At 66.1% G+C, this 57,671-nt stretch carries 39 protein-coding genes (2 of these 39 only partly in view); 11 read left to right on the forward strand and 28 right to left on the reverse strand.

All coding sequences use genetic code 11. The annotated features are described in order from the left end of the window. Nucleotides 1–1,400, reverse strand: partial view of a pyruvate dehydrogenase (acetyl-transferring), homodimeric type gene (gene aceE / locus J2X57_RS06210; protein ID WP_036109892.1) — the 5' portion only. The gene continues 1,294 nt to the left of window position 1, outside the view; 1,400 of the gene's 2,694 nt are visible here — the first part of the coding sequence; it begins with the start codon at nucleotides 1,398–1,400; its stop codon lies beyond the left edge, outside the window. A 136-nt stretch (nucleotides 1,401–1,536) separates the two neighbouring features. Continuing rightward, entirely contained in the window at nucleotides 1,537–3,837 is a 2,301-nt protein-coding gene (locus tag J2X57_RS06215) for an NADP-dependent malic enzyme (protein ID WP_036109889.1), read from the reverse strand. A gap of 196 nt (nucleotides 3,838–4,033) precedes the next feature. Between J2X57_RS06215 and J2X57_RS06220 the strand changes: the two genes are divergently transcribed. Then, on the forward strand, nucleotides 4,034–5,920 hold the full coding sequence (locus J2X57_RS06220) for a reprolysin-like metallopeptidase (protein ID WP_309864950.1): 1,887 nt from the start codon (nucleotides 4,034–4,036) through the stop codon (nucleotides 5,918–5,920). A gap of 123 nt (nucleotides 5,921–6,043) precedes the next feature. Beyond that, nucleotides 6,044–8,140, forward strand: coding sequence for a reprolysin-like metallopeptidase (locus tag J2X57_RS06225; RefSeq protein ID WP_309864952.1), 2,097 nt, complete (start codon nucleotides 6,044–6,046; stop codon nucleotides 8,138–8,140). A gap of 10 nt (nucleotides 8,141–8,150) precedes the next feature. Here the strand turns inward: J2X57_RS06225 and J2X57_RS06230 are convergent, their stop codons facing one another. Continuing rightward, a complete protein-coding gene (locus tag J2X57_RS06230; protein ID WP_308847495.1) occupies nucleotides 8,151–9,377 on the reverse strand; it encodes a flavohemoglobin expression-modulating QEGLA motif protein in 1,227 nt (408 codons plus the stop codon). Between the two features lie 65 nt (nucleotides 9,378–9,442). After that, nucleotides 9,443–10,189, reverse strand: coding sequence for an FAD-binding oxidoreductase (locus tag J2X57_RS06235; RefSeq protein WP_308851618.1), 747 nt, complete (start codon nucleotides 10,187–10,189; stop codon nucleotides 9,443–9,445). A gap of 82 nt (nucleotides 10,190–10,271) precedes the next feature. Between J2X57_RS06235 and J2X57_RS06240 the strand changes: the two genes are divergently transcribed. From J2X57_RS06240 to dbpA, 4 genes are all read left to right on the forward strand, one after another. Further along, entirely contained in the window at nucleotides 10,272–11,204 is a 933-nt protein-coding gene (locus J2X57_RS06240) for an ABC transporter ATP-binding protein (protein ID WP_309864955.1), read from the forward strand. Then, nucleotides 11,201–11,974, forward strand: a complete 774-nt coding sequence (locus tag J2X57_RS06245) for an ABC transporter permease (RefSeq protein WP_036109874.1) — start codon at nucleotides 11,201–11,203, stop codon at nucleotides 11,972–11,974. Before J2X57_RS06240 ends, J2X57_RS06245 begins: the two co-directional genes overlap by 4 nt. Before the next feature lie 4 nt (nucleotides 11,975–11,978). Beyond that, nucleotides 11,979–12,698 (forward strand): pseudouridine synthase, encoded by a 720-nt coding sequence (locus tag J2X57_RS06250; RefSeq protein WP_036109873.1) that lies wholly within the window; start codon nucleotides 11,979–11,981, stop codon nucleotides 12,696–12,698. 432 nt (nucleotides 12,699–13,130) lie between these two features. Further along, the gene (dbpA, locus tag J2X57_RS06255; protein WP_036117031.1) at nucleotides 13,131–14,507 is read left to right on the forward strand and encodes an ATP-dependent RNA helicase DbpA; all 1,377 of its coding nucleotides are present in this window, start codon (nucleotides 13,131–13,133) and stop codon (nucleotides 14,505–14,507) included. 8 nt (nucleotides 14,508–14,515) lie between these two features. On the opposite strand, the gene J2X57_RS06260 is transcribed toward dbpA, so the two are convergent. From J2X57_RS06260 to J2X57_RS06355, 20 genes are all read right to left on the reverse strand, one after another. Then, nucleotides 14,516–15,367 carry a hypothetical protein gene (locus J2X57_RS06260; RefSeq protein WP_043696225.1) on the reverse strand — a complete coding sequence of 284 codons (852 nt, stop codon included), beginning with the start codon at nucleotides 15,365–15,367 and terminating at the stop codon, nucleotides 14,516–14,518. Next, entirely contained in the window at nucleotides 15,364–16,593 is a 1,230-nt protein-coding gene (locus J2X57_RS06265; protein WP_156128584.1) for a hypothetical protein, read from the reverse strand. Before J2X57_RS06265 ends, J2X57_RS06260 begins: the two co-directional genes overlap by 4 nt. Beyond that, nucleotides 16,590–17,384 carry a hypothetical protein gene (locus tag J2X57_RS06270; RefSeq protein WP_309864962.1) on the reverse strand — a complete coding sequence of 265 codons (795 nt, stop codon included), beginning with the start codon at nucleotides 17,382–17,384 and terminating at the stop codon, nucleotides 16,590–16,592. Before J2X57_RS06270 ends, J2X57_RS06265 begins: the two co-directional genes overlap by 4 nt. Beyond that, a complete protein-coding gene (locus tag J2X57_RS06275; protein WP_309864964.1) occupies nucleotides 17,381–18,688 on the reverse strand; it encodes a hypothetical protein in 1,308 nt (435 codons plus the stop codon). Before J2X57_RS06275 ends, J2X57_RS06270 begins: the two co-directional genes overlap by 4 nt. Nucleotides 18,689–18,799: 111 nt before the next feature. Continuing rightward, entirely contained in the window at nucleotides 18,800–21,310 is a 2,511-nt protein-coding gene (gene hrpB / locus J2X57_RS06280; protein WP_309864968.1) for an ATP-dependent helicase HrpB, read from the reverse strand. A gap of 44 nt (nucleotides 21,311–21,354) precedes the next feature. Continuing rightward, entirely contained in the window at nucleotides 21,355–23,526 is a 2,172-nt protein-coding gene (gspD, locus tag J2X57_RS06285) for a type II secretion system secretin GspD (RefSeq protein ID WP_309864970.1), read from the reverse strand. A 39-nt stretch (nucleotides 23,527–23,565) separates the two neighbouring features. Beyond that, nucleotides 23,566–24,336 carry a hypothetical protein gene (locus J2X57_RS06290; RefSeq protein WP_051943241.1) on the reverse strand — a complete coding sequence of 257 codons (771 nt, stop codon included), beginning with the start codon at nucleotides 24,334–24,336 and terminating at the stop codon, nucleotides 23,566–23,568. Next, nucleotides 24,333–24,929 carry a type II secretion system protein GspM gene (gene gspM, locus J2X57_RS06295; protein ID WP_036117026.1) on the reverse strand — a complete coding sequence of 199 codons (597 nt, stop codon included), beginning with the start codon at nucleotides 24,927–24,929 and terminating at the stop codon, nucleotides 24,333–24,335. The genes J2X57_RS06290 and gspM overlap by 4 nt, the downstream gene beginning before the upstream one ends. Beyond that, nucleotides 24,916–26,160, reverse strand: coding sequence for a type II secretion system protein GspL (locus J2X57_RS06300; RefSeq protein WP_309864975.1), 1,245 nt, complete (start codon nucleotides 26,158–26,160; stop codon nucleotides 24,916–24,918). Before J2X57_RS06300 ends, gspM begins: the two co-directional genes overlap by 14 nt. Continuing rightward, complete coding sequence (locus J2X57_RS06305; protein WP_043696235.1) at nucleotides 26,157–27,008, reverse strand: type II secretion system protein GspK; 852 nt, start codon at nucleotides 27,006–27,008, stop codon at nucleotides 26,157–26,159. Before J2X57_RS06305 ends, J2X57_RS06300 begins: the two co-directional genes overlap by 4 nt. Further along, the gene (locus J2X57_RS06310) at nucleotides 27,008–27,673 is read right to left on the reverse strand and encodes a prepilin-type N-terminal cleavage/methylation domain-containing protein (RefSeq protein WP_036109853.1); all 666 of its coding nucleotides are present in this window, start codon (nucleotides 27,671–27,673) and stop codon (nucleotides 27,008–27,010) included. The genes J2X57_RS06305 and J2X57_RS06310 overlap by 1 nt, the downstream gene beginning before the upstream one ends. Beyond that, nucleotides 27,670–28,092, reverse strand: coding sequence for a prepilin-type N-terminal cleavage/methylation domain-containing protein (locus tag J2X57_RS06315; RefSeq protein WP_309864981.1), 423 nt, complete (start codon nucleotides 28,090–28,092; stop codon nucleotides 27,670–27,672). Before J2X57_RS06315 ends, J2X57_RS06310 begins: the two co-directional genes overlap by 4 nt. After that, a complete protein-coding gene (locus J2X57_RS06320; protein WP_043696239.1) occupies nucleotides 28,089–28,529 on the reverse strand; it encodes a GspH/FimT family pseudopilin in 441 nt (146 codons plus the stop codon). Before J2X57_RS06320 ends, J2X57_RS06315 begins: the two co-directional genes overlap by 4 nt. 26 nt (nucleotides 28,530–28,555) lie before the next feature. After that, nucleotides 28,556–28,981 (reverse strand): type II secretion system major pseudopilin GspG, encoded by a 426-nt coding sequence (gspG, locus tag J2X57_RS06325; RefSeq protein WP_081907331.1) that lies wholly within the window; start codon nucleotides 28,979–28,981, stop codon nucleotides 28,556–28,558. A 27-nt stretch (nucleotides 28,982–29,008) separates the two neighbouring features. Next, nucleotides 29,009–30,226 (reverse strand): type II secretion system inner membrane protein GspF, encoded by a 1,218-nt coding sequence (gene gspF / locus J2X57_RS06330; RefSeq protein ID WP_036109846.1) that lies wholly within the window; start codon nucleotides 30,224–30,226, stop codon nucleotides 29,009–29,011. Nucleotides 30,227–30,236: 10 nt separating this feature from the next. After that, nucleotides 30,237–31,952, reverse strand: coding sequence for a type II secretion system ATPase GspE (gspE, locus tag J2X57_RS06335; protein ID WP_239709181.1), 1,716 nt, complete (start codon nucleotides 31,950–31,952; stop codon nucleotides 30,237–30,239). A gap of 207 nt (nucleotides 31,953–32,159) precedes the next feature. Continuing rightward, entirely contained in the window at nucleotides 32,160–39,098 is a 6,939-nt protein-coding gene (locus J2X57_RS06340; protein ID WP_309864987.1) for an ESPR-type extended signal peptide-containing protein, read from the reverse strand. A 197-nt stretch (nucleotides 39,099–39,295) separates the two neighbouring features. Next, nucleotides 39,296–41,275 carry a PA domain-containing protein gene (locus tag J2X57_RS06345; protein ID WP_052191417.1) on the reverse strand — a complete coding sequence of 660 codons (1,980 nt, stop codon included), beginning with the start codon at nucleotides 41,273–41,275 and terminating at the stop codon, nucleotides 39,296–39,298. Further along, the gene (locus J2X57_RS06350; protein WP_051943233.1) at nucleotides 41,272–41,715 is read right to left on the reverse strand and encodes a hypothetical protein; all 444 of its coding nucleotides are present in this window, start codon (nucleotides 41,713–41,715) and stop codon (nucleotides 41,272–41,274) included. Before J2X57_RS06350 ends, J2X57_RS06345 begins: the two co-directional genes overlap by 4 nt. 149 nt (nucleotides 41,716–41,864) lie before the next feature. Next, nucleotides 41,865–43,829, reverse strand: coding sequence for a S8 family serine peptidase (locus tag J2X57_RS06355; protein WP_309864992.1), 1,965 nt, complete (start codon nucleotides 43,827–43,829; stop codon nucleotides 41,865–41,867). 334 nt (nucleotides 43,830–44,163) lie between these two features. Here J2X57_RS06355 and J2X57_RS06360 point away from each other — a divergent pair, with 334 nt between their 5' ends. After that, nucleotides 44,164–44,949, forward strand: coding sequence for a TatD family hydrolase (locus J2X57_RS06360; RefSeq protein ID WP_309864995.1), 786 nt, complete (start codon nucleotides 44,164–44,166; stop codon nucleotides 44,947–44,949). Between the two features lie 19 nt (nucleotides 44,950–44,968). Here J2X57_RS06360 and J2X57_RS06365 read toward each other — a convergent pair whose 3' ends face one another. Further along, entirely contained in the window at nucleotides 44,969–46,627 is a 1,659-nt protein-coding gene (locus J2X57_RS06365; RefSeq protein ID WP_309864998.1) for a Na+/H+ antiporter, read from the reverse strand. A gap of 529 nt (nucleotides 46,628–47,156) precedes the next feature. Between J2X57_RS06365 and J2X57_RS06370 the strand changes: the two genes are divergently transcribed. Together J2X57_RS06370 and J2X57_RS06375 are read left to right on the forward strand one after the other, a co-directional pair. Beyond that, a complete protein-coding gene (locus tag J2X57_RS06370; protein ID WP_309865001.1) occupies nucleotides 47,157–50,213 on the forward strand; it encodes a TonB-dependent receptor in 3,057 nt (1,018 codons plus the stop codon). Nucleotides 50,214–50,723: 510 nt separating this feature from the next. Then, nucleotides 50,724–53,837: a TonB-dependent receptor gene (locus tag J2X57_RS06375; RefSeq protein ID WP_308847616.1), complete on the forward strand. Its 3,114-nt coding sequence runs from the start codon at nucleotides 50,724–50,726 to the stop codon at nucleotides 53,835–53,837. A 447-nt stretch (nucleotides 53,838–54,284) separates the two neighbouring features. Here J2X57_RS06375 and J2X57_RS06380 read toward each other — a convergent pair whose 3' ends face one another. Continuing rightward, nucleotides 54,285–54,545, reverse strand: a complete 261-nt coding sequence (locus J2X57_RS06380) for a hypothetical protein (protein WP_309865006.1) — start codon at nucleotides 54,543–54,545, stop codon at nucleotides 54,285–54,287. A 162-nt stretch (nucleotides 54,546–54,707) separates the two neighbouring features. On the opposite strand from J2X57_RS06380, the gene J2X57_RS06385 reads away from it, so the two are divergent. Further along, nucleotides 54,708–54,863 (forward strand): hypothetical protein, encoded by a 156-nt coding sequence (locus tag J2X57_RS06385; RefSeq protein ID WP_309865008.1) that lies wholly within the window; start codon nucleotides 54,708–54,710, stop codon nucleotides 54,861–54,863. Nucleotides 54,864–55,107: 244 nt separating this feature from the next. Here the strand turns inward: J2X57_RS06385 and J2X57_RS06390 are convergent, their stop codons facing one another. Continuing rightward, nucleotides 55,108–56,007, reverse strand: a complete 900-nt coding sequence (locus J2X57_RS06390) for an EamA family transporter (RefSeq protein WP_309865010.1) — start codon at nucleotides 56,005–56,007, stop codon at nucleotides 55,108–55,110. A gap of 129 nt (nucleotides 56,008–56,136) precedes the next feature. Next, nucleotides 56,137–56,922, reverse strand: a complete 786-nt coding sequence (locus J2X57_RS06395) for an AMP nucleosidase (RefSeq protein ID WP_036109821.1) — start codon at nucleotides 56,920–56,922, stop codon at nucleotides 56,137–56,139. A gap of 164 nt (nucleotides 56,923–57,086) precedes the next feature. On the opposite strand from J2X57_RS06395, the gene J2X57_RS06400 reads away from it, so the two are divergent. Then, nucleotides 57,087–57,671, forward strand: the 5' portion of a protein-coding gene (locus tag J2X57_RS06400) for a DegV family protein (protein ID WP_176809146.1). 360 nt of this gene lie beyond the right edge of the window; 585 of the gene's 945 nt are visible here — the first part of the coding sequence; its start codon is at nucleotides 57,087–57,089; its stop codon lies off the right edge, out of view.

Genomic DNA, 57,671 nt, shown 5'->3' on the forward strand with positions numbered 1-57,671 from the left:
AGCGAACCGCCGAGCGCGCGACGGCGCTCGAGCATGTACTGCACTTCTTCCGAGTCCTTGCCCGGATGGTAGTACGGCACTTCGTCGAGCTTGTCGTCGGGAATGGGAATGTTGAAGCGGTCGCGGAAGGCGCGGATCGCGTCGGTATCCATCTTCTTCTGGTTGTGCGCCGGATTCTGCGACTCACCCGCGGCGCCCATGCCGTAGCCCTTCACCGTCTTGGCGAGGACGACGGTCGGCATGCCCCTGGTGTTCACGGCCGCGTGGTAGGCCGCATAGACCTTGTGCGGATCGTGGCCACCGCGGTTCAGGCGCCAGATGTCGTCGTCGGACATGTTGGCGACCAGCGCGGCGGTTTCCGGGTACTTGCCGAAGAATTTCTCGCGCGTGTAGGCGCCACCGAAGGCCTTGCAGGCCTGGTACTCGCCGTCGACGGTTTCCATCATCAGCTGACGCAGCTTGCCCGAGGTGTCGCGGGCGAGAAGCGGATCCCAGTAGCTGCCCCAGGCGACCTTGATGGCGTTCCAGCCGGCGCCACGGAACACGCCTTCCAGTTCCTGGATGATCTTGCCGTTGCCGCGAACCGGGCCGTCGAGGCGCTGCAGGTTGCAGTTGATGACGAAGATCAGGTTGTCGAGGCCCTCGCGGCCGGCCAGCGAGATCGCACCCAGCGACTCCGGCTCGTCCGACTCGCCGTCACCCATGAAGCACCAGATCTTGCGATCGGACTTCGGAATGAGGCCGCGGTGTTCGAGGTATTTCCAGAACTGCGCCTGATAGATCGCCTGGATCGGGCCGAGACCCATCGAGACGGTCGGCACCTGCCAGTAGTCGGGCATGAGCCAGGGATGCGGGTAGGAGGACAGGCCACGGCCCTTGCCTTCCACTTCCATGCGGAACAGGTCGAGCTGTTCTTCGCCGATGCGGCCTTCGAGGAACGAGCGGGCGTAGACACCCGGCGCCGAATGGCCCTGATGGAACACCAGGTCGCCCGGGTGGTCCGCGCTGGGGGCGCGCCAGAAGTGATTGAAGCCGACGTCGTACAGGGTCGCCGAGGAGGCGAAGCTGGAGATGTGGCCGCCGAGGTCGCCCGGCTTGCGGTTGGCGCGAACGACGGTGGCGAGGGCGTTCCAGCGGACCAGCGAGCGGATGCGCCACTCGATGGCGGCGTCGCCCGGGCTGCGCGCTTCCATGTGCGGCGGGATGGTGTTCACGTACTCCGTCGTCGGATCGAACGGCAGGTAGCCGCCCGCGCGACGGGTCGAATCGACCATGCGCTCCAGCAGGTAATGCGCGCGCTCGGTACCGTCATGATTGATGACGGCGTTGAGCGACTCGACCCATTCCCGGGTTTCGGTAGGGTCGAGGTCCTGGTTCAGGATATCGTCGATCTGGTCCATGGATGCTCCGCTCGCGCTGGCCGCGCGCTCATGGGGTCTGAAGAAGCCCGCGGGTGGCGGGAAAACCTTCACATGATACCGCAACGTATTCGCATACGCGGCGGTATGGGGATTTGCCTCGTGATAAACCCGGCAATCAGTCGTTTACGACCGTCCTGGGCTTACCCGCACGGATCTGCGCCTCGACGCAGGCCACGGAGGTCATGTTGACCACACGGCGGACCGTCGCCTGGGGCGTCAGGATGTGCGCCGGCTTGGCCACGCCCATGAGAATCGGGCCGATGACGACGCCGTCGCACAGGGTGCGGACCATGTTGTAGGCCGTGTTGGCGGCATCCAGGTTCGGGAAGACGAAGACGTTGGCCTTACCTTCGAGCCGCGAGTTCGGGAAGATCCGCTCGCGCAGTTCGGGGTTGAGCGCCACGTCCGCCTGCATCTCACCCTCGACTTCCAGCTTGGGGACGCTCTTGCGGATCAGGCTGAGCGCCTCGCGCATCTTGCGCGAGTTGCGGGTCTCGCGGCTGCCGAAGTTGGAACTGGACAGCAGGGCGATCTTGGGCTGGATACCGAACAGCTTCAGACGGATGGAGGCCTGCAGCGTGGCCTCGGCGATCTGCTCGGCACTGGGATCTTCCTGCACGTAGGTGTCGAGGAAGAAGAACGTGCCTTTCTCCGTCGCCACCGCGGCCATGGCCGAGGCCTCCGAGACGCCCTCGTCCAGGCCGATGATGTCGGCGATGTATTCGAGCTTGCTCTGGTAGGTGCCGACCAGACCGCAGATCATCGCGTCGGCCTCGCCACGCTCGACCATCAGCGCCGCGATGACCGTCGGACGGGAACGCACCACCGCCTTGGCCGACGCGGGAGTGACCCCGCGACGCTCCATGATGGAGTGGTACAGACGCCAGTAGTCTTCGAAACGCGGATCCGAATGGATGTTGCACATCTCGAAGTCGATGCCGGGTTTCAGACGCAGGCCCGCGCGCGCGATACGCTTTTCGATGACGTCGGGGCGACCGACCAGAATCGGCTTGGCCAGGCCTTCGTCCACCACCGTCTGCACGGCGCGCAGCGTCGTTTCTTCTTCGCCTTCAGCGTAGACGACGCGCTTGGGATCGGCCTTCGCCCGCTCGAACACCGGCTTCATCAGCAGGCCGGTACGGAAGACGAAGCTGGTCAGCGTTTCAATGTACGCCGGGAAGTCTTCGATGGGACGCTCGGCCACGCCGGAATCCATCGCCGCCCTGGCGATCGCCGGCGGCAGCTGAATCAGCAGACGCGGATCGAACGGCTGCGGAATCAGGTATTCGGGACCGAAACTCGGCGGCTTGCCACCGTAGGCGCGCGCACTCACGTCGGACGCTTCGCGACGTGCGAGCTCAGCGATGGCCTTGACGCAGGCCACCTTCATCGGCTCGTTGATGACGGAGGCACCGACGTCGAGCGCGCCGCGGAACAGGTAGGGGAAGCACAGCGCGTTGTTGACCTGGTTCGGATAATCCGAGCGGCCCGTCGCCATGATGCAGTCGGGACGCACGGCCTTGGCGTCTTCCGGCAGGATTTCCGGATTCGGATTGGCCAGCGCGAAGATGATGGGGCGGTCGGCCATCGTGGCGACCATTTCCGGCTTGAGAATACCGCCGGCGGAAAGACCCAGAAAAATATCCGCGCCTTCGACGATCTCGGCCAGCGTGCGCTTGTCCGTGTCACGCGCGTAACGCTGCTTGTCCGGATCCAGATCGGTGCGACCGCTGTGCAGCACGCCGTCACGATCGAAGGCGAGGATGTTTTCGCGCTTGAGGCCCAGCGTCACCAGCATGTCGACGCAGGAAATGCCCGCGGCGCCCATGCCGGTGGTGGCGAGCTTCACGTCTTCGATCTTCTTGCCCGTGACCAGCAGCGCATTGATGACCGCCGCGCCGACGATGATCGCGGTGCCGTGCTGGTCGTCGTGGAACACGGGAATTTTCATCCGCTCGCGCAGCTTGCGCTCGACGATGAAGCACTCCGGTGCCTTGATGTCTTCGAGGTTGATGCCACCGAACGTCGGCTCGAGACTGGCGATGATATCGACCAGCTTGTCCGGATCGGTCTCGTCGATCTCGATGTCGAACACGTCGATCCCGGCGAACTTCTGGAACAGCACGCCCTTGCCTTCCATCACCGGCTTGCTGGCCAGCGCACCGATATTGCCCAGACCGAGCACCGCCGTGCCGTTGGTGATCACCGCCACCAGGTTGGAGCGCGCGGTGAGCTCGGCGGCGGAGGTCGGATTCGCGACGATTTCATCGCAGGCGGCGGCGACACCCGGGGAGTACGCGAGCGAGAGATCTCGCTGCGTGAGCAGCGACGTCGTCGGCGTGACCTTGATCTTGCCGGGGCGCGGAAGACGGTGATATTCGAGAGCGGCTTGCCTCAGTTCCTCGGAGATGGCCATGGAGTCCTGTGGGAGCTTAGGTGGGAAAGTAGCCCGCGATGTTAGCACCGCGACCGCGGTTCTCCCGCGTCGCGGTGTGTTGCATTGCGACATCCAGTGATATGAAAAACCTACATTTCTGCCTTGCGGAATCCGGCAGAACCGGGGCGCCCCGCTCCCTAACGTGGTCGGCCCTTCCCGTCTCCCGCCCGTCCTCATGCGTTTTATCGCTCCCTCGGTTCTCGCGCTTCTTCTCGCCCCGGGCTGGGCCTTCGCTGCCACGGTCACCGTCGACGAGACGGCCCTGCGTCAGCGGCTTCTTCGGCTCCCGCTGGCACCGCGCCCCGGCACCGATGTCGTCCTTCCACTGGCGGACGGTCGCGCGCGCGTCTTTCATGTCCGCGATTCCGGCACGTTGCCGCGCGGGCTGGTGAAGCGATTTCCCGGCCTTCGCAGCTTCCGTGGCGAGGATGACGAAGGCCGCACGCTTCGTCTCGACCTCTCCCCGCGCGGTATCCGGGCGAGCGTCCGGTCGGGCAACACGGAGTGGCTCATCCGCCCCGGCGACACGTGGAAGAGGGAGCCAGAAGACTTCCTTGCCCTCGGCAACGCGAATACGCCAGTCGCCAAAACGGGTGGCGCCGCCCAGACGCGGCAGGCACCCACCGAGGCGGTCACGCCCCTGAAACGTCGGCGGAGCGCGCGCCAGGGAGGCATCGTGCGCTACGACTTCCGGCTCGCCGTCGCCGCGAGCAGCCGTTACGTCGCCAGGAACGGCGGTACCGTCGCCAGCGCGCTCGCGGAGATCGTCCATCTGGTCAACCGCGCCAACGAGGTGCTCGAAACCGACCTGGGTGTCCATCTCACCCTGGTGGATCGCAACCATCGCATCGTCGTCGCAAACGCGCGTGGCGACCTGTTCGAAACGCATGAACCCGGCCCGGCGGCCGTCACGCTGATCGACCGGGAAATCGGGTCGCGTCACTACGACATCGGCCATGCCTTCAGCACGTTCGAGGGCGGCGACAGTCATGTCGGCACATCGTGCAGCGACGCACGCGATGCGGACTTCTTCGCCACGCACAAGGCCGCCGCGTGGAGCGGACATGGAGACCCGGCCGGGTCATCGCATGCCTTCGGCTATTTCATGCACGTCCTCGGACGCCAGCTCGGCGCATGGCCGACCGCCGATGCGTGCCGACGCGCCACACTCGACGACAGCGCCGTGGAACCGGGTGGCGGCAGCACGATCATGGGCTACGCCACGTCGGGCTGCGGCACGGAAGACCACTGGCTCCAGCCTCGCCCGGGCCTGTACTTTCACGCACGAAGCATCGAGCAGATCCAGGCGTGGCTCGGATCGCGCGGCGGGCGTTGCGCCGGGCGACGCCTGACATCCGCCGTCGCACCCTGGATCGATCCCGTGCCGCTGGCCGAAACCACCGTGATTCCGGCGCGTACGCCGTTTACCCTCGACGCCGCCGTGGAAGCGGCATCCCCCGGCGATCGCCTGACCTATACCTGGGAGCAGATGGATGCGGGGACAGGGCAGCGGGGGCCGCTCGTCGACGACGGGAAGGGGCCCTTGTTTCGCTCCTTCGCCCCGTCAGCGACGCCGCAACGCACCTTCCCTCGTCTTCCGGTGCTGCTCGGTGACGAGCGGGCGAGTCCGGGAGAAACCTTGCCAACCACATCGCGCGACCTGCATTTCCGCCTGACGGTGCGTGACAACGCCGGCGCGACGGCCACGCTCGCCAGCGCGGACAGGCGGGTGCGGGTCGTGGATACGGGGCGCGCTTTTGCGATGGCGGCACCGGCCGCCGGGATCGTTGCCGTCGCCGGTGGCGCGCTCGACATCCGCTGGGACGTGGCGGGCACCACGGAGAAGCCGATTTCCTGTCACTTCCTGCATGTCGACCTCTCGGTGGATGCCGGCTCGCACTGGCTTGAAACGCCGCTGGCCACGGACGTGCCGAATAACGGCTCGGCGACAGTGCGGCTTCCCACGGAGGTGACGAGCGATGTCGCCCGTCTTCGTCTTCGTTGCGACTGGCGACCTTTTTTCGCGGTATCGCCAGGCCCTTTTGTGATCCGCGCGCCGTGACGCGAAGGCCATCGCTTAGCGGTCTATCGGGATTCCCCTACAGATGTTGACCACGCACGTGTGGCGTCATGGAGCATCCACCCACATCGCATCTCGACGCGTCCCCACGCGAAAAGGAATTCCATGTCCCTGCACTCCCCTCCCCGACGCCTCGTACTCTTCACGGCCGTCACTGCGCTGCTATCCGGCCTCCCGGTCGTCTACGCCACTCCTCAGGCGCTCTGGTCGGACGTGACGCGTGCTGGCGCAAGTGCCCGGTCAGCGGCGACGACCAGCTCTCCCGTTCATCAGCGACGTGTCGCACTGCGCGCTGACGGTCTGGCCGCCTTCGGGCAAGCGCGGGCGGTCGGGCGCAGCAGCCAGACCGCGCAGACCATCGAGCTTCCTTTGCCCGTTAGCGGCGCCACTCGCTTCACCCTCGAGGACTCGGGCGTACTGCCCCCCGGACTGGCCGCGCGCTTTCCCGGGCTGCGCAGCATGATCGGTCGCGATGCCGAAGGGCGCACCGCGCGTATCGACATCGATGCGGCCGGCGCGGTGCATGCTCGTGTGACCGATCGCGCCGGCGACTGGATCGTTCAGCCCGAAACGCCGGTAAAACGCGCCCCCGGGGCTCGCTCGCGACATTCCCCGGCCATCCACGTCGTATTCCGGCGAGCGGATGCACCCGCAGGTCCCGCTTTGCGCGAGACAACGCCGCACGGCGGCGGCCTTCCCACCGCCGCGCCGGGAACGCGGGCAGGCAAGGCACGCACCGGCAGCGGCCAGCTCCTGCGAACGTTTCGCATCGCCATGAGCGCCAGCAGCGACTACGTCGCGAAGATGGGCGGCACTGTCGAGGATGGCCTGGCCGGCGTGGCGAAGGTCGTCAACCGGCTGAACGCGATCTACGAGAACGACCTGGGCGTGCATTTCCAGCTGGCGGAGAACAACGACCGACTCATCTTCGCGGATAAGGACACGGACCCTTTCAAAGGTCTCGGGGACGACGACCAGCTCGTCCTGCGCAACGCCGCCGTCGCCGCGCAGACACTGGGCCGCGAGAACTATGACGTCGGCCATCTCGTGCATGCTGTCGCTTCCGGCACCGCGGGACTGGCGGGACGCATCGGCAACACATGCCTTAACGCAACACGCACGATCGACATACGGCCGGGAACGAAAGTCACCGATCAGGACTACGAAGACGGTGGCGCGGATAAGGCGGCAGGCATGACGGGCAGCGCCGATCCCTTCGGTGACACGTTCCATGTGGATTACGTCGCCCATGAACTGGGCCACCAGTTCGGCGGACAACACACCTTCAACATCGCCGACTCCGGGTCGGATCAGCGCGAGCCCGATGCAGCGGTAGAGCCCGGCGGCGGCTCCACGATCATGGGCTACGCCGGCATCACGTCCGCCAACCTGCAGACGCGCTCGGACGATTACTTCCACGGCCGCAGCATCGGAGAGATCCGCGCGTGGCTGGATTCCGAAGGCGGATCGTGCGCCGCCACCCGCGTCAACCCGATCCGCACCCCGATGGTCGACACCAGCTACCCGTCCTATGTGGCGGTCCCCGCGCGGACACCGTTCGAACTGACAGGGGCACTCAGCTACGTGCACGCCGGTGCCACACCTACGTACACGTTCGAGCAGATCGACCGCGGCCGCGCTCAGACCACGGCCGAACTCACGGATACCGGCAACGGACCGCTGTTCCGGTCGCGACGCCCCACTGCCAGCGGAAGCCAGACCTTCCCGGCGACCGGGGTGCTGCTTGGCAAGGAGCCGATCGGTCGCGGTGACACCTTCCCCATGCGCGATCGCACGCTGAACTTCCGGCTCACCGCACGCGACAACCTCGACCAGCTGGCGCACGTCGTCAGCCGCGATATCACGGTCGACGTCGTCGACACGGGCGCCGCATTCGAGGTCGTCGCTCCCCGGAAAAGCGCAACGCTCAGCCGCGGCAAGGCGATCGCCGTGAAATGGCGCGTCGCCGGCACCGACAAGCCCCCGCTTTCCTGCACGAGTGTGGACGTCAGGCTATCCGTGGACGGCGGCGAAAGCTGGCTCGAAGAGAACCTGCTCACCCGTGTGAGGAACAACGGAACGGCGCGCTTCACCATCCCCGGGACCGTCGCGCCAACGATGCGCGGTCGACTGTCGGTTGCCTGTAGCGACACGAGCACGCCCTTCTTCGCCCTGTCGCCCGGCGACTTCCGTATCCGTTGATCGACGCCGTTCAGAGGCCGAGCGAAATTTCCTCGGCCTCGACGCCCGCCATGTGGATGTGATTCACGAACAGCGAGAAGGCCAGCTTCCCCGCCAGCCCGTGCACGTGCTGCATCCACGGCGGGAGATAGCGCGGGGCCGCGATGTCGCCGTTCGCGAAGTGCGCTTCGAGGCTCATGACGTCGTGCAGTGCCAGTTTGCCGGCGAAGAGGTTGCGCAGCAGGTCGAGGCGGCGCTGCCGCAACGCCCAGCGAAAAAAGGTGTGCACCGCGAGCAGCCCGGTCAGGTAGACGTTGTCCTTCGCAAACGCCGAGCCGCCGCTGAGCGGCACGCCACGAAAGACGCGCTGCGCCGAGTGGAAACTGTCAGCGACGTTCTGCCCGCACTCACGGAAGTACCGGAACACCTCGACGAAATCGGCACCGTTCAGGGCCATGTCGATCGCCAGGATGCGCAGGCTGATTCGCTTCAGCCGCGAGATATCGATGGCGCCGGACATCAGCTCGGCGAACACCGCCAGGCCCTCCTGCGTCGCGGTGACACGTGGCGACGTGCGCGCCAGCGATGCCAGGACCGGCTGCTCGCGACCATTCAACGCGGTGAGCGAATGGACGAAGGCCTCATGGGCCAGCAACTGGTGACGATCGTATTCGGTAAAACGGATACCACCGCGCAGACGGATGCGGGTCGCGCCGGCCGCCGCCTTCGCGGTCAGCTCCGGATCCACCTCGACGGAGATGGTGCCTGGCGAGAAGAACGCGTCCAGCTGGGAGGCCATGTCGCGGCGCAGCTCTTCCGCGGGGATGTTGCCGGTGGCGTCTTCGGTTTCAAGGTCCGCGCCCAGTTCGTCCGCCAGGTCCACGAAATAGCGGGCGGCATCCAGGTTGCTGCGGTTACTGCCCGGTATGGCATCGCCGGGGCGACCGTAAAGCGCGACGGATGCCTGCGTGACGCCGTCGGTGCCGGCGGACTCGAGCATCTGCGTGGCGATCCGCCACGACTCGGCCGTGCGCCGCAGGTAGTCGGCGATCGGATGATCCTCGGACGCTTCGGCCTCGATCGCCTCCAGCTCGGCGCGCGTGTCGCCCAGTCGCGGCGGGTGGTAGGCGATGGTCGGGATCGAGAGCCGTCCGGCGCCAAACTCCGCGATCAGGCGTTCTTCGACCGAGGCGGGCCAGGAGACCGTGGGCAGGATACGGATGGCGCGGACGGCAGCGAGCAGGCGCTGGTCGAGCATCGCGTACCGCCGCATCTCGGCAGAGAGGTCAGACGGGGCGGCGTAGGCGTGCATGGGGGGCGAGTTTAGCGCGAGGAGATGTATTTCTCCCGGCGAATATGCTGGACGGGCAGACCATGGTCTTTCAGTGCCGAAAACGCGGCATCGACCATGTTGGGATTGCCGCAGAGGTAGGCGATATCCCCCTCGGCGCTGGGCTCCAGCTCCGCCAGCATGTCCTGAACGTAACCCAGGCGGTCGTGCGGACGCGGGCTGGGACGGGCGCCGCGGGACAGGCAGGCGTGAAAGGTGAAGCCCTCATGTTTGCGCGCGAAGGCCTCGAACTCCTCGCCGTAGAGCAGTTCACCCTCGTTGCGGGCGCCGTAAAGCAGCACGAAACGGCAGCCGCGACTGGCGATCAAGGCCTCGATCTGCGGCAGCATGGCCCGGTACGGGGTCACGCCGGTGCCCGTGGCGATCAGGATGTAACGCGTGTTCCGGTCGCCGTCCATCAGGCAGAAGCGGCCGTAAGGGCCGCTGGCGTCCACGGTCTGGCCGTGTTCCAGGTCGCCCAGCAGCTTCGTCGCCGCCCCGCCCTCGACATAGCTTACGGCGATCTCGATCCGCTGAACCGGGCCGCTGCCGTCACCCACGCTGCCGACCGAGTAGCTGCGCTTGGTCGCCTTGCCGTCGTCGTAGTGGAAGTGGACCTGCAGGAACTGGCCCGGGACAAAGGCCAGCGGCTGACCGTCCACCCGCTCGAACGACAGGTGCCGGACCGAGGGGGCAAGCATGAAGCTGTCGGTCAGACGGAGCTCGAATTGTTCGGCCATGGAAAGTCTCTGTTGACGCCAGGGAACGAGGGGACCCGGCAAAGCCCGGTATAATAGGCGGCTTGTCATCCCGGCGCAGCCCATGACCATCCCCGCTCTGCACGTCACGAATCTCCGGAAAACCTACGGCAACGGCGTGGAGGCCCTCAAGGGCATCTCCCTGACCGTCCAGCCGGGGGATTTCTTCGCCCTGCTCGGCCCCAACGGCGCCGGCAAATCCACCCTCATCGGCATCCTGTCTTCCCTGGTCAATTCGACCTCGGGCGACGCCGAGATCTTCGGGGTATCGATCCACAAGCACCGCAGCGACGCGATGCGCCTGATCGGCCTGGTTCCCCAGGAGATCAACTTCAACCAGTTCGAGAAGCCCTTCGACATCTGCGTGAACCAGGCCGGTTTCTATGGCGTCGGCCGGGCGGAAGCCCGGGTCCGCGCCGAGAAGTACCTGAAGGAGCTGCGCCTGTGGGACAAGGCGCACCTGCAGGCGCGTACCCTGTCCGGCGGCATGAAGCGCCGCCTCATGATCGCCCGCGCGATGATGAACGAGCCCAAGCTGCTGATCCTCGACGAACCGACGGCCGGCGTCGATATCGAGATCCGGCGCTCGATGTGGCAGTTCGTCTCGGGCATCAACGAGGCCGGCACGACGGTGATCCTCACCACGCATTACCTTGAGGAAGCGGAACAGCTCTGCCGCAACATCGCCATCATCGACCAGGGCCGCATCGTCCAGAACACGTCGATGAAGAGCCTCCTCGCCACCCTCGACGTCGAGACCTTCGTGCTCGACGTGGCCAGCGTGCCGGCCAATCTGCCGACCCCGGCCGGCGTGGTGCTGCGCGCGCTGGACGACCACACCATCGAAGCCGAGATGTCCCGCTCGCACGACCTCAACTCCCTGTTCGCCACGCTTTCCGGCCACGGCGTCACCGTGACCTCGATGCGCAACAAGTCCAACCGGCTGGAGGAACTCTTCGTCCGACTGGTCGAGCACGGCCGGGAGAACGCGGCATGAGCGCCTCCACCAACCTCGTCGCCCTGGGCACCCTCGTCCGTCGCGAGATCATGCGCATCATGCGTATCTGGACGCAGACGCTGATTCCGCCGGCCATCACGATGACGCTGTACTTCGTCATCTTCGGCAAGCTGATCGGCAGCCGCATCGGTGAGATGCATGGTTTCACGTACATGCAGTACATCGTGCCGGGTCTGGTCATGATGAGCATCATCACCAACAGCTACGGCAACATCTCGTCATCCTTCTTCGGCGCCAAGTTCGGCCGGTACGTGGAAGAGATGCTGGTGTCGCCGATGCCCAACTGGGTGATCCTGCTCGGCTACGTCATCGGCGCCGTCGTGCGTGGCGTGGTCGTCGGCGCACTGGTGCTGCTGATCGCGCTGTTCTTCACCGACCTGCACGTGTCCCATCCGATCATCACCTTCCTGTCGGTCGTACTGGGTGCCACGGTGTTTTCGCTGGCCGGCTTCGTCAATGCCGTATTCGCGAAGAAGTTCGACGACATCGCGCTGGTCCCGACCTTCGTGCTCACCCCGCTGACCTACCTGGGCGGCGTGTTCTACTCGGTCGACCTGCTCGGCCAGCCGTGGCGCTCGATCTCGCTGGTCAACCCGATCCTGTACATGGTCAACGCGTTCCGCTTCGGCGTGCTCGGCGTCAGCGACGTGCCCATCGTCACGGCGTTCATCGTGATGATCGTCTTCGTAGTAGGCCTGTCGGCCGTGGCACTGCGCCTGCTCAGCCGCGGCGTCGGAATGCGTTCGTAAGCCGATGCGCGTCAACAAGTACATCAGCGAGGCGGGACTCTGCTCGCGACGCGAGGCCGACGAGCTGCTCATCGCCGGCCGCGTTACGATCAACGACGAAGTCGTGAGCACGGGCGCCAAGGCGCTCGACGGCGACGTGGTCAAGGTCGATGGCGAGGTGGTGGTCGCGCGCACGCTGATCGCAAGCCCGTCCAGAAGCCGCGGCGTGTACATCGCACTGAACAAGCCGGTCGGTATCACCTGCACGACGGACCAGACCGTCGACGGCAACATCGTCGACTTCGTCGACCATCCGCAGCGCATCTTTCCGATCGGTCGGCTGGACAAGGACTCCGAAGGCCTCATCCTGATGACCAGCAACGGGGACATCGTCAACGAGATCCTGCGTGCGGAGAACAACCACGAGAAGGAATACCTCGTGGCGGTGAACAAGTCGGTGACCGATGAGTTTCTGCGCGGCATGGCCAGGGGCGTGCGCATCCATGGGCAGATGACCCGGCCGTGCAAGGTGAGGAAGATCGCGAAGTTCGGTTTCGCCATCATCCTCACGCAGGGTCTGAACCGGCAGATCCGCCTGATGGCCGCCGAGTTCGGCTACCGGGTGACCCAGCTGCGGCGCGTGCGCGTCGTCAACGTGAAGCTGGGGCACCTGAAGCCCGGCCAGTGGCGGAACCTGACCGAGGCCGAACTGAAGGGCCTCCTGCCCTCGCGGACCCAATGGTAGGTAGTTTCGCCTACGACGCATCAGCAATGACATCCGTGCAGGTGTGATCCCTCGTGGTGGACGCATACGCGGTGAAATCGGCGGCGCTACGTGCGGCTCCTGTGAGGATGCCATGCGCAAACTGTCGGACGAATACGGCATCGAGGTCAGGGTCAGCCACATGTTCGGCTCCACGGGTGAGCCGCTACTGGCCCGTGACGTGCTGGACAGCGCGCGCCGCCCAGATTCGCCGCGACCTGAGTCCGCGCGCTCTCGACCGGACGTTCAAGGGCTTTTCGTGGCGGCGGCGGTCGTTTCGCCTGGGTCCACCGCGCCTGCCCCGGGTCTCGGAGGGTTCGTCCACGGAAGACAACACCGTCTCTGCGGAACCGTCCGCCGCGCCCGGATGCTGACAGGGAGGGCTACCGGGGGACGATGTGCGATCATGCCGCCATGGATACCTTTGCTTCCCTGCCCCTAAAGCCCGCCCTGCTCTCCGCCATCGACGGCCTCGGCTACACGTCGATGACGCCGATCCAGCGGGACAGCCTGCCGCCGATTCTGGAGGGCCGCGACGTCATCGCCCAGGCCCGCACCGGTAGTGGCAAGACGGCGGCGTTCGGGCTGGGGCTGCTACAGCAGCTCGACCCCGACGAAATCCGCCTGCAGGCACTCGTGCTGTGCCCCACCCGTGAACTGGCCGACCAGGTCAGCAAGGCGCTGCGACGGCTGGCCGTGAACATCCCGAACGTGAAGCTGCTGACACTCTGCGGTGGCATGCCGCTCGGCCCGCAGCTGGCGTCGCTGGAACACGATCCGCACATCGTCGTCGGCACGCCCGGCCGGGTGCAGGAACACCTCAAACGCGAGAGCCTGCACGGTGGCGGCATCAAGATGCTGGTGCTGGACGAGGCGGACCGGATGCTCGACATGGGCTTCGAGGAAGCCATCGACGACATCGTCAAGCGCATTTCGAAGCACCACCAGACCCTGCTGTTCTCCGCCACGTATCCGGATGACATCCGCACGATGAGCGGACGCGTCCAGCGCGACCCCGTCACGGTCACCGCTGACGAGCCGCACGACGTCCCGACCATCGAGCAACGCGTGGTCGAGGTCGAGCCCGCGCAGAAAGCCGACGTGCTTGCGCGCATCCTGTCGCACGAAAAACCCGATGCCACCCTGGTCTTTTGCAACATGCGCAAGGACACCGAGAGTCTGGCCGCTGAGCTCGACCGGCGTGGCTTCACGGCGCTCGCCCTGCACGGCGATCTCGAACAACGCGATCGCGACGAAGTGCTGGTGCGCTTCGCCAACCACAGCTGCTCGATCCTCGTGGCGACCGACGTCGCCGCGCGAGGACTCGACATCGCCGCGCTGCCGCTGGTGGTGAGCTACGACATCGCGCACGACGTGGATACGCACACGCATCGGATCGGGCGCACCGGTCGCGCCGGTGCCAACGGCATGGCCATCTCGTTGGCGAGCTCCCGCGAGTTGCCGAAGATCAAGGCGATCGAAGAGCGTCTCGGCGGCACGATCCCGCGGCATCCGGCCCGCGCGCAACCTGAAGGGAAGAAAGTCCTCAACCTCGCACCGATGAAGACCCTGGTCATCGACGGTGGCCGCAAAGACAAGATGCGGCCCGGTGACATCCTCGGTGCGCTGACCGGCGACGCGGGCCTGGACGGCAAGGACATCGGCAAGATCGACGTGTTTGCGACGCGCGCATACGTGGCGATCCGACGGGATCTTGCCAACCGGGCGCTCGAGCGCTTGCGCGCCGGGAAGATCAAGGGGCGCACGTTTCGCGTACGCCCCCTGGGTTGACGGCTCGCTCAGTCGGCCACCTCGCCATCCCCCGGCGTGTCGATGCATGCGACTCCAACCCGGGCATCCGGCGACTCGGCCGACTGGTTCAACAGGTTCAGCTGCCCCCCATTGACCGCCACCTCAATGGACGTCAGATGCTGGTGCCGGAGACGGTCGAACGCCGTATATGCCGCGCTGCCAAAACCGAGAAACGAGACCCTCACAGTGATGTTACGGCGGTCCGACAGTGCCTGTAGTGCCGCTTCGCAAGACGCACAAGGCTCCTGACTCGAGAACCCATAGAGCTGACCTCCCGCCGGAACGCGACCCGCCAGAATGTCGCGCTCGATGCGCTGGGCGACCTTCAGCTCCGCGTCGCGCTTACGCTGCTGCGGAAAGTTGTCGCCGGGAACGGGAGACACGGTCACCGTACTCGTGTTGGGCCGTGCATCGTGCCAGGCGACGATGTCGGCGCCCTGATGCGTGAAGAAACTCCGGTAGGACCTGGGCGCACGAACGCCGGCCATTCCCGTGTTCGGCTCGTTATGCCCCGAGCGTGCGTGATACACGCGCTGCATCGACCGGCCGTTGACTGTGTACTCGTAGGTGAAACTGACGAAAGTGGCCGTCGCGAACTGCCGCGAGAATGCCGCGAACTGAGCGGTGCTGGGTGTGCCGCCGTCGAGCACCGTTACATACCATTCCTGAGCCGGTCGTATGTGCGTCTGGAACGATGCGAGGATTCGTGCGTTGACGCTGCCCGTACCTACCGCGTCTACGCGACGTTTCAATACGGGTCCCGCTACGGACCAGGCCGACGCGAACAGCAAGCCGATGGCAAGAAGATAAGCCCCAAAAAGCCCGTAACGATGTTTCATGGCAGGGACCTCCGGCAGATGAGCAGGTTGGCTCGTTCGACGAGACGGTAGAAGGTGATGTCGTGACTGCCCGAGGCGTCCCCAGCGAGCGCCATCTGTGCCTCGACGACCTCGACATGGTTCGACCAGTCCAGCGCCTGGTTCGTGTACGCGCCCGCCCAGGCGGGACGGACGTCGGCAAAGGTGTCGATCAGGCGCGCCGCGACGTCGAAGCGGGAGAATGCTTCGGGCGCCTGCGCCAACTGGTGTGCGCGAGCGGCGCGATACCATCGATAGACGGCCCGGTCGGTTGCGTCGGTAAAGCAGATGGGGCGCGACAAGTCCTCGGGATTGTCGCCCGATGTCGTCGGATCTCGCTGCCCGTCGGCCAGACACGCCGTATAGAGGGGCGGTTGCGACGCGCGATAGGCGGCCGCCACCCGGGCGATGCGCAGGGGAGTCGGCAGTTCCCGCTGAGGTACCGCATTCGAGCCTTCGGCATTTGCCCGGCCCGCATTCCATAGCGACAGTTCCAGACGCAGGACATCCGCGAGGTAGGCGAGATCGGCGTCCGGAATATCCGCGAGATTATCGGCAGCCTCGAACCGTCCAAGCGCATGCGCGTTGACGCCCAACATGCCGTGGTCGTCGACCGGTGTGGTGTCGACCCAATGCCGGAGCACTTCCAAAGCCACGGCCATCTCCGCCGTGATCATGGAGAGCTCCGTGCCGCTGAGCTTGTATGCAAGATCGAAGTAACGCCGCCGCACACCCGCTTTTTCCAGGTTGGCGGAAACCAGGGGATGATGTGCGGTGATCGGAAGTCGTTGCGGATACCCGGGAAGGACCTGATATCCGATGAGCGCCTTATCGAAGCCCAGGTCCCATGCGATCTTTCGTCCGCTGGAAACATCGGCGGGGAAGACATCGGGGCGTGGCGGCTCGCCGGCGATCCTGGAGAAGAGATGCGGATGCAGGTCGCTGTATATGGAGCCCGGGTCCTTCAGATACTCGCTACGCCAGGCGACATCCGCCTGGAGAGGATGAAAGTCGCCGAGGCTCTGCGCGTCCATCCTGGCGAGCGAGTGAAACGTCCACGCCTGAAACGCGTCACCGAGTGACGGGGGCGAGTGGAATCGCTCCGCCGTTGGCGTAGCGACGGCATGGGCGGACGCCAGCAGCAAAAAGACGATCGTCCTCCCGTGGTAACGATGAACGCGCCGCGGTGCTTTGAGGTGTCGTTTCATTCGGCGACCTCCACCTGCGACGTTCGCATACACGTCGGCACTGGCGACGCCCCGGAAGAAGCAGCATACGGGCGGTTCAACGAAGTGCCATTCAGCGCTGCATAAATCGACTCGATATACTGCTTGCGAAAGTTCTGAAAGCGTCGATGAGCGGAACCACCCTCGACGTAATGAGTGACTCTGACCGATATCCCCCATCTGTCCGAGAGCATGCGCAAGGCGCTTTCGCAGGCCCCGCAAGGGGCTGCGCTGCTGAATCCGCGCAATGTTCCGCCCGAAGACACCAGACCGTCACGAATATCGCGCTCGATCTGGCGGGCGATCTTACGCTCGGCATCGCGGCCCGCAGGAAGTCTCTCGCGGTTCCACACTACCGTGTCTGCGGACACACGGGAAAAGTACGACGCGTAGGGCGCGGCGCGTCGTGAAGAAGGCAGGGCACGCCACGGGTTATTGGCGCCGGAACGACCATGGTAGACGTGCGTCATGGCGTTTCCGTCCCGGTTGTATTCGTAGGTAAAACTGACGATGCGATCGGTCTCCAGCGACTGGCCAAAGCGATCGAACGTTTCGCGAGCCACGGGTCGCCCATGAAAGGCATCGACGTACCATTTCCGGGCCGCATCGGCGTGCGCGTCGAAAGACGCCAGGAGCCTGGCCATGACACCCGACCTGAGAAAGTCATCCTTGAGCGGCTCTTTGATCACTTCCGCCGCTCCGGACGAATCAGCCAGGGAAACCAAAGCAACAAACAAGCCGCCGATGGCGAGTTTTCGTCGACGAAAGGTCATGGCTCACGACTCCGGCAGATGCGCTGATTGGCGCGGGTTGTCATGCGCAGAAAACCGGCCTCATCGGACGCCATTGAGCCAAGCGTCTGAGTCGCGACCAGTTGCGCCTCGATGATTTCGGCGTGGACCGCCCAGTCAGCCGCCTCGTCGGCATAGGCGCCGGCCCAGACAGGACGAACATCGGCGAAGTGGGCGATCAATCGCGCAGCCTGGTCGAAATGGGCAAAGTCGTCGGGAGACGCCGCAAGCTCGGTGGCACGCCTTGCCCGATACCAGCGGTACACGGCACGATCCGTTGCATCCAGAAAGCAGATGGGCCGATCGAGTCGTTCCGGTGTGAGGCCCGCTTGCCCCGGATCATGGCTACCGTCGGTATGGCATGCGGAATAACCGGGTCGGCTGCCATGCCAGGCTGCCGCGGTTCGCGCCACGCGTAGTGGCGTCGGAATGGCGATGGCGCCATTGATGTCACCCGGGGGAACGCCCAGTTGGGCCACTGTGAGTTCCGTTCGCAGGATGTCTGCCAGGTAGGAAAGGTCTTGTTCGGTGAGATCGGCCAGCGTGGTCGCGGACCAGAAGTGCGCGAGCGTGGCCCGGCGAATGCCGTACCGCTCCGGATCATCCATCGAGTCCGACCATCGGCTGAGCGTTCCGATGGAGAGCGCCAGCTGTGCGCCGAGCGTCGACAGTTCGGCGCCACTCAAGGCCATCGCCTTTTCGAGTATGTCCGGCCCGATATCCGCCTTGAACAGGTTGAAGCGCGCGTTATCGTCAAACGGTTCGACGTGATACCAGCCAAACGGCTGCGAGGTGACCTTGCGCATATCGGTGGGCAGCGCCTTATACAGCCCGAGATTCCAGGCGATCATTCGATTGACACCGGCGTCGATCGGGAAGGATCCAGACTCATCACTCTGCACCCGGGGACTCCGGGGCCAGACAAGGGTTGGATGCAAGCCCGTACCTTCGCTATAAGCCAACCCCTCGCGCGGGTTTCCTGTCCGGGGGATGTACTCGTTCGCCGCCAGAGCGACGGGAGCGGCGAGGTCGCTGTAGATCGAGTCGGGCGTCTCCAGGTATTCACTACGCCAGACCTCATCGGAGTGAAACGGAGATCTCGTTGTCGGACCGCCCTGCCCCGCGCGTTTCAATGAAAGCAGGGTCCACCGGGCGTGATGATCGCCGCGGATGAATTCCTCGTGGATGAGCCCCTGACTTCGGGCATCCGCGACGGACGCCGCCAACAGCGCAAGCAGAGGTACGCAGGCTTTCGCCGCTGTGACGACCTTCATGGTCGAGCGCATAAATGACCTCCTTGGTAGAGGCGGTCATTCCATCGATTTTCGTGCGAACGGACCATCGGGCGAGCCCGCGGAGAAGTGTAGGCACGACGGTGCAACCAACGAGGTTGGGAACTACGTACCCCGCGGCTTCGCCCGATGCGTCGCCGTGGCCGTCCACGGATCATCCGGCCACGGATGGCGGGGATACCGGCCCTTCAGTTCTTTCTTCACTTCCGGATACGTACGATTCCAGAAGCCCGCCAGATCCTGCGTCACCTGGATAGGTCGGCCTGCTGGCGAAAGCAGATGAAGCATCACGGCGATACGCCCATCGCCAACGCGCGGCGTGTCGGCAAGGCCGAACAGCTCCTGCAGCTTGACCGCGAGCACGGGCGGAGCGCCAGGCTCATCATCGCGTTCACCGTATTCCAGTCGCCGTGTCATGCCGCTGGGGACTTTCAGTTCTTCCGGTGCATGCGCGTCAAGCGCGCGGCGCTGTTCGTAGTCGAGCATCGCGCCGAGCGCCTCGGACAGTTCCGCCGCCTGGAGCGCATCCAGACGGCGCTTGCCGGAGAGGTACGGTGACAGCCACGTATCCATCGAAGCCAGCAAGGCGTCATCCTCGACGTCGGGCAGACCCAGCTCGGGTCGCCATACGCGCAAGGCGCCGATACGTGCACGAAGGCGGCGCGCTGCATCGCTCCACGGCAGCGTGGAGATACCTCGCGAGCGTATCGCGGCGAGCAGCGCGGGGATGGCATCGTCGGCACGCATCGGCAGGGGCTTTCGCGATATCGGCAATGCGTCGAAGCGGCGCTCCTCGAACGCTTCGGCGATCTGCCGCGTATCGTCCCAGCGCAGCACACGCTCGGTGACGAAGCGTCCGGCATGGTCGCGCTCGAGAACGTCGGGGTCGAACGGCGCGCCTGCGTAGATCAGGCTGTCACGCGCTTCGAGCCGCAGGTCGAGGACGACGATCCATGGTTCGCCGTGCAGCGCACTGTTCTCGTGCAGTCGTGCGCCGCGCCCGTTGGCAAGGAGGTAGCGTGACGCCTGCGACTCCTCTCTCCGGGCGACCCGGTCGGGAAAGGCATGCACGAGCAGATCGCCGACCGTATGCGTGTCGGGCACACCACTGGCCGCGGTACGCACGTCGAGCCGTCGGCGCCAACCCGAGGCCGCCTTCTCGATCGCTGCCAGCGCACCGATATCCGCCGAGCCGGCGCGCGCACCCCGCGCGCCCGCATCGCGCCACAGGTGCAGGGCCGCGACACGGTGACGGAAATCGTCGCTGCGAGCCTGCTCGCCGCGCAACGGCGAGCGCGCTTCCACCAGGGCGAGCAGATCGGCCACCAGCGACCGCAACGCCGTGGGCGCGCGCAAGGCCGCCGCGGCGAGCCGGGGCGTGGCTCCAAGGGCCAGCATGTCGCGCCCGAGCCGCGTCATCGCCGACGCGTCATCGAGCGCGCCAAGCCGCCGAAGAAGGTCGCGGGCCTGACTCATGGCCCCCACCGGCGGCGCATCCAGCCACGGCAAGGCGTCGCTGCCCCATCCGGCAAGCTCAAGCGCCAGGCCGGACAATTCCGTATGTTCGATCTCGGCCGAGCGCGAGGGCTCGAGTCGGCGACTCTGCGGCCATAGCCGGTAAGCGGTGCCTTCGGCTACGCGACCGGCGCGACCCGCGCGCTGGTCGGCCGATGCCTGCGAAATGTTGACCGTCTCCAGGCGGGCGAAGCCGGAGTTCGGATCGAAGCGGGGCTCGCGCGCGAGACCGGCATCCACGACCGCGCGGATACCAGGCAGCGTGACGCTCGATTCGGCGACGTTCGTCGCGAGCACAACGCGGCGTGTGCCGGCATCCGCGGGCGTCAGGGCCAGCTGCTGCTCCGCGAGCGAAAGCTCACCATGCAGGGCGACCACTTCGACGTGTTCGTCGCGCCGCTCGATCAGGCCCCGGGCTCGCTCGATCTCGCGACGGCCCGGGAGAAACGCGAGCACGTCGCCATCATTCTCCGCGAGCGCCTGCATCACGGCGCGTGCGAGGTGCTGCTCCGTCGTCTCCTGCGCGCGTGCGGCGACGTGCTCGATACGGACAGGAAAACTCCGGCCCGGGCTGCTGATCCTCGGCGCATCGAACCATTGCGCGATCCGCTCGCCGTCCAGCGTGGCCGACATCACCATCAGGCGCAGATCCGGACGAAGACCGGCCTGCACATCCAGGGCGAGCGCCGCGCCGAGGTCGCCCGCCAGATGACGCTCGTGGAATTCGTCGAACAGAATGGCGCCGATGCCGTCGAGCGAGGGATCGTCCTGAATCATGCGACTGAGGATGCCCTCGGTCACCACTTCGATCCGCGTCCGGGGGCCCGTACGGGACTCGAAGCGGATCCGGTATCCGACGGTACCGCCCACGTCTTCGCCCAGCTGGGCCGCCATGAAGGATGCCGCCGCGCGCGCCGCGATACGGCGCGGCTCGAGCATGATGATGCGCTGCCCCGCCAGCCATGGCGCGTGCAGCAGCGCAAGGGGCACCTGCGTGGTCTTACCGGCGCCGGGAGGCGCCTCGAGCACGAGTCGGGGCCGCCGATCGAGCGAGGCGACGATCTCGGGCAGCAGCGGCGAAATGGGAAACGAGGAAGTCATGCGCCGGCTATGGTACGCAAGCCGGCGCCGGATCGTGCGTTTCGTCAGCCGCCTTCCACGGTACGCGTTCCCGCAGGCGCGATGGCGGAGGCTTCCAGGGGCCGCAACGCGCGGAACGACCGCCGGTAATCGTCGAGCACGCGCCTGGCTTCCATGCCGTTCGCGATCACCCGGGGGGTGATCAGCACGACCAGTTCCGTCCGCCGGCCGGTGGTTTCCTTGTTGCGAAACAGTGCACCCAGCAGGGGGATGCGCGACAGGCCCGGCACGCCCACGGTCGACTGCGTGTCCAGCTCGCGAATGAGGCCACCGAGGAGGACGGTCTGTCCGCTCTGCACGGCGACCTGCGTGGTCAGTTTGCGCTTCATGATGGGAAGATTGGGACCGGTCGCCGTGCGGTCCGCGCGGCTGACCTCCTGTTGCACGTCCATGTACACCAGACCACCGGGATTGATCCGGGGCCGCACGTCGAGAATCACGCCCGTGTCCTTGTATTCCACCTGGCCGACCATGTTGCCGCTGCCGGCGGCGGTATTGACGTAGGTCTGCGTGACCGGCAGCTGGTCGCCCACCTGGATGCGCGCCTTGCGATTGTTGACGACGACCAGCGAGGGAGCGGACAGGATCTTGGTCTTGCCGGACTGCTCCATGGCCCGGAGCTTCACGCTCAGTTCGTTGTTGACGAACGAATAGAAGAGCGCATCCGGTCGCGCCTGCATGGCGTCGAGCGCGCCACCCAGCGCCCATTGCTGCTTGTTGCCCGGTTGGGTTACGGCACCGTTTCCGCCCGCCAGCCCTTCGAGGTACCACTGGACGCCGAAACGGAACTCGTCACTCAACGCCACTTCGAGGATTCGCGTCTCGATCTGCACCTGAAGCGGGACCGCATCGAGGCGCTCGATCGCCTTGCGCACATCGGCCCATTCCGAGGGACGGGCGCGGACCATTAGCTGGTTGTTCGCGTCGATCGCGGTCACGCGTATGCCGTTCGCCGCGGGACCCGCCGAGGATGGCGAAGGTACCGAAGGCGGCTGGTAGAAGTCCTTGTCGTCGGCGCCCGTTCCGCCGAACGCATCCGACGTATCGCCGCTGTCGTCGCCCAATGCACCCGTACCCAGACCCGGAGCGACCCGCCCTCCCGCATCGCCGTCGACCGCGGCACCGAAGACACCGGCAATGTACCGGGCGACATCGGACGCGGGCAGGTTGCGAAGATCGTAGACGAACAGACGCGGCTCGTTGCCACCACCGCCGTCGATGCGCGCAATCCATTCGCCCACGCGGGCCACGTGTTCCTCGCGCGTACCGATCACGACGAGACTACCCGTGCGCGCGACGGGAATGAAGCGGATGAGCCCGGCCACGGGGGCGCCGCTGCTGGCGCCGAACACGGATTCGAGTGCAGGCAGCAGTTCGTTGACCGACGCGTTCTTCAGGCTGAACACGCCGACCGACATGCCGCCGACCCAGTCGACGTCGAAGGTGTCTATGGTCGCCTGATAGTTGGCGAGTTCGTCCGGCGTGCCCGACAGGACGAGGACATTGCGTGCCGGGTCGGCAAGCAGGACGGCCTCTGGCAGCACGAACGGCGCAAGCAGCTTGGCCATTTCGGGAGCGGAGACATAACGCAGGGCATACAGGCGGGCGGACATGCCCGCAGCGGGCGCACCCGCTTTCAGACGGGGCACCAGATGGCCCGCCACCGCCTGCCCCGCCGGAAGAACGTTGTAGCGTCCATGCTCATGAACGAGGGCATTCCCCGTCCAGGACAGGAGGGTTTCGAGAATGGGCAGGGCTTCGTCACGCGCGACCGGTTGCGCGGTGGAGAAGGAGATCGTGCCTCTTACGCCAGGGAGCACCGCGTAGTTCGCCTCGAGCAGATCGCCGAGAATCGCCTTGACCACGGCCTCGACGGGTTGATCCTCGAAATTGAACGTCACCGCACCGCTGCCCTTCGCCGCCGCGCGTGGCGAGCGCAGCGCCTGCGGGTGAACGAAGCGACCGCTGCCCGCGTGGATTTCCGTCGACGCCGCGGTGCCGACGGTGCCCTCCGTCTGGTTGGCGTCGTCGAGTGGCAACGGCGCGGGCACCGGCTTGTCGGTTCCCGCCATCGCTTCGCGTTCAAGCGCGACCGAAGCCATGCGCGATGAATGCGAGGCGCAGCCGACCATCAGCAGGGCCGATAAGGTGGCCGCGCCGAGTGTGGATGGTTTCATGTGCTGCTGCTCCTTCCTTGGGGGCGCGTGGTGCGCCCGCTACTGCGAGTCCTGTGCCTGCTGGCGCTGTTGTTGCTGTTCCATGCGGCGCTTCTGCACCGCCTGCTTCAGTGCCTCGATACGCGCACGCTGCAAGGCGTCGTCATCCTGTCGCGGCGGCGACTGTCGTGCACCGGCATCGACCGGGTGCGGAAGCGCCGGACCGGTCATGCCCGACGACTGGGATGGTTCCACACGCATCGCCCCCGGTGGCAAGGGCTGAACCGGCGTCGCCTGCGGCGGCTGACCGGGGCCGTTTCCGGGTCGCCTGGCGTCCTTGGCGAGCGCATCGGGCGCGCTCACTTTGAGCGTGAGTTCGCGGTGCTCGCCACCGTTGTCGAATATGGCGCTGCGCGGCGTGAGCGACGCGAGCGTCCAGTGGCCTTCGGCCAGCGGTGAGCCCTCTTTTACGCGGACGGTGACATCCTTGCCCTTGTCGCGCAGCAGCGCCATGCGCAAGCCGGGCGTCACGATGATGCCCGTGAGTTCGAGGTCGCCGATGTTGCTGGCGTTGTCGTCGTCACCCGCGGCCGCGACCGGCTTGCGATCGGCCATGAACAAAGGACGCTGCCAGACCTCGGCAAACCGTACGAGCGGCACGGGCGTGGGCATCGCCACAGGGCGGGTCGCGGGCAGCGGCTGCGGGCCGGCGGGATCGTCCCAGCGAACGCCACGACCCACGCCTGCCGCGAGGACACAAAGTACGCCCACGAGGACGATGACGACACCACCCAGCACGGGTGTCAGACGACGCTGGCCGGCCGCATTCATGTCGCCGCCTTTGCCGTGCGGGCGGCATGGATGTAACCGGATACGGTGAACTGAACTTCCATGGGCGCCGCGCCGCCGGCGCGTGCCGCGACCGGGTTCCGGTAGATGCTGAAGTCCTCGATGAAGAGATACGGCGTGGCGTTTTCGATGTCGTGGATCACGGCCGTCATGGGCTGCATCTGGCAGCGAAGGCTGATGTTCACGGTGACCTTGCGGTAGGGGTCGCTCGCTTTTTCCTGACTCGGAACCGGCATTTTCTGGACCACGTCGCAGGCACCGTCTTCCTTGTGCGCCGCGGCGACGTCGACGATGCGCTGCATCAACCCGGCGGCGGCGGCGTTGGTGTCGTCGCCCGGCAGGAAGGCATCGCTGTGCGTCTGTCCCTGCTCGAGCGAGGCCAGACGCTTTTCGAGCTGCGGGCGCTCGGCGATGGCCGCCGCGTAACGCCTCTGCGTGTCACGCAGGTCGTCCATTTCGTCGGCCATGGCGGACTGCGGCGCCACGAACCACCAATGGATGAAAAGGAAATACGCGATCGCCAGGACCACGATCGCGAGAAGGATGGCGGCGACGCGGGATTCAGCGGGCTTCATGCGCACGGGGTGCCTCCTTCGCGCTGGTCGAAGCCGCTGCGACGGCTGTGCCGCCGGCTGGCGCGGATGCGCTGCCTGCACGCGCGGGGTGAGCCACGGCGGGGACTGTTTCCGGTTTCGGAATCAGTGCCTTCGCCTGCATGTAGAAGCGCTCCTTGCCGGAGGTGGGATCGGCCTGGATGGTTCCCTGGAAACTCGGGTCGCCGATGCTGCGCGCGCCCTTGAGGGCATCGATGAGCCGCGCCGCCTGAGGACTCTGACCCTGGAAGCCCAGCTGACCGCTGGCATTGAGCGTAAAGCGTTCGAGCCATGTGTCATCCGGCAGGCGCTGGGTGAGCTCCTCGAGCACGGGAAGCACCGCGGCCGTCTCCGTCTTGCGACGGGCCAGGAAACCCGAGGCACCCGCGCTGTCCGTGAGTTTCTGACGCAAGGCCTTCACCCGCTGCGCATCGCTCTCCATTCCTTCGACTTCGGCACGCATCGCCTCGAGCGAGAGATGACGGTTGTGCAGCCACATCGCCATGACGCCGAGCGTCAGCAGAGCGATGGCCGCGACGAGAAAGAGATTGAGACGGCCACGGCGATCGACGCGGCGCGGAGCGCGTGCCGGTGGGAGAAGATCGACACCGGCCAGATCGTATCCGTCCGCGACATCGACGCGGTCCGGCGCGATGCCGAGCACGGCGAGTTCGTCCAGCAGGGGATCCAGCGCGCTGCGAGGCGTGGCGGCGAGCTCGGCCACGAAGCGGCCCTCCGCGCCGGCCGCGCCGAGATCGCGCACGCCGAAATGGATCTCCTCCGCCCGGAAAGGGGTCTGCCTGTCGAGATCGAAACCGACCACCTGACGCAGGTTGTCGCGCGCCGCGATCGGCAGGACGAGGCGGCGACGCAGGACCTGCGCCGCGGGCAAAACGAGGGCGACGCGCCGGTCGGCGGGATCGGCTTCGGCCAGCGCCTTCGCCAGGAGGGCGGTCCGATGCTCGGTCGTATCCATGTCGGCCGCCTCGGCCACGGCGAAACCCTCGCTGGCGCGACGCAACGACCAGCTGTCATCGTGTCGTTCGACCGCATACCAGCGTTCGCCACCGGCGAAGGTATCGCGCCAGCGCGCGGGCATCAGCGCCGACAGCTCGCCACCCCACCAGCGCAGGAACCCTGGCAGCGCGCTGCCTCGCCAGGCGCGGCGAAGTCGCTCGATCTGCAACTGGGAGGCGTCCTGCAAAGCGGTCATTCCTCGTCTCCTTCGCGCCAACGCAGTACGGCGTAGGGCTGATTTCCTGATCTTATCCCACGCAGTCGGATCGTCGATGTAAGGGAACTCCTGGTTCCGTCGTCAAGGATCGCCTGCGCACGTATCGTGTGCGTGACACCGTTGCCACCCGCCGCGGCCGCACCCGTGGCCTGCCCTCGCGCCGAGAGGATCGCCGTCGCGCCGGCGCTGCCGAGACCGGGGATCGCCGCCAGAGCGAGTGGCTGCGCGTGTTCGGTGTTGGGCCGTTCGCGACCCGACCAGATGGTCAGAACCGGGGCGACCTGCGCCCAGAGCTGCGCATCCATACCGAGCACCATGCGCCCCTCTTCCACCGTCGCGAAGGGCCCGTTGCGAGGGCCGTAGCCCAGGCCCGCCGCTTCATACTGTGGTTGCTTCGCGCCGTTGGGCAGCGCCGCATCGCCCGCGCGGCGCCAGTCCTGGATGGCCGCCGAGAGGTGGCTCGCCTTGTCGTCGTTCGCACCCGCCGCTTTGAACAGCCCTGTCAGTACGTCATCGGAAGCCGCATTGAGATCGACCTTCCCATCTTCGTCGACGATGGTGAGGGTGACCTTCGCGTCGTCGAATTCGAAGAGGTAAGGACGACCGTCCGCCACCCACCGCGCATCGATGTCCGTGGACTGCAGCGCCTGAATGGCCCGGATCACACCGGCCTCCGCCGCGTAGTGCGCGCGCGTCTGAGCGAACTGATAGCGGGCCTGCAAGCCCTCGGTACGGGCCAGCGCCGCAAAGCCGCCAAGCATGATGGCCAGGAGCGTGCAGCCCCACAGCACGATGAGCAGCGCGACGCCGCGTTGCCTTACGTCCATCATCGGATCACCGGCCCGCGCGTTCCGCGCGTCAGGGAAAAGCCGTTGCGCGATGCCGTCGGATCGAGACGGATGGGCGCGACCAGTGTGGGAAAGGCGACGTTGCCGCCGACGTCGAGCGCCAGACGGACAAGGGAAGGCGTACGCCGGGTATCGTCCCAGCTCTCCTGCCAGTCACCTGGCTGGTTCTTGTCGTCCATGCCGCGGTAACTGAAGGCGCCTTTGCGAATGCCGCGAAGCAACACCTCGGGTTCGCCGATCGGCCTGGGCTCACCGCCGTTGGGCGGCAGGAGCGAAAGCGCGACTTCGAGACGATAGCCATCGTTGCCGTCGCGCACCAGCGACACGGCCTGCAGTTGCGGTCCGAGTCGTGAAAGGTATCCCGGCATGGGTGCGACGAAGCGCAGCGTCGTCGCGTCGCCGGAAAAGACGATCGGATCGCCGTCGTCGGTTTCAGCAAAGGGAACGATCAGCGCCTGGGCGATCTCGGTGCGCAGGTAGCCCTGGGCGGAACGGATCTCGTCCATGCGCTGGATGGCTTCGCTACCGCTGCGGACGATGCGCGACGCCGTACTGATGCCCGAATACACACCGAGCAGGACGATGGTCAGCAGCGCGAGCGCCGCCAGCACTTCCATGAGGCTGAAGCCGCGCTGCCGCGTCATGGCTGTCCCTCCTGCCCCGAACCGCCCATGCGCAGCGTGGAGAACCGCGCGTGCCGCTCACTACCCTCCGGCCCCCACATGACGTCGAGGTCGATGCGATAGATCACGGCCGCGGCCATGGCGCCATCCGGCACCGGACGGGCACCTGGGACCTGATAACGGCTGACGTTCATCCGCCAGCGGTAGGTGTCGTCGATGCGGCCCTCGCTGTCACCCTCGCGTATCGGGTCCATGACGAACGCGCCGTCGAGCAGCGAACGGGCACGCAGCGCGGCCTGGGTTCGCTCGTTGGCGCGTGCCGTCAGGCTCATCGAACTGCCCGCCACCTGCATCAGCGCCGCGAAGGCGATGGCAAGCACGGCGATGGCGGCGATGACTTCGAGCAGGCTGAAACCATTCTGTCGGGCGATGCGCTTCATCGCGTGTCCACGACCTGGATGGCGCCGGTCAGCCACGCGACGTTGACGTGCCACTCGCGTGCGCCACGCTTGAGCGTGATGCGACCTCCGGTGGAACTGCCGTCGGGAAAGAAGCGGATACGCCCGGTGGACGCGTTGGCCTGGTCTTCGCGGGCGCTGGTGATCGACACGCGCATGTCCCTGGGTAGCCGCACATCGCCTTTGCCGGGCGCACGATAGGTGGCCGCCGATGTGTCGACTTCGAGCGCCAGGCTTTCGCCTTTCACGATCGACTGCGCCCGCGTCCAGCGCAGCGCCGCCGCGAGTTCACCGCTGGCCGCGTTGACTCGGGCGCTGGCAAGCCCCTGGGTCACCGGGATCGAGACGGCCGCCGCCGCGATCCCGATCAGGAGGATCACGGCCAGCATCTCGAACAGCGTGAATCCGCGCGTGCGCATGGCAGTAATCCGTCCGTCCTGCCGGATTACTGCCAGTTGCCGTAGTCGGCCGAGTAGCCGTCGCCGCCCGCCTTGCCGTCCTGCCCATAGAACACGAGGTCGAAGCTGCCGTGCTCACCCGGGTAGCGATAGCCGAACGGATGACCCCAGGGATCCTTCAGATCGGATTCCTTGGCATACGGTCCTTGCCAGTTTTGTGCATCGGCCGGCTTGGTGGTGAGGTCGTCGAGGCTGTGCGGCGGGCTGCCGTTGTCGAGGGCGTAGTTTTCGATCTTCTGGCCCAGCGTGGTCACCTGGGCCTTGCCGGCACCGTACTTGCCCTTATCGACGTTCTTGCCGACCTGGGTCACCACGATGGCACCGATGATGCCGATCAGCACGATCACGGCGAGCATTTCCAGCAGCGTGAAGCCGCGGGCGTGGCTGTGACGGAGGGTACGGTTCACGCGCATGGGACAAGCTCCTTGAAACGGGTTCGATCAGTTGATGTTGCTGGTAAGACTGAGCAACGGCAGCAGGATTGCCGCCATGATGAAAGCGACCATCACGGTCATGACGATGGTCAGTGCCGGCACCAGCGCCGCCAGCAGGCGGTCGATGGCGCGCTTGGCCTCGACGTCGAAGGTGTCGGCGACCTTGAGCAGCATGGTGTCGAGCGCGCCGGCTTCCTCGCCGACCTGGATCATCTGCAGCGCCAGCCGCGGGAAGCGCTCGGTCTGGGCGAGGGAAGTGCCGAGTCCCGCACCACCCTTGACCCGCTCGGCGGCCTGTTCGAGTGCCTGGTCGAGCGCGCGGTTGCCGGTGACCTGACGGGCGATCGCCAGCGACGACAACAAGGGCACGCCGTTCTTGAGCAGGGTACCCAGCGTACGGGCGATGCGTGCCGTCTCGACCTTCAGAAGCAAGGGGCCGGCGACACGCATGGTCAACAGACGGCCGTGGAAAGCGAGCTTCGTATCGGGGTCGCGCAAACGCAGACGCAGGAAGGCGCCGAGCACGACCATGACCAGAACGATGGCCCACCACCAGTCGCTGATCACCGTGCCGAGCGCCAGCACGACCTGCGTGATCAGCGGGATCGGGACCTGCATGTCGGCGAAGATCGGCACGAACTGCGGCACCACGTAGGCGAGCAGCAGCACGAGCGAGCCGAGCACGCCGACCATCAGGAAAGCCGGATAGATCAGGGCATTGATGATGCTGCCGCGCAAGGCCTGCGCACGCTCGAGGTAATCGGCCAGGCGCCGCAGCGTTTCGTCGAGCGAGCCACCGGCTTCGCCCGCACGCACCAGGCTCACGTAGAGACGCGGAAAGACACCGTTCTCTTCATCCAGCGCCGTGGACAGGGTCGTGCCGCCGCGCACACGATCGCGCACGCGCTCGACCAGATTCTTCGCGCGATCGCCCTCGGGGAGGTCGAGCAGGATACCCAGCGCGCGGTCCAGCGGCTGTCCGGCGCCCAGCAAGGTGGCGAGCTGATGCGTGAACTGCGCGAGCTGATCGCCCGTGAAAGGTCCCTTGCGAAACAGCGCGGCGATCCCGCCGCCCGATGCGGCACCGTCCGCGGGCGCGGCCTCCAGCGGCGTATGGCCCTGGTCCTGGAGGCGCGCCACCACGTCCGCGACGGAAGAAGCCTCCATCCGACCGGTAAGGGCTTCGCCTGCGGCACTGATCGCGCGGTAACGGAACATGCTCATGGGTGCGGGCCTAGGATTCCTGCGTCACGCGCAGGACTTCCTCGATCGTGGTGATCCCAGCCACCGCCTTCGCGAGACCGTCCTCGTACATCGTGCGCATGCCCTCGGCGCGTGCCAGCCGTTCGATCTCACCGGCATCGGCGCGCTGCATGACCAGGCGGCGCAGCGGATCGCTCATGATGAGGAACTCCATGATCGCCCGACGTCCGCGATAGCCCGTCGGATTGGCCGTGCTGGTGCCGGGCTTCCACAGACGGATGGGGCGCTCGTCGGTGTATTTGTGCAGCTCGAACTGCTCGATGACTTCGGGCAGGGCCTCGTACGGGACGGCCGTCTCGGGATCGAGCCGGCGAACCAGACGCTGGGCCAGGATGCCGTTGACGGTGGAGCCCAGGAGGTAATCCTCCACGCCCATGTCGAGCATGCGGGTGATGCCACCCGATGCGCTGTTGGTATGCAGCGTCGACAACACCAGATGGCCCGTGAGCGCCGACTGGATCGCGATCCGGCAGGTTTCCAGATCGCGCATTTCACCGATCATGATGACGTCCGGATCCTGACGGACGATCGAGCGCAGCGCACCGGTGAAGTCCAGTCCGATCTGCGGTTTCACCTGAATCTGGTTGATGCCCTCGATCTGGTATTCGACCGGGTCCTCGACGGTGATGATCTTCACGTCGGGCGTATTGATCTGCGACAGCGCGGTGTACAGCGTGGTCGTCTTGCCCGAGCCGGTAGGTCCGGTGACGAGCAGGATGCCATGCGGCCGGTCGAGCACCTCCACGAAGCGGTCGCGGAAATGCCCCGTGAAGCCCAGCGATTCAAAATCGAACACAACCGATTCGCGGTCGAGAATACGCATGACCACCGACTCGCCGAAGCTGGTCGGCACGGTGGAGACGCGAAGGTCGAGCTCCTTGCCCTGCACGCGGAGCTGAATACGACCATCCTGCGGCAGGCGACGCTCGGCGATGTTGAGCCGCGCCATGATCTTTACACGGGATATGACAGCCGCCGTCGAACTGGACGGCGGCGCTTCGACCTCGTGCAGCACGCCATCGATGCGATAGCGCACCTTCAGGCGGTTCTCGAACGGCTCGATGTGCACGTCCGATGCGCGCTGCTCGACCGCACGCTGGAGAATCAGGTTGACCAGGCGGATGACCGGCGCTTCGGAAGCGAGATCGCGCAGGTGCTCGACGTCGTCTTCGACCGCCGCGGTGCCGTCGAGGCTTTCGACGATGCTGCCCATGGCGGAACGACCCTGGCCGTAATAACGCTCGATCAGATCGTCGATCTCCGAGCGCAGGCCTACGCGCAACCTAACCTCACGGCCCGTCGCCAGGCGCACCGCCTGCAACGGGTAAGGATCGGCGGGGTCGGCCACGAGCAGGCCGAGGCCTTCGTCGCCCTCGCGCACCGGCACGACATGATATTGCTTGAGAAATCTTACGGAGAGTTCGACGTCGGCCGGCGGCAGCTCGGGAGCATCCTTGGCGGCGAGCAGGTCCAGCCGCAGCAGATCGGCCCAGGCGTCGGCAAGATCGCGCTCGGAGACCAGACCAAGCCGCGCCATGAGCGAGGTCAGCGTGCCATCCGGGGTCTCATCGTGCAGGCGGCGCGCCCGCGCGAGATCGGTGTCCTTCAGGCGGCCGTGCGCGACCAGATGCGCGCAAACCTGGGCTTCGCCGGGTTCCCCGGTGAGCATGTCCTTATATTCGGTCATCGCAGACATGCCAACTCCACACGGTCCGTAGGTTACGTCTTGCCAGGCGGTCGTTCCTGACCGCGCGGGCCGCTATTGGTAGCACAGACCGTGTGTCGGGGGCGACCGGGAAACCTCCGATTCGCGACAGGGCTCAACAAGCGAAAGCCGGCGTTGCCGCCGGCTTTCAAGGACTTGGCGGCGCCGTGTAGGCGCCGCCGGGCGTAATTACCAGCCCACGCCTACACCCACGCCACCCGACGACTCGCCTCCGCTGATCGATGCGCCGAAGGTCAGGCTGGCACGGGGCGACAGGGCGCGCGAGTAGCCGACTGACAGGGCTCCCTGCCCCTTGTAGCCGCCGACGCCCACACCCATGCGGTTGTCACCGCTGACCCCCTGTGTGCTGAAGGCCATCTGCGACATCGCCGCGCCCATCGCGCCCACCTTGTTCAGGCGATCGTTGAGGTTGCTGAAGCGACGGTCCACCGTACGCTTGTAGTCATCGAAGGCGCCACCGCTGACCACATCGCCGAACTTCTGGTCGGTGTAGGCCTTGGCGCTGCTCAGCGTCGTCGCGTCGCCCTGATCGGCGTACGACTTGGCGGTGGCAACGGCCTGATCGACCTGGCCGAGATTGGCGGCGTCGGTGGGTGCCGTTCCAGCCGCGACGTTCGTCACGCGACGCTCCGCGCCCGCGCTGCCGACCGATACGGTATTGGCCTGATCGGCGACCGAGTTGGCACCCAGCGCCACGCTGTTGGTCGCGGCCGCCGTCACGGTGGCTCCCGTACCCACGGCGGTGCCGTTATCGGCGCCGACGCTGGCATTGGTACCCACCGCGAGATCGGTAGGATCCTTGGCGTAGCTGCCCGCGCCGATGGCGGTGCCGTTACCGGTGCCGTCGACGACGGCGGCGGCGACCGCGGGCGCGGGCGCGGCGGCAACTACCGGCGCGGCGGCCACCGGCGCGGCAACCACGGCATCGGCCGTGACCGGTGCGGACGCGCCGACCACCGTCGGCGATATCACCGAATTGCGCCGCACGGGCGTCCCGCCCGGAATCGTGGTTCCACCCGACTTCGACTCGAGCTGACCGACCCGCGTATCGAGGGACGACAACGCCCCGTCCAGCGCACCGACCGCATCGCCGACCGTCCCGTACGAGCTTCCCTGCACCCGGTAGACCGGGCCGACGAATCCGCTCGCGCCCATCGTCGCGCCGCCGCCGAGCGCCATCGCCACGGCGTTACCCGCCGCGTTCGAGGTGCCCGAGAAGGCGCTCGAGAGTGCCGTGTTCAGCTGCCCCAGGTTCACCGCATCGGTGGTCTGCGTACCCGCCGCCACGTTGGTGATCTGCCGGTTGCCCGACGCGCTGCCCACCGACACGGTGTTCGCGCGGGTTGCCACCGATCCCGCACCGAGGGCGACGGAATTCACCCCGAGGGCGCGAGCGCTGTCACCGATCGCCGTGGCGCTGGCCGCACCGGCGTTGGCGGACGCACCGATCGCCGTCGCCGAGGTTTTGCTGGCCGTGGCGAACGCACCCTGCGCCGTCGACAGATCGCCGCTGGCGCTGCTTCCCGCACCGGTGGCCGTGGCGTAGGCGCCCGTCGCACTGGCGTCGTCGGAGCCATCGCCGGCACCCGTGGCGGACACGTAGTGCGCCGCGGAGCTCACGCTGTCCGCAAGGTCCGTCAGCTGCTGGACGTTCGCCGCGTCCGTGCCCTGCGTGCCCGCGGCGACGTTGGTGACCTGACGCTCGCTGCCGCGCGCGCCCACGGACACCGTGTTGGCGCGGTCGGCATTGGCGCTGGAACCGAGCGCCACGCTGTTGGCCGTCGTGGCCGTCGCGCCGTTGCCGATGGCCACGGCGTTGGTGGCCGGCGTCGTGACGAGGCTGTTGGCGCCGAGGGCGACACTGCCTGCGCCGCGCGCCGTGGAGAAGTCACCTACGGAAACGCTGCTCGCACCCGAGGCCCAGCTGTTGATGCCCAGTGCCGTCGCGTTGTCGCCCGGCGCATATGCAAAGTAGCCGAGTGCCGTGCTCCCGACACCTTCCGCCGCCGCGACACCACCGAGGGCCGTCGCATAATCCGCCGTCGCCTGCGCCCCCGCACCGAAGGCGGCCGCGCTGTCACCCGTGGCACCGGTGTAGATGAGGCCGAAGCCCGCCAGGTTGCTCGGGCCACCCACGGCGACCGAGCCCGCGCCCGACGCCGTGGTCGACGTACCGACCGCCGTCGAGTAGTCGCCGGTGGCATTGGCGACCGCACCCAGCGCCGTCGACTGCGCGCCGCTGGCGTAAGCGCCGACACCGGCCGATGTCGCGGCGAAACCGCTCGCCTGCGAGCTCGCACCGACCGCGGTACCGCCGACGCCGGCACTCGTCGCACCGGTATCGACCGGATTACCGTTGGCATCGGAGATCAGCGCGTTGCCGTCTTCATCGATGGCATTGCCACCCACCGCGACGCTTCCCGCGCCGGTTGCCTGCGCGCCGGCACCGAACGCCGCGGCGTTCTTGCCACTGGCGACGCTCCCATACCCGCTGGCCGTAGCGAAGTCGTTCGCGGCAACCGCACCCGCACCGGTCGCCGTCGCTCCCGTACCGGCCGCGAAGGCGCCCGAGCCGGACGCGCTGGCGTAGTCACCGACCGCCTGCGCATCGTCGCTGCCATCGCCCGCACCATTGGCACGGAAGTAATGGCTCGCATCGCTGGTCGCGCTCGACACGGCATCCAGCTGACCCTTGTTCACCGCGTCCGTCGCTTCGGTACCCGCGGCGACGTTGGTGATCTGCCGCTCGCTGCCGACATCGCCCACCGAGACGGTGTTCGCGCGGTCGGAATACGAACTCGCACCGAGTGCGACCGAATTCGCCGCACCGGCGATGGCGGATTCGCCGATCGCCGTGCTGCTCACGCCATCCGCCCAGCTGTTCCAGCCCAGCGCGGTCGCGTAGTCCGCCGTCGCCCAGGCGCCCGCACCGAAGGCGGAGGCACCCGTGCCCGCGGCCTGCGCCGGAATGAAGCCGAAGAAGGTGCTTCCGCCGACGGCGACGCTCTCGTCGCCCGTGGCCTGCGCACTTTCACCGACGGCGATGCTGCTGGCACCACTCGCCGCGCTTTGCGTGCCGACGGCTGTGGAGAGATCGCCTGTCGCGTTGGCCACCGCGCCAAGCGCCGTGGCCTGAGCACCGCTCGCGTACGCACCGACACCCAGCGACGAAGCGGCAAAGCCGCTGGCCTGCGCGCTGGCGCCGACCGCCGTTCCACCGACATCCGCGCTCGTGGCGCCCGTGTCGACAGGCACACCGCCGCTGGTGATCAGCGGATTGCCATCGGCATCGACCGCCACGCCGCCGACGGCGACGCTTCCGGGACCATTCGCCTGCGAGCCCGCGCCGTAAGCCGCACTGTTCTGGCCGGTGGCGACGCTGCCGTAGCCCGTTGCCGTCGCATTTTTACCCGTCGCCACCGCACCGCTGCCGAACGCACTGGCACCGTCGGCCGCGGCGAATGCACCGGAACCCGCGGCGGTCGCGTAGTTACCCGATGCCAGGGCATCATCCGATCCGTCGCCGATGCCGTTAGCCTTGAAGTAATGGCTCGCATCGCTGGTCGCACTGGATACCGCGTCCAGCTGTCCCTTGTTCACCGCGTCCGTCGCCTCGGTACCTGCCGCGACGTTCGTGATCTGCCGTTCGCTGCCGACGTCACCCACCGACACGGAGTTATCGCGATCGGCCGTTGAGCCTGCGCCCAGTGCGATGGAGTTCTCTCCCAACGCCCATGCGTTGGCGCCGAGGGCCGTTGCGTTGTTGCCGAGTGCCCAGCTATTCGTGCCGAGCGCGATCGCATTCTCAGCCTCGAGCCCGAACAGCCCGAAACCGGTTTCCGCGTACTGACCGATCGCGACACTGCCGACACCCGATGCGCTGGCACCGCCACCGACGGCCGTCGCACCGGCGCTGTACGCCGACGAACCATAACCGTTCGCTACAGAGAGACTGCCATCGGCAAAGGACTGCGAACCGGTGGCGGTCGAGCCTGCGCCAGAGGCCTGAGCGAGGAAGCCGCTGGCCGTGGATTGCTCACCCTGCGCGAATGCCGCCGTGCCCAGTGCCGTCGCGTAAGCACCTTCGGCCTGCGCGCTGGCGCCAACGGCGGTGGCGGCGAGACCGGAGGCCGTTGCCGGACCGACGGCTTCGCCGGTCGCGTTGTAGGTAATCAACGGATTGCCGTCGGCATCGAGGGCTTGCGCACCGATCGCTGTCGCGCCGTTCGCCGAGGCCTGCGCGCCGGAACCGTAGGCCGAGCTGTTCTGACCCGATGCAACGGATCCATAGCCGCCGGCGGTGGCGAACGACGCGTTGGTGCTCGCCCCGCTGCCGATGGCCGACGATCCGTTGCCCTGCGCGATCGCGCCCTGACCGACCGCCGTCGTGTAGTCGCCGCTGGCGAAACTACCCGAGCCGACGCTCGACGCACCCGTGCCGTCGGCAATCGCTCCATGGCCGTGTGCAAGCGATTCATCGCCGAACGCCGCGCTGCTCTCGCCGGTCGCGGTGGAACCCGTCCCGGATGCTTCCGCATTGGCGCCCGTAGCGGTCGAATTCTCGCCCGTCGCCGACGCGAGACCACCGACGGCTGTGGCGTTGTTCGCCGCCGCGTAGCTTCCGCTACCGATCGCGGATGCGAAGTCGCCCGTCGTCGTCGCCACCGCACCGACCGCCGTGGACTGCACACCACTGGCCAGCGACTGCGCACCGAGTGCGCTGGAACCGAGGTCCTGCGCACTCGCGCTTTCACCGACCGCCGTGCTGCTTTCGGCGGCGGCGTACGTGTTCCAGCCCAGCGCCGTTGCGTAATCCGCCGTCGCCCAGGCACCGGCACCGAAGGCCGCCGCGCCCGTGCCCGTCGCCTGTGCCGGGATGAAGCCGAAGAACGTACTGCCACCGACCGCGACACTCTCGTCGCCCGTGGCCTGCGCACTTTCACCCACCGCGACGCTGCTCGCGCCCGTCGCCGCGCTCTGTGTGCCCACCGCCGTGGAATAGTCGCCGGTGGCGTTGGCCACGGCGCCGAGGGCGAGACCCTGCGCGCCACTGGCATACGCACCCACGCCAAACGACGAGGCCGCGAAGCCACTTGCCTGGGCACTGGCACCGACCGCGGTGCCGCCGACGCCGGCGCTGGTCGCGCCCGTATCGACCGGCACACCCGCGTTGGTGATCAACGGATTGCCGTCTTCGTCCACGGCCACACCACCCACGGCGACACTGCCCGGGCCATTCGCCTGCGAACCGGCACCGTAGGCCGCGCTATTCTGTCCCGTCGCCACGCTGCCGTAGCCTGTCGCCGTGGCATTCGAACCCGTGGCTACAGCTCCGCTGCCGAACGCGCTGGCACCGTCAGCACCGGCAAACGCACCGGCACCGGAAGCGGTCGCGTAGTTTCCGGTGGCGAGCGCGTCGTCCGACCCGTCACCATTGCCAGTCGCCTTGAAGTAGCGCGTCGCGTCGCTCACGGACGTGTCGAGCTGTGCCTTGTTCACCGCGTCGGTACCCTCGGTACCGGCCGCGACGTTGGCGATCTGGCGCTCGCTGCCGACATCGCCGACGGAGACGGTGTTATCGCGATCCGCTGTCGAACCGGCGCCCAGCGCCACGGAATTTTCGCCCAGCGCCCACGCGTTGGCGCCCAGCGCTGTCGCGTTGTTGCCGAGTGCCCAGCTGTTGGTACCGAGTGCTACCGCATTCTCGGCTTCGAGACCGAACAGGCCGAAACCCGTTTCGGCGTACTGACCGATCGCGACGCTTCCCGCACCGGAGGCGCTGGCACCGCCGCCGACAGCGGTCGCGCCCGCGCTGTATGCGGCCGAACCGTAGCCGTTCGCGACCGAGAGGTCGCCATCGGCGAAGGCCTGCGAACCGGTCGCCGTCGAACCGGCGCCGGACGCCTGGGCAAGGAAACCGCTCGCCGTCGATTGCTCGCCCTGAGCGAACGCGGCCGTACCCAGCGCGGTGGCGAATTCACCTTCCGCCTGTGCACTTGCACCGATGGCCGTGGAGGCGAGACCCGTGGCCGTTGCCGGACCCACCGCCTCACCGGTCGCGTTATAGGTGATCAGCGGTTTGCCGTCGGCGTCGAGCGCCTGGCCGCCGATGGCCGTGGCGCTGTTGGCCGATGCCTGCGCACCCGAACCGTAGGCGGAACTGTTCTGTCCCGCGGCGACCGAGCCGTAGCCCGTTGCCGTCGCGAACTGTCCATTGGCGACGGCGCCCGCACCGGTCGCGCTCGCACCGGTGCCGTTAGCGAAGGCGCCGGAGCCCGACGCCGTCGCGTAATCGCCGGTCGCCTGCGCGTCGTCGCTGCCGTCACCGGCGCCGTTGGCCTTGTAGTAGTGCGCCGCGTCGCTGACGCTGTCGGCCAGCGCGGTCACATCGCCCTGCACGCCATCGACGCGCTTCGACAACGTGTCCACGCGCTTCGATACACCGGTCACGGTTGTCGACACCTGGTCGAGCTGACCCTTGTTCACCGCGTCCGTCGCCTGCGTGCCCGCCGCGACATTGACCACCTGGCGTTCGGCACCGGCGCGGCCGACCGAGACGGTATCGGCGCGGTTGGCAATGGAGTCGCTGCCGATCGCAACCGCGTTCTTCGCGATGGCGCGTGCGCCGCGGCCGATCGCCGTGCTCGATACGGAGGCGGCATTCGCGCCCTGCCCGATCGCCGTGCTGTCCGCACCCGTGGCGCGCGTACCCTGGCCGATCGCCGACGAGAAATCGCCCGTCGCCTGCGCATCCTGGCCTACCGCCGAACTGGAATGGCCGCTCGCCTTCGCGTCGGTGCCGATGGCGATACTGAAATCGCCCATCGCCTTCGCGGCCTGACCGCATGCAAAGGCGCCATCACCCTTGGCAGTGGGTGCCTTGCCCTGCAAACCGAAGAGGAAGCCACCGCACACCGTGCCGTTGTCTTTCGCCTGCACAGGCGCGCTTGCGAGCGCCAGCATCACACCGGCCGCCAGCGGCAGTGCCGCCATGGCGGCGCGAAGGCGTCGGGAGGCGCCGCCCTTGCCGTTTGCCCGAGCCAGCTCCGATGCCACGACCAGGATGCCAAGCGATTTGTTCCAGACCTTGCTGTAGATGGTGTTCATGTAACCTTCCTCCCAGATGTCCGCCATGAGCGATCGATGCGCGGGCGCGCTTTGCGCTGCCCGTCGCCTGTCCGTCGCGACCGCGGCGGACAAAGTGTCCATAAGGCCGGACGACGCGTCGTCGTCCGGCCATCCATACGTCTATTCGTCAATCCCCTGGAAACAGATCCCGGCATACCGGGATCTGTTCCATCGCGTCACAGCGTGTACGCACCCAGGACACTCACGCCCGAATACGCCGCTTCCCCCTTCACCGTCAGCGTCCACACACCGGCCGCAGGCTTGGCGGCCGTGAACGGCTCGCTGTTGCCCGGACGGTTCGGCTGCGCCTTGACCACACCCTTCGGATCGGTCACCGAGATCGACACGTCGCCCGAGCCACCGTAGGTGCGCAGGGTCAGCGTCTTCGCGTTGGCCGGCACCGTCAGCTGGTACGCGGTCGTGGCACCGGCCGCGCCCTTCTGGCCGTTCAGGGCGGTGTTGTTGGAGAGCACGATCGCGGGCGGCGCGGCCGGCGGACCCCAGGCGTCGTACTGCGCCTGCGTCTGCGTATCGGACAGGCAGGCGTTGAGGCTCGACGCCTGCGCCGCCGTGACCAGGCCATCGGTCGCCAGTTGCGTCGCATACGCGTGCACCGCGGAGCGATAGTCGCCGACCGTGGCAGCCGCACCGGCGAGGATCTTCGCGTTGGAGATCACGTTCGCACCGATGATCACACCGCCCGGGACGAGGGTCGGAATGCCTGTGTCGCACGTGAGCAGCTTCTGCGAGGTGCGGTTGAGACCCCAGCCGATGTCCTGGAACAGCGCGGGCGTGAGGTCGACGTCGATCTGTCCGACGAGGTCCTGGTTGATCGCGTATTCCATGATCGCGTTCGGCGTCAGGCGCGTGTCGTAATGCGAGAACGACGAGCCCTGAGCGAGGACCGTCGGTGCATACAACTGCACGTTACCCTGCGCATCCGCACCGGCCAGGCCCGTGCCCTTGCCGACCGCGCCGGTGAGACCGGTCAGGTTCGCCTTGAGCTTGCTGCCGTCCGCCTGGCTGATCGCGATCACCGGAATGGTGACCGGCGAGGCGGGGGTGCCTCCCGGCGTGATCGCGCCCGCCTGGTTGTTGGCGATGAGCACCGCCTTGGCGCCCGCGCTCTGTGCGTTCAGCGTTTTCACGGTGAAATCGCAGGTGCCACGGTCGATCAGGGCGATCTTGCCGGCGAGTGCCGAGCCGTTGGTGATGGCTGTGCAGCCGTCCGCGGGGCTTGCCTGGACGACGCTGCCCGTGAAGTTGGAGGCCGTCGCCAGCGGACCGAACGAAGCCTGCGAGAAGGTGTAATCACCCACGGCGGCGGCCGGCGCGGTGACGTGGAAGACATCCGGCGTACCGAGCGCCAGCGGTGCTTCGGCCTTCACCGTCGGCCCCGTGAAGACGAGCTTGCCGTCGTCCAGCGCGGCCGTGACGCGCTGCGCGGCGGTGAGGTCGTACCACTTCTTCTGCTGCGTGTCGTTGTAGACGAAGGTGGAGTAGATGTCGGGACGAGCCACGCCATCGTCACCGACATACGGCGACCCCGTGGTCAGGCTGTTGAAGCCCGAGAAACCGAGACCGTGCGCCATTTCGTGCAGCACGACGTTGAGGAAGTTGATCGAACCGGCGGGCGTCTTGCCGTCCAGACCGAAGTACCACTTCGATCCTTCGAGGCATCCCGTGGAACCCAGCGCACCGTTGAACTGGCTCTGGATATCGTCTTCGCCCGGCGCACCGTCTTCATGGGTCAGCGCGTCGAACAGCGCGGAGTGATACCACGTGTTGCGCACCGCGCCTGCGGGCAAGGTGCTGGTGTCGTCGAAGTAGAAGATGTACGTCGTGCCGGACGATCCGAGCACGCCCGAGGTGGCATCGCACGAGAGCGGCTCGAACGTCGCGCCGTTGGAGATGGTGACGTCGCTCTGCAGTACGGCGCCCCAGATATCCGCGGCGAACTGGTAGACGTTCAGCGCCTGCTTGCCGACCGTGGTGCCGGGGTTACCGCCGACCGGTGTGGCCGGGGTCGGATCGTCTAGACCCTTGCCGGTGCCGACGTCCTGATTGACGATCTTGATCTCGGCGGCCTGGGTGCTCACGGCGGTGAACAGTCCGGCGGCGGCGAGCGCGGTGAAGAGAAGGCTGCGGCGAATCATCGTGTGACCTCCGGTGCCTTCGGCGCAGCCTGTACGCCGTGGTCGTCATGGTGGATCGATACGCTGCCGTCGGGCTGGCGCTCGGCGACGACGCTGCTCATCAGCTCCTGCGGAACGCGCACGGCCCTGGCGTGAACGCCATTACCGAGGCTGACCGTACGGAACGTCGACTTCGCATCGGCGGCGGTGCGCGGTCGCGCGCTGAGCGATGCCGACTTGCCCGCGTTGACCTGGAAGGCCTTCGACAACGCCGCGCGCTCGGCGGCGGTGGGCTCGCGGAGGCGGCCGGTCGAAGGATCGATGGCCACCTGCACGCCCTGGACCATGACGGTCTGCGGCGCGGTGACCTGCGGCGTTTCAGCGGCCTGCGCCGCTGTCGCCACGGTGAAGATGCCCGTCAGCACCAGGCCCAGAGCCTGTGCCAGTGTTCGTGAATTCATTACCGATACCTCCCTAGTGCGGCGCCGGGACCCCTCCCTGCACGCCCACCGGCGAAGACCCCCTCGCCGGCGTAAACACCCCAGGATTCGACGTTCCCCTCAACGCCAATCCGGACCCACCGACGCATCGCGCGTCGGTGGGTCGTTACTCATGGCGCGGTGAAACTCGCTTGCACCGTGACGTTGGCGAAATCCTTCACCCCCACCACGGTCACGTACCAGGTACCCGCCGCGGGACGGGCGACCGTCACCGCTTCGTTGTTCGTGGACGGCTTCACCGACCGGTAGTCGTACGCGGTCGACGAAGCGGCTTCGCCGTTTTTCACGTAGAGCGACACATCGCCGCTGCCGCCGAAGCTGCGCAGCGCCAGCGACCGCGCACCCGCCGGCACATCGATGCGATAGACCAGCGTGCCGTTCGCACGGCCGGTCTGACCGGTCAGCGCGACGCCGTTGCTGAGCGCGGTGGCATCGCCGTCGCCCGGCTCGCCAGGCGCGTCATTGCCCAGCGCCTTGTTGACGGCGGCGTAGGCATCGAGGATGCCGGCACCGATCGCCTTGTCCGGCGTAACCGGGAATGGCGTCGCGGTCGAGGTCAGCAGCGTGCGGATCTCGGCCGGCGTCGGCGTCGCCACACCGGCGGCCCTGGTCGCCGACAGGATCAGCGCGACGGAGCCCGCGACGTGCGGTGTGGCCTGCGACGTGCCAGCCATGCCGCCGTAAGCGGCGGTGGTCGGCTCATGCGTGCCGTTGTTGATCGCCGACCAGATGAAACCGGCCTGTACCGGCGAACCCGTCGTGCCGTCGTTGGCGTAGATGCCGCCACCCGGTGCCGACAGGGCGACCTTGCTGCCGTAGTTCGAGTAGTAGGCGCGCTTGCCCGCGATGCCGTTGGAAGCCACGGTGAGCGCACCGGGGCAGCTGGCGGGCGAGTAGTTCGTCGCGTCCGCACCCGAGTTACCCGCCGCGACCACCACGGTCGTACCACGCGAGATCGCCGAGGCGATGGCATCCGAGGTCACCGCGTCGTCCGCGCAGGAACCGCCGCCGCCCAGGCTCATGTTGATGACCTGCGCGGGATGCGCATTGTCCGGCACGCCGTCGACGTGGCCGCCCGACGCCCAGACGATCGCATCGGCGATGTCGGAGGTGTAGCCGCCGCAGTGGCCGAGCACGCGGACCGGCAGGACTTTCGCCTTGTACGCGACGCCGGCCATGCCGGTGGCGTTGTTGCTGAGTTCGGCGATCGTTCCGGACACGTGCGTGCCGTGCCAGCTGGAATCCTCCTGCTCGTCGCCCGCCGACGGATCGATGCACCCGCCGTTGGCCAGCAGGTACTTGTCCTCGGTGGTCCAGTCGCCGGTGTCCCAGCCACCGGGCGCACGCGCATCCGTGCTGCGTCCGGAGACGAAGCCGTCGGAGATGAAGTCGTAACCCGCGTCGGCGAGCGACAGGTCGATGTCGGGATGCTGCGTGATGCCGGTGTCCAGCACGGCGACGGTCACGCCGGTGCCATCCGCGAGGTTCCACGCATTGGCCACGTTGCTGCCGCCGCGATTGGCGTAGCTGGTGGCGTCGGAACCGATCTTCTCGGCGGTGCCGGTCGGCGGCCGGAAATGCCACTGGTAGCCGGCGTAGTACGGGTCGTTGACGACGACCGGGGTGACATCCGTCGCACGAATGTCATCGATCTTCTGCATCATCGCGTCCGGCTCGACGTGCTTCACCGCCGGGTCGGCGGCGATCTGCCGGATCAGCGTGTCCGCCTCGGTGCGCGTCAGCTTGCGCGACGTGCGTATCAGGTCGGAACCGGTGGCCAGTTTGCGTCCGTAGACGGCCTGGATCGCGGCGCCCTTGCCGGCACGCAGCTGGCTGGATGTCCCTGCGGTACGCGAGAGTGCCGCACCGACGGACTGTGCCGCCGCGGAAGCGCTGACGCGTTCGGTGGTGCCGTCACGGTAGGTGACGATGAAACGGTCGTAGCCGCCTGGCGCACGCAGGCTGCTGACGTCGAAAGTCGCTCTGGGCGCATCCGCCCCGGTTGCGAAGATCCCGGGCGCGACGCCCAGGAGGAGCGAGGCGACGAACGTCCCCGCGACGATCCGATTTACCATCTGCACTACCCTCTGCCCGTGGTATTGCTGCAGGCGACCGCTTGCCGGTCCCCTTCCTTTTTGACGTCTTTGGGACGTCCCCTGAAAAAAGGTTTTTTGAGATCCTTCTGAACTCCCTCTGCGCCCTCTTCATGAGGACCGTCTGGGGAACCTAGCAGTAGGAAAATACGAACGTCAATAATTTGACGCGATGACGGACATCATCCGAACGGCCTAGGCGGGAAACCCCGGGATAGCCAGGATCGGACGTCCATATGCTTGTCAATTCATGGCCTTGCGCGGGAATAACACGCGCGCGCCGCATTTAAACACATGCACCAAAGCGAACCAATTCATGGACTTGATCGACATCGGCGCCAACCTCACCCACGAATCGTTCCGGCAGGATTTCGATGACATGCTTGCCCGTGCCAGCGCCCATGGGGTCGGCCGGATGGTGGTAACGGGAGCGTCACGCGAGGGAAGCGAGCACGCCCTGGCCATGGCGAAGGCCAGCGGCGGCCGGCTTTTCGCCACCGCCGGCGTGCACCCGCATCACGCCATCGACTATGACGACGCGACCGACGCCCTCCTTCGCCAATGGGCGCGCGAGCCGGAGGTTCGTGCGGTTGGCGAGACGGGGCTCGACTACAACCGCGACTATTCGCCGCGCGAGGTCCAGCGCGAGGTATTCGAGCGGCAGCTCGACATCGCGGTGGAGGTCGGCAAGCCGCTCTTCCTGCACCAGCGCGATGCTCACCGCGACTTCCTCGCCATCCTGAAGCGCTACCGTCACCGGGTGCCGGCCGCGGTCGTCCACTGCTTCACCGACACCGGCGACGCGCTGCGCGACTACCTCGAACTCGACTGCCATATCGGCATCACGGGATGGATCTGCGATGAACGCCGAGGCGCGCACCTGCGCGAGCTGGTCAAGCTGATTCCGGCGGACCGGCTCATGCTCGAGACCGACTCGCCCTACCTGCTGCCGCGGACCATCCGCCCCATGCCGAAGGACCGCCGTAACGAACCGATGTACCTTGCGCATATCCGCGACGAGGTAGCGAAAGACCGGGGCGAGTCGAAGGAGGCCCTGACCGCATCCAGCGTCAGGACCAGCGAGCTGTTCTTCGGCCTCTGAAACGCGAGCCGGCGTCCGCTCAACCGGAATGCAGCCCGGTGAGCGACGCCTCGGCCAGGTCCACCTCGCGGACCAGATTGCGCAGCGTTTCGTCGTTGATCGTGTGGTTGCGGCGCAGCTCGTGGAGCTCGCGCCGTTCGGCACGCAGTGCCGCGAGACGCATCACGCGCTCGGTACCCGCCTCCGCACGGGCCTTCTCCGGGACGTCGCCTTCCTCGCCCGCCGCTTCGAGGCGCTGCTGGTAATCGCCCATGACGCGTGCCGCGATGCGTGAGGCCAGCGCGATGGCGTTCTCGTCACCACCCTCCTGCACACGCTGCTGCTCCTTCTCGATGCTGCGAATCGCCGCCTCCGCCGCCAGGGCACGCGCCTTGCGCTCTTCCCGCACGCGCGGATCCTCGCCAGGCAGTTTCAGACCCTTGACCGAGAGCGGTAGCCCGATCGCGCCGAACACCAGCGTGCAGAGAATCACGCCCGAGGCGAGAAAGATCATCAGGTCGCGCGTCGGGAACGGGATGTTTTCGCTCTTCATCAGTGGGAGGGAGAGCACACCCGCCAGTGTGATGGCGCCACGCACGCCGGCCAGCGCCGTCGTCCATACCAGCCGCGTGCCCACCGGGGGGCGCTTCTCGCCACGGTGCAGCGCGCGCATGAACACGAAGCGCAACGACACCCACACCCAGATGAAACGAAGCAACACCAGCGCCAGGGTGATCGCCACGACATAGGCGGCGAGATGCCACAGCGGACCACCGCCCGCCTGCGCGATATCGACCTTCGCCCCGTCGACGATGGCGGGAAGCTGCAATCCCAGCAGCAGGAAGATGATGCCGTTGAAGGTGAACTCCACCATCTCCCAGACAGCCCGGCTCTGCATGCGCGTGGCGACGTAGCCACCCTTCATCACGTCGGTGTAGTTCATGCTCATGCCCGCCGCCACGGCGGCGAGGATGCCGGAGACAGCGAAATGCTCGGCGAGCAGATAAGCCGCGAATGGCAGCAAAAGCAGCAAAGCCACCTGGGCCGCCGGATCCACTTCGCCACTCCAGCGCACCAGCCGGCGACGGAACAGACCGAAGCCGAGGCCCACGAGCACGCCCGCCGCGAGGCCACCCAGGGCCATCACCACGAAGTCGCCCGTGGCGGATATCAGCGAAAACTTGCCGGTCATCTCGGCGGCGATAGCGAACTGCAGCGCCACCAGACCGGATGCATCGTTGAGCAGGGCTTCGCCGGAGAGGATATGCATCAGGCGCGGCGGAATCGGCGACTCACCGCTGATCGAGGACACGGCCACGGCATCGGTAGGCGACAGCACGGCGGCCAGCGCGAACGCTACCGCCAGAGGCACCGTCGGAATCATCCAGTGGACGAAGTAGCCGACCCCGACGATGGTGAAGAAGACCAGACCGATCGCCAGGGCGAGGATCGGGCCGCGCAGGAGGAACAGTTCGCGTTTCGGAATGCGCCACCCGTCGGCGAACAGAAGCGGCGGAATGAACAGCAGGAAGAACAGCTCGTGGTCGAACTCCACATGCAGGCCGAAAGGACGTGCGAGCAGCGCCCCTAACGCGATCTGGATCAGCGGTAGCGGCAAGCGGATCGGAAGGACACGAACGATCGCGCCGGAAAGCGCGATGACGAGAAGGAGGATGAGGATGGTGATGACTAAAGACATCAGGGAAAGCTAGCGATGGTGCGGATTTCAGGCAAGCGTCATCGTCTGACGGGCGATGAACGGAAGGCCATTTCGCACCCATTTCCGCCCGCGCGGGCAGCGGCCGTCGAAAGACTCCCGAAAGCCCGTGGAAAGGCGCAAAAAAACGCCTTTCCCCGCAAATACCTGCTTAGGATTTATTCCTATTGTTCCCATAGTTATTAGGGGTTTACGTTATTTTCACGCGCTGGGATCAGCGCCGTCGCCGGGCCGCCTTGTGGGGATGTAGCGAGGGGCCGCGACTTGCGGTAAGGGACGACATCTTGCAGTTCTTTGGGGAGAACCGACATGCACCACACGCGCTCGCTCGCACCCCTTTTCGATTGACGACGTGACGCCGCGCGCCCGCTAAGAGGCGTACGGCCGAACAACCATTCTTTCCATTCCGGTGATTCCACCGCCTCGAAAAGGCGGCCTGCCCACGTGCCGCGTGGGTATGGGGTTTCTTGTCCCGGTTTTCGTCATGCGTTACATCAGGAGGGCCGTTTTCATGCAGCACCACACCCGTTCCACCGCCCCGGCACGCCGCAAGCTCGCCCTTGCCGTCGCCTTCGCGGTCACCGCCGGCGCCGCCGGTGGCGCGCTCGCACAGAGCAACGCCACCGGCTCGATTTTCGGTTCCGCCACACCGGGCGATGTCGTCCATATCGAAAGCAAGGACACCGGCCTGCGCCGCGATATCACCGTCGATTCGGGCGGTCGCTATCGCGCCAACTCGCTGCCGATCGGCACTTACGACGTCACCCTGATACACGCTGGCACGACCGTCGATTCGCACAAGGGCGTACAGACCCAGATCAGCCAGGGTACCGACGTTTCATTCTCAGCCGCGCCGACGGGCAGCGATGCGACCAGCCTCGGCGGCGTGCAGGTCACCGCCAACGCGCTGCCGAGCATCGACGTCAGCTCGGTCGACTCGCGCACCGTGCTCACCGCCGATCAGCTGTCCAAGCTGCCCATCGCGCGCACGTCGATCAGCTCGGTCGCCCTGCTCGCCCCGGGCACCACGCCCGCGGCACGCGGCTACGGCAACGCGCTTTCGTTCGGCGGCTCGTCCGCTTCCGAGAACGCTTACTACATCAACGGTTTTCAGGTCACCAATCCGCTGACCGGCGTCAGCTCGCGCCAGCTGCCCTACGACGCGATCGATCAGGAGCAGGTGCTGATCGGTGGTTACGGTGCGGAGTACGGCCGCTCGACCGGTGGCGTGATCAACGTCGTATCGAAGCGCGGCACGAACGAGTGGAAGGGCGACATCCAGGTCCTGTGGTCGCCCTCCAGCCTGCAACAGACGCCTCGCAGCATTTACCAGACGGATGGCACGCTGTTCCAGAAGGGCAACCCCTATGTCCAGCGCAATCAGGACAACCTGCAGTATTCCGGGTCCATCGGCGGCGCACTGGTCAAGGACAAGCTCTTCATCTTCGCCGCGGCGGACTGGATCAAGCAGACGGGCGACTACACCGGCCCGAACACGGTCAGCGACCAGGAACGCGACACGGCCAAAACCACGCGTTGGCTGACCAAGCTGGACTGGAACATCACCGACAACAACATCCTCGAGCTGACCGGCATCGGCGACAGCGAAACGACGGATGCATCGATCTTCGGCTACAGCTACCAGACCGGCCAGGGCGCGTATCTCGGTCACCAGTACACCAAGAACTACAACGGAACGCAGACGAACGGCACGCCAGGCGGCGATACCTACATCGCTCACTACACCGGCTACCTTACTGACGATCTCACGATCAACGGCATGTACGGCAGAGCGCATTCCGATCATGAGCAGGATATCAATGGCGCTTCCGGCATCGCATGTCCCTCCATCACCGACGCGCGAGTGGAGTTCGCCAGCAACAAGCAGACGGGTTGCACGGTAGGCTCGAGCACGATTCTCTATCCGGGTTCGAAGGACAGCACGAAGGGCTGGAGTGCGAACATCGAATGGCGGGTCGGAGACCACGATCTGCGCGCCGGCGTCGACAACTACGTGCTTCGCGCGACGTGGGGCGCCGTGCCGGTGGGCGGCACTTCCTACACCTACAACGATGTCGGTGATGGAAGCTCCATCCAGCAGCGGCTCATCAATCTGGGCCTCGACCCGAGCCTGTACAACCCGGCGAACTTCCCCAACGGCTACTACGTCGAATCCACCGCCCTTTCGACGGGCGCTTCGGCGCGGACCAATCAACGCTCGCAATTCGTCGAGGACAACTGGCAGATCACCGACCGCTGGCACTCGTACGTCGGCCTGCGCAATGAGCAGTTCTCGAACTACAACGGCCTCGGCCAGGCCTACGCGCGCTCGCGTCATCAGCTCGATCCCCGCCTGGGCGTTTCATGGGACGTGTACGGTGACAGTTCACTGAAGGTGTACGCCAATGCCGGTCGCTACCATCTCGGGCTGCCGACGTCGGTGGCGGTTCGTGGCGCCGGCCCCTCGACGTACCCATCCAACATCTACAGCTTCACGGGTATCGATGCGACAACGGGCATACCGACCGGTCTCGGCACAGGCGCCTATTCCGGCACCTATTACCTGAATGGCGCGAATGGCACGCCGCCCGATGCCAAAACGGTATCGTCCCGCCAGCTGCATTCGTACTACCAGGACGAGTACATCGCAGGCTTCGACAAGCAGCTCGGGGACACGTGGGTCGTCGGCGCAAAGGCCATGTACCGCAAACTGCGCAGCCTGATCGACGACACCTGCGATTCCGCACCGCTTCAGGCCTGGGGCGATGCCAACGGACTCGGCGATCAGGTGGCTGCCGGTATCGCCCGCAGCACGGGCTGCTGGCTGTACAACCCGGGCCGCGCGAATACCTTCGTGGTTTCGCCGTCCGACGGTCAGTATCTCGACATTCCGCTATCCGCCAAGGACATCGGCGAGCCGAAGCCGAAGCGCTCCTATTACATGCTCGACCTGTACGCGGAGCATCAGTTCGCCGACAAGTGGTACGGCAAGATCGACTACACGTACTCGCGCAGCTACGGTAACTCCGAGGGCCAGCTGGACTCGAACATCGTGCAGGCCGACGTGTCCACCACGGAAAGCTGGGACTTCCCGGCGATCATGGAAAACACCAACGGCGATCTGCCGAACGATCACAAGCATCAGCTCCGTGTGTACGGCACCTACGTACTCTCTGACGATTGGCAGTTCTCGACCGTTACCCGCGTGAGTTCGGGCGCACCGATCAGCTGCCTGGGGACCCGTCCCCTTTCCGTGGGTGGCGATCCGTACGGCTATGGTGCCAACTACTTCTGGTGCAACGGCGAACCTTCGCCGCGCGGATCCAGGGGCCGTACGCCGTGGACGTACACGATGGACGTGAGCGCAGCCTGGAAGCCGGCATTCGCCGAACACAAGCTGTCCTTCACCGTCGACGTGTTCAACCTGCTCGGCAAGCAGGAAGTGACGCAGGTGTACGAGACGGGCGAGACGGCATCCGGTCTCCCCAACCCGCAGTACAAGCGCGCACGTTCCTTCCAGGACCCGCGTTACGTCCGCCTCGGCGCGCGTTACGACTTCACGCTCTGATCCGATAACGACATAACAACAAAAGAGGCAGTTTCCCCGGATATTGGCCGCTCTTCCCGAGCGGCCTTTTTTTGTATGGAAGCCGACTGAAAGCCGGTTGAAAGCTGAAAACGCCTCGCAAGGCTTACGCAGAATTCTGCTTTGATGAAACTTGTTTCATCCACGCGATAACGTCGTCGACGTGTTCTTACGTGCGTACACGGACGAACGCCCGCCCGGACGCGGATGCATGTTTTTGCGCACGCACAAGACCCTTGCGATTCGACCGCGCACAAGCGGGGCAAGGTATTTCGTTCATGCAACTCCCCTTGAGTGCATCCCTCGCTGCGCCTTAGCTTCGCCGTGCTTGTTGCGGTTTCGTTAAGTCGCACATGCGGTGTTTCGATGCGGAGGATGTCGACACCACCAAGGGGCCCGGACGGCCATTTCGATTGAGTCACGACTCCGCGACCGCCCTCTGCCGACGGCGGCGCGGCTTGAAGCATTTGGCCAGTGGCCGGGGAGATCTACATGCAGCTGCGTCATTCATCGGACCGCTCACGGCGGCGTTCGCTTTCGCTCGCCATCGCGGTCGGGCTCGGCATCGTCAGCGCCGCGTCGTTCGCACAGAGCACCGTCGGCGGTGTCTACGGCACGGCGGACGCCGGTGCCCAGGTCACCGCCGTCAACAACGGCAGCGGCCTCAGCCGCAGCGCCACCGTCGGTAGCGACGGCCGCTTCAACATTTCGTCGCTGCCGCCGGGCGATTACAAGATCACCTCGACCACCGGCGGTCAGAGCACGACGCGCACGATCACCATCGTCGCGGGCCAGGGCTTCAACCTCAACCTCGCCGCACCCGCGGCCGCCGCTGGCGCACAGGACCTGACCACTGTCTCGGTGACGGCCAACGCGCTGCCGCCGATCGACATCACGTCCAGTCAGACCAACACGGTGATGACGGCCGAACAGATCAAGCAGCTGCCGCTCGCACGTAACCAGACCGCCGTGGCGCTTCTCGCCCCGGGCGCGACCAAGGGCGACAGCGCCTTCGGCAACCTGGCCTCGTTCGGCGGCGCTTCGGTTGCCGAGAACAGCTATTACGTCAACGGTTTCAACGTCACCAACTTCTTCCAGAGCCTGACCTACGCGCAGGTGCCGTTCGAGGCCATCGACCAGGAAGAGATCCAGGACGGCGGTTACGGCGCCGAGTACGGCAACTCCACCGGCGGCGTGATCTCGGTCAACACCAAGCGCGGTACCAACGAGTGGAAGGGCGGTATCGACTTCACCTGGAACCCGTACCAGCTGCAGGCCAACCAGCCGAATATCTACCTGCAGAACGGCGCGCTCAATCAGAACAACCGCCACAACAGCAACTACGTGATCGGTAACAACGGCAGCGGCAACGCGACCGACTTCGGCCAGCGCTGGAACGCCTGGCTCGGCGGCCCGCTGATCAAGGACAAGCTGTTCATGTTCGCCCTCGTCGGCGGTACGCGCACGGCGGACGAGCATTATGGTGACGCCACCGGTGGCGGCAGCTTCAACAAGACCACGATCAAGGACCCGCGCTACCTGGTCAAGCTCGACTGGAACATCAACGAGAGCAACATCCTCGAATACACCGGCTTCAGCGACACGAGCACCACGCAGCAGAGCATCTACGGCTACAACTACGACGAAAACGGCCAGCCGCATCGTGGCGACTACCTCGGTCAGCAGTACGACAAGACCGGCGGCATGAACAACATCCTGAAGTACACCAGCTACATCACGGATGACTTCACGATCTCTGCGCAGTACGGCAAGAGCACCAACAAGCGCGTCGAGCGCGCCACCACCGCCGATGGCACGGTCGAAGAGTACGATGGCGACATCTATAACGCCGTCAACTCGCCGGGCTGCCCGACGATCGTCGACCAGCGCTCGCCGGTCGTGGCCGGCTCGGTGCCTGCCGCACCGCATTGCTCGTTCACCTCCGCAGGCGAACTCACCACGCCGAATGGCGAAGACAAGCGCAATGCCGGCCGCATCGACTTCGAATATCACATCGGCGATCACGAGCTGAAGGCCGGCTGGGCACGCGACCATTTCACCACCGACACGGGTACGGCGTACGAGGGCGGCTCGATCTACACGTACCAGCCGATCCCCGAAGACATCCTGGGTCATACCCCGGGCATCGACCCGGCGGATAACGTGGTCAAGCAGGCGGTGTTCGCCACGGGCGCGAAGGTCGGCATCACGCAGAAGTCCTACTACCTGCAGGACAACTGGCACATCACGGACAACTTCGTCGCACGTATCGGTGTGCGTAACGACGGCTTCAACAACACCAACAGCCTCGGCCAGACCTATGTCAGCCAGGTGCACAGCTGGCAGCCGCGACTCGGTTTCTCGTGGGACGTCCACGGCGACTCTACGCTGAAGGTCTACGGCAGCGCCGGCGACTACTCGCTGCCGCTGGACGGCAACGTGGCCCTGCGCGGCGCGGCCGCCTCGCTGTACCAGATCCGCTACTTCAGCTACACGGGTATCGATCCGGTCACCGGCGCGCCGACGGGCCTGGGTCCGGTCTCCGACGCCTACGCGGCCGCCAACCCGGCACGTGCCGTGACCCAGTACGCCAACGGCGAAGCCGGTGTCGTGCCGAACCCGGGCGCCGTCGCCACCAAGGACCTGAAGCCGTTCAAGCAGCGCGAGTTCATCCTCGGTGCCGAACAGCAGGTGGCCGACTGGACGTTCGGCGCCAAGGCGATCTACCGGAAGATCCTCACGGGCATCGACGACTCCTGCGACTTCCGTCCGATCGCCGCGGCCGCCAACGCGCAGTACGGACTGAACCTCGACACCACCAGCCTGTCGCCGGCGGCGGCGAACGTACCGGGTTGCTACATCTTCAACCCGGGCAGCTCGGTGACCCTGCGCACGCCGGTCGATGCGACCGGTACGCTGTACGACATCCACCTGCCGGGCTCGGCCGTGGGCGAGCCGAGCTACAAGCGCTCTTACATGGCGATGCAGCTGACCGCCGAGCGCAACTTCGACAACACCTGGTACATGAAGGCGTCGTACGTGTGGTCGCACACCCGTGGCAACTCGGAAGGTGGCGTCGACTCGTCCAACGGCCAGGCCGACACCGGCACGACCGAGCTGTTCGACTATCCGGAGATCATGGCCGGCTCGAACGGTTACCTCCCGAACGATCGCAAGCACACCTTCAAGATCTATGGCGCCTGGCAGATCAACAACCAGTGGCTCGTCGGCGCGAACGGCATCCTGCAGACCGGTCGTCCGGAAAACTGCTACGGCCTGAACCCGATCGACGGCACCATCGGTGGCTACGGTGGCGGCGCTTACCTCTACTGCAGCGGCATGGTCGTGAAGCGTGGCTCGGTGGGTCGCACGCCGACGTACTGGAACATCGACCTCAACGCGACCTATAAGCCGGAATGGGCGAAGGGCGTGACGATCTCGGCCAACGTGTTCAACATCTTCAACAAGCAGCACACCACCTCGATCAACGAAGTGGGTGAGGACAACAACGGCAATTCGCTGTCCGACACCACGTACAAGATCCCGACCAGCTTCCAGCAGCCGCGTTACGTGCAGCTGTCGGCCGAGTACGACTTCTCGCTTTAAGCTCCACCACAAGAAGACAGGGCGCGCGTTCCTCCGGACGCGCCGCCTTGCAAATCTCCCCGGAATCGCCGTCCGCTCCCACGGGCGGCTTTTTTTCGCCTCGCGGCAAGGGCCGTCGCCGAGCGCTGCACCTGTAGGAGCCCGCCCTGCGGGCGAAAGCCAACGAAGCGACGAAGAGGGTGCCTACGGGCTGGCTCGGCTTCGCCTTCGCGGTCGCTTCAAAGCCTGGCCTCGCGGCAAGGGCCGTCGGCGTCTACCATTCCTGTCGCTAAGTCCTCCTCCGGCCTTCGCCTCCGTGCGGAATCGCTCCAGGAACGGCAGACGCCGACGCCCCCCCGAACGCTGACGCACCCCGGCTCATTGTAGGAGCGAGCCTGCTCGCGAACCCTCAGCGATCGACATCTCGAACGATGCATTGCGTCCGTCCATGCCAGCGGTGCACCAACATCAAACCCTGTCCCACTCCATCTTCGCGTGCGCCCGCGCCACACACTGCACACCCATCGTAATCAGCGCACCGACACCTCCCAGCGCAAGCAACGTGCGCTGACGCTCGGGAATTTCGTCTTCCTGCAGCGACTCGACAAGCAGATCCGTAATGCCCCGCGCGTACTGCAACAACTCGTTAGCGTCGTTCAACAACGCATTGACGCCCGCTTCGGGGTCGATACAAAAACTCCCTTCGCCAACCGTTCCAAACTTTTCCATAGTCATCTCCATGCATGCCGCACGCGGCCCAGCTCTGGTAGGAGCCAGCCCTGCTGGCGATTCACCCCGCCCCGAGTTGTGGCACGCCAAAACGCAAAGGCGTGCCACCATCGCTCGCACGATGAGCCTCATCGGCCTGTCCGTGACCGGACGCCGGGCGGTGTGTTCAAGAAGTGGTTCGCAGCGCTGGTCGCTGTCTTGCGGCCACACGGCAACGCGCCGGATAGCTACGGCAAGAAAAAACTCAACGGACAACGGCAGGCGCCGCGGTTCTTCAACCGTGTCTGCGAGATCGGCAGACGGCCCGGTAACCGTTGAGGGGAGTGCCACCGGGAAGCGGCACGCGTGAGAATGCCTTAGTATTTGGCATAGCCATGGTCAACCTGTGTTGTTGATTAGGGTCAGCGGACCTTGTGGTGCGTCAACACCCCTGGTCCGCGCTTCTCACCGCTTTGAGCGATGGTTGCCTGCGACGCGTGGATCGCTACTCCGCAGGCAACGGATACAAGCTAGCAAAAACGATTGCCGGTTGTCTTGAGAATCTGGACCGATTTCGCAATCGTCAGCGTTCGCCAACGGGGTTTGCTATCATTGGGGCGCGTGCCCAGCGTGGACTGAGGACGAAGACGACGACACCCGCGAGCATCACCGCGATGCCGAGCCATACGCCGGATGCGAAGTGCTCGTCGAAGACCAGCCACGACGTGGCGATGCCGGAGACCGGGACCAGTAGCGACAGCGGAGCCACCGTCGCTGCTGGATAGGTCTTCATCAACGTGTTCCAGATGAAGTAGCCGAAGATCGTCGTGACGTATGCCTGAAACAGAATGGAGCCTACGGCGGGCAAGGCGATGCCGTGACTCAGCACGACGAACGGAGCCGAGCCACGCACGAGCCATGTCAGCAGGAGCAGTGCCGGGGCGGAGAACGCGCTCGACCAGACGATGAAGGCGAGCATATCGGCGGGTTTGTGTCGTTTCACGATCAAATTGCAGACGCTCCAGCTGACCGCGGCGAGCAATACCAGCAGCACGCCACGCGTCGTCACCGTTCCTTCCGTATAGCTAACTACGAGCAGCAAGCCACCGCCGGCCAGCACCATGCCCGCGACTTGCGGTGCGCGAATGCGTTCCCCAAGAACTACGGCGCTGAGCAACAGCGTGAAAAACGCACTGAACTGCAGCACGAGGGACGACAGCCCCGGTGACATGCCCTGCGACATCGCGAGGTTGACCACGAACCATAGCCCCACGCCGAACAAAACGCCGTAGATGGCGACGGCGCTCAAGGGAACATCGACCGGCCGACGAACGAAGAAAACCAGCGGCAACGCCGTCATCAGAAATCGCAGTGCGGTGAGGAGAAACGGGTCGAGGTCACGCAGGCCGGCTTCGATCACCGAAAAGTTACTACCCCAGATCACCGTCACCAGCGCGCCGAGCATCAGATCGCGCACTCGCATGGCCGTCATTCCTTCTGAGGTGGGGAAGCCGACCCTAAAGGAGGCGACCGATGACCGGAATACGATTATTCTGAAATTTCGTCCCGGGATCGTCTAGCGTGATCGCCTCGTCCTTTTCTGCCGACGACGTCAGTCCTGCTCGTCCTCGAAGCGCAGGTGCTTCACGCTGCGCCCGTGCCGCCGCACCAGCTTCAGTGCCTCGATGCCGACCTTGATGTGCCGCTCGACGAAGTTGGCCGTGACCGCCGCGTCGCTGAACTCCGTCTTGACGCCCTCGGGAATCATCGGCTGATCGGAGACCAGCAGCAATGCGCCGCAGGGGATGTGATTGGCGAAGCCGGCGGCGAAGATCGTGGCCGTCTCCATGTCGATGGCCATGCTGCGGGTGCGACGCAGGTAGTCCTTGAAGCCTTCGTCATGCTCCCAGACGCGTCGGTTGGTCGTGTAGACCGTACCGGTCCAGTAGTCGTGGCCGAGGTCGCGGATCATGGTGGACACGGCGCGCTGCAGCTGGAAGGCCGGCAGCGCCGGGACCTCGGGCAGCAGGTAATCGTTGGACGTGCCCTCGCCGCGGATGGCGGCGATCGGCAGGATCAGGTCACCGATGGCGTTTTTGCGCTTGAGGCCGCCGCACTTGCCGAGAAACAGCACGGCTTCCGGCTCGATCACGCTGAGCAGGTCCATGATGGTCGCGGCGTTGGGGCTGCCCATGCCGAAGTTGATCAGGGTGATGCCGTCGGCGGTGGCGTTGGGCATGGCACGGTCGCGGCCGCGTACCTCCACGCCGTGGTCGGCGGCGAAGCGCTCGACATAATGGCCGAAGTTGGTCAGCAGGATGTGCCGGCCAAAGCCCTCCAGGGGGGTGCCCGTGTAGCGGGGCAGCCAGTTGGAGACGATCTCGTTCTTGGTTTTCATGGGGGATCTTCACAATCCGGTGGCGCGGTTACCGGCGACGCCACGCCGGCGGAGATGCCAAATTCATTCGGCGAAGTGTAGCATCCGGTCCAGCGGAGCGAAGTGGAACGCAGCGGGCGTTTCGGGCGCCGCGAGGCCTCGAGCCGTGAATGGGAGTGGTGCCGATGCGAATCGGAGTGGCGATCGACGCGGCCTGTGACCTGCCGCATGACTTCCTGGAGCGCAACGGCATCGCGGTCATGCCGATCACCGTCAAGGTCGACGACCAGAAGTTCAAGGACGACCGCGACCCTGCCGAGATCCAGCGCTTCCGCGACCAGAAGCTGGGTAGCCGCAGTCATTCGGCGGAGACCGAGGCAAGCTCGGTTGAAGACGTGCAGGACCTCTTCCTCGACCGCATGGTCCGCGACTTCGACTGCGTCGTCTGCCTGACCATCATGGCCACGCGCAGCCCGATCCACGACAACGTGATCAAGGCCAGCTTCGCCATCCTGAAGAATTACCGGCCGGTCCGTGAAGCCATGGGCCACACGGGGCCTTTCCTGATGCGGGTGGTCGATACACGCAACATCTTCGCCGGCTCCGGCCCGGCCATCGCGGAGACCGTGCGGATGATCCAGGCGGGCAAGTCACCCGCCGAAGTGCGTGAACGCGCCGCTCATGTCGCCGATTGCTCGTACGGCTACATGCTTCCGCGCGATCTGAATTACCTGCGCTCGCGCGCCCGGAGCAAGGGCGATCGCAGCGTC

Origin of the sequence: Luteibacter sp. 1214, from assembly GCF_031455395.1 — a bacterium.
GTDB lineage: Bacteria > Pseudomonadota > Gammaproteobacteria > Xanthomonadales > Rhodanobacteraceae > Luteibacter > Luteibacter mycovicinus.

Coding starts and splice junctions, on each gene's coding strand:
- J2X57_RS06215 (WP_036109889.1), bottom strand. CDS start 3,837: ATGGCCATCTCCGAGGAACTGAGGCAAGCCGCTCTCGAATATCACCGT.
- J2X57_RS06220 (WP_309864950.1), top strand. CDS start 4,034: ATGCGTTTTATCGCTCCCTCGGTTCTCGCGCTTCTTCTCGCCCCGGGC.
- J2X57_RS06225 (WP_309864952.1), top strand. CDS start 6,044: ATGTCCCTGCACTCCCCTCCCCGACGCCTCGTACTCTTCACGGCCGTC.
- J2X57_RS06230 (WP_308847495.1), bottom strand. CDS start 9,377: ATGCTCGACCAGCGCCTGCTCGCTGCCGTCCGCGCCATCCGTATCCTG.
- J2X57_RS06235 (WP_308851618.1), bottom strand. CDS start 10,189: ATGGCCGAACAATTCGAGCTCCGTCTGACCGACAGCTTCATGCTTGCC.
- J2X57_RS06240 (WP_309864955.1), top strand. CDS start 10,272: ATGACCATCCCCGCTCTGCACGTCACGAATCTCCGGAAAACCTACGGC.
- J2X57_RS06245 (WP_036109874.1), top strand. CDS start 11,201: ATGAGCGCCTCCACCAACCTCGTCGCCCTGGGCACCCTCGTCCGTCGC.
- J2X57_RS06250 (WP_036109873.1), top strand. CDS start 11,979: ATGCGCGTCAACAAGTACATCAGCGAGGCGGGACTCTGCTCGCGACGC.
- dbpA (WP_036117031.1), top strand. CDS start 13,131: ATGGATACCTTTGCTTCCCTGCCCCTAAAGCCCGCCCTGCTCTCCGCC.
- J2X57_RS06260 (WP_043696225.1), bottom strand. CDS start 15,367: ATGAAACATCGTTACGGGCTTTTTGGGGCTTATCTTCTTGCCATCGGC.
- J2X57_RS06265 (WP_156128584.1), bottom strand. CDS start 16,593: ATGAAACGACACCTCAAAGCACCGCGGCGCGTTCATCGTTACCACGGG.
- J2X57_RS06270 (WP_309864962.1), bottom strand. CDS start 17,384: ATGACCTTTCGTCGACGAAAACTCGCCATCGGCGGCTTGTTTGTTGCT.
- J2X57_RS06275 (WP_309864964.1), bottom strand. CDS start 18,688: ATGCGCTCGACCATGAAGGTCGTCACAGCGGCGAAAGCCTGCGTACCT.
- hrpB (WP_309864968.1), bottom strand. CDS start 21,310: ATGACTTCCTCGTTTCCCATTTCGCCGCTGCTGCCCGAGATCGTCGCC.
- gspD (WP_309864970.1), bottom strand. CDS start 23,526: ATGAAACCATCCACACTCGGCGCGGCCACCTTATCGGCCCTGCTGATG.
- J2X57_RS06290 (WP_051943241.1), bottom strand. CDS start 24,336: ATGAATGCGGCCGGCCAGCGTCGTCTGACACCCGTGCTGGGTGGTGTC.
- gspM (WP_036117026.1), bottom strand. CDS start 24,929: ATGAAGCCCGCTGAATCCCGCGTCGCCGCCATCCTTCTCGCGATCGTG.
- J2X57_RS06300 (WP_309864975.1), bottom strand. CDS start 26,160: ATGACCGCTTTGCAGGACGCCTCCCAGTTGCAGATCGAGCGACTTCGC.
- J2X57_RS06305 (WP_043696235.1), bottom strand. CDS start 27,008: ATGGACGTAAGGCAACGCGGCGTCGCGCTGCTCATCGTGCTGTGGGGC.
- J2X57_RS06310 (WP_036109853.1), bottom strand. CDS start 27,673: ATGACGCGGCAGCGCGGCTTCAGCCTCATGGAAGTGCTGGCGGCGCTC.
- J2X57_RS06315 (WP_309864981.1), bottom strand. CDS start 28,092: ATGAAGCGCATCGCCCGACAGAATGGTTTCAGCCTGCTCGAAGTCATC.
- J2X57_RS06320 (WP_043696239.1), bottom strand. CDS start 28,529: ATGCGCACGCGCGGATTCACGCTGTTCGAGATGCTGGCCGTGATCCTC.
- gspG (WP_081907331.1), bottom strand. CDS start 28,981: ATGCGCGTGAACCGTACCCTCCGTCACAGCCACGCCCGCGGCTTCACG.
- gspF (WP_036109846.1), bottom strand. CDS start 30,226: ATGAGCATGTTCCGTTACCGCGCGATCAGTGCCGCAGGCGAAGCCCTT.
- gspE (WP_239709181.1), bottom strand. CDS start 31,952: ATGACCGAATATAAGGACATGCTCACCGGGGAACCCGGCGAAGCCCAG.
- J2X57_RS06340 (WP_309864987.1), bottom strand. CDS start 39,098: ATGAACACCATCTACAGCAAGGTCTGGAACAAATCGCTTGGCATCCTG.
- J2X57_RS06345 (WP_052191417.1), bottom strand. CDS start 41,275: ATGATTCGCCGCAGCCTTCTCTTCACCGCGCTCGCCGCCGCCGGACTG.
- J2X57_RS06350 (WP_051943233.1), bottom strand. CDS start 41,715: ATGAATTCACGAACACTGGCACAGGCTCTGGGCCTGGTGCTGACGGGC.
- J2X57_RS06355 (WP_309864992.1), bottom strand. CDS start 43,829: ATGGTAAATCGGATCGTCGCGGGGACGTTCGTCGCCTCGCTCCTCCTG.
- J2X57_RS06360 (WP_309864995.1), top strand. CDS start 44,164: ATGGACTTGATCGACATCGGCGCCAACCTCACCCACGAATCGTTCCGG.
- J2X57_RS06365 (WP_309864998.1), bottom strand. CDS start 46,627: ATGTCTTTAGTCATCACCATCCTCATCCTCCTTCTCGTCATCGCGCTT.
- J2X57_RS06370 (WP_309865001.1), top strand. CDS start 47,157: ATGCAGCACCACACCCGTTCCACCGCCCCGGCACGCCGCAAGCTCGCC.
- J2X57_RS06375 (WP_308847616.1), top strand. CDS start 50,724: ATGCAGCTGCGTCATTCATCGGACCGCTCACGGCGGCGTTCGCTTTCG.
- J2X57_RS06380 (WP_309865006.1), bottom strand. CDS start 54,545: ATGGAAAAGTTTGGAACGGTTGGCGAAGGGAGTTTTTGTATCGACCCC.
- J2X57_RS06390 (WP_309865010.1), bottom strand. CDS start 56,007: ATGCGAGTGCGCGATCTGATGCTCGGCGCGCTGGTGACGGTGATCTGG.
- J2X57_RS06395 (WP_036109821.1), bottom strand. CDS start 56,922: ATGAAAACCAAGAACGAGATCGTCTCCAACTGGCTGCCCCGCTACACG.